Source organism: Streptomyces piniterrae (assembly GCF_005048155.1).
In the GTDB taxonomy this organism is placed as follows: domain Bacteria; phylum Actinomycetota; class Actinomycetes; order Streptomycetales; family Streptomycetaceae; genus Streptomyces; species Streptomyces piniterrae.
On record NZ_SUMB01000001.1, the window covers coordinates 632,362 to 689,389 of the forward strand.

The window sequence follows — 57,028 nt, forward strand, 5'->3', positions numbered from 1 at the left end:
CGTGGACGACATGGGTGTTCTGGTCCACGACGGCGATGCGCGCCCGGCACTCCTTGCGGCCCAGTTCCGCTGCCGGGTGTCCGTCGAACCGGAGCGTTCCGGAGTCCGGCTCGTAGAAGCGGGCGATCAGGGCGAAGATCGTGCTCTTGCCGGCACCCGACCTGCCGACCAGGGCGATGTGCTGACGGGGTGGCACCGTCAACGAGACGCCTTGGAGGACCGGGCGGCCCGGCCGGTAGCCGAAGCGGACATCGTCCAGGGCGAGGGCGGGCTCCGGCGCGGGCGGCGCGGACCGTGGGGAGCAGCGGGCGGGCACCGGCCGTGCCGGCGGCTCCGCCTCCGACGGCTCCGGTTCCGCGGGCTCCGCCTCCAGGGAGAGCGCCTCGTCGATGCGCTGGAAGGCTCCCATGCCCCGCTGCACCAGGCCGATCGCCCGGAACACCGACGACAGCGGCACCACCAGGTAGGTGGCGTAGAGCATGAAGGCGACGAGATCACCGAGCGTGTTGGCGTTCCCGTTCACCCGTAGGCCGCCGATGACCAGGACGAGCAGGAACGAGCCGTGTACGGCGAGTTCGACGGCGGGGCCCAGCACGGATGACAGCCGCGCGGTGCGCACGCCCGCTCTGTACGCCGTGTCGATACAGACCCCCATCCGCTCGGCCTCCCGTTCCTCGGCCCGGTGGACCCGCACCATCGGCAGTGCGCCCAGCGCCCGTTCCAGTTCGGCGGCGATCGACCCGATCGCCCCCTGCATGTGCTCGGCGGCGGTGCGCAGCCCGGTCAGCAGCGAGGCCACCACCACGGCCGCCGCGACGACTGTCAGCGTCACGAGGAGCAGCAGCAGCGGGTCGATCCACAGCATCAACGCCACGGCTCCCACGGCGACGAGGGAGCCGGTCATCAGGTCCACCAGCGCTTGCGCGACCACCTCGCGCAGCAGGGAGGTGTCGGCGGTGACCCGGGAAATCAGATCGCCGGTGCGATGCCTGTCGTACTCCCGCATCTCCAGGCGCAGCAGCCGGCCGACCAGACCGCTGCGCAGACCGCGGACGACCCGCTCTCCCATGCGTTCCAGTACGAACCGGCCGGCCGCGCCCGCAACCGCTTCGGCGACGAAGAGAGCCGCGAGGACCAGCAGCGGCCCCACGATGTGGCCGTGGGCGCTCGCGTCCACGATCTTCTTGGCGAGCAGCGGCTGGGCAAGCCCGAGGGCGGAGCCGGCCAAGGTGAGCACCGAGGCGACGGCCATCGCCGACCGGTGTCCGGCGGTGAGCCGGAACATGGCGGCGATCGCGTACGGCACCGAGGGGCCGTCCCGTCCCGTGGCCGCCGCCTTCCCGCTCACCGGGCCGCTCGCCGTACCGGGGCGACGGACAGCAGGCGGTTGAAGTAGTCGTCCGGCACTCCTTCGTCCACCAGGCGACCGTCGACCTCCACCCAGGCGTGTGCCGTGAACGGGGGCACCACGCGTACGCCGGTGCACCAGGTCGGCCAGGTGCCGCCCAGCCGGCACAGCAGTGCGGTGCCCAGGGACCGCGGAAGGCAGCCGCGTGGGCCCGCGCACAGGAGGCTGACCGCGCACATCGCGTCCCGTGCGGACTTGGCCTGTGCGGCGGTGGCGGGCGCCGCACCGTGCCGTACGGCTGCGAGCACCGCACGGATACGGCGCGGTGGCAGGAAGGACAGGAGGAGGGCGACGATGAGGACGAGCCGTGCCGCCAGCCGTCGGGTGAGCGGGATGCCCGTCGGCCGCGTCAGTGCACTTGGTGTCGTCATACGGTCAGCCCCGAGGTCCGCAGCAGGTCGAGAAGCGCGGCGACATCCTGTTCGGCCCGAGCGCGGTCGATATCGAACTCGGCGATGACCGCGTCGACCGCGTCCGCCTCCTCACCGCCTTCGAGCAATGTCTGGACCACCAGTGTGCCGGTGGGGTTGAGTTCCCAGTAATGGCCGCTGCGCTGGTCGAGCAAAACGGTGCCGTATTCTGTCTCCGCAGTGGTGATGTCAGTGGCGAAACGCAGTGCCATATGGCGAGTCCCTTTCTGCCGTGAACCGACCAAACGCCCTTGGGATTTCAGCCGCTGGAAACCTCTCGCCTATTGCGCGAAAGACTTCGCAGCCACACTTCGCAGGCGATCGTCGAATACAGATTGCCCTCGTTCAGGCCGGGCGTGGACGGCCGTCGGGCCAGCTCCCGCAACGCACGACCGTCCACCAGGCCGAGCCGTGCCAGATGCGAGTCCTCCCACAACTCCATGAGGTCGCCGCGGCGTTCGCGCAGTCCGTTGGAGGCGTCCATGGACGCCTGCGCCTTGTTGGCGCGCTCCAGGCACACATCCGGCACGATCCCCCGCATGGCGGCCGTCAACAGGGGCTTGTAGGCCCAGGGCGTGACCCGCTCGACGGGGTTGACGGCCAGGCACGCCTCGATCACCCGGTCGTCGAAGAACGGCGAGGCCATCGGCACCCCCGCGCGGGCGGCCATCCGGTCCCACTGCCGCACGATCCTCGTGCAGATGCGGATCTGTTCGAGGTCGGTGTGCATGCCCCGGTCGGGGTGGAGCGGTACGGCGCTCTCGGCCGCGTCGCGCAGCGCCCGCGCGACGGTGCGCGCCGCCTCGGGAGTGACCCAGTCGAACAGTCGCGGCGGTGAGCCCCAGCCGAGGGTTCCGCTGACGGCCGGCGGCATGGCCTCGCGCAGCCGCCGGCTGGAGTCGGCCAGCCATCGTCCGTACGAGCGGGAGTCGGCCAGAGCGCGCGCGGTGTCGCCCAGCGGCCAGTGGAACAGGGTGCGGAAGCCGCGCAGGTTCCGGAGGGCGGGCAGCGGGCGGGTGCGGATGAGCCGGTGGTAGTAGGCCTCCGAGCACCAGGCGACATGGTCGCCTCCGATGCCGGTGAGATGCAGTCGGCTGCCTCGTTGCCCCAGTACGGGCAGGTGGTGCAGGACGCGTGAGCGGTCCATGACGCCGATGGTGGGCTCGTCGACGAGGTCGTCGATCGCCAGCAAGTCGTCGTACACCAGCGGTGATTCGTCGGCGTCCCAGATCACGTGCTCGACGTCCGGGAGGAACCCGGCGGCCTTCTCGGCCCAGTACAGGTCGCAGTCGGCGGGGTCGCGGCCTGGCCAGGTGCTGGCGACCACACGAGCCGCCGACCGCGCGGCCAGGAAGCAGACCGAGGTGGAGTCCAGACCGCCGGACAGGTCACAGCTGACCACGCCGCCCGCGCTCGTACGGGCGTCGACGGCGTCCGACAGCGCCTCCCGCACCAAGGGCACGCTCTCGGCCAGCGAACGCACCGGGTCGGGCGGCGTCCACCAGCGCGAGTGCCGAGCCGTCCGACCGTCAGGCGAGACGATCACGGCGTCCTCGGGAGGCACGGCCGTCACGCCGGACCAGAGCGAGGTCTCCGACAGCGGATAGGGCGCCGGCAGCAACAGCCGTACGGCCAGCCGCTCTTCGTCCGGTTCGGCGCCGATCGCGGCGGCGAGCACATCGGCGCTGGTCGCGGCCACCTGCACACCGTCGACGGCGGTATGGAAGACGAGGCGGAGGCCGGATGCGGTCCCCTGCACGCGCAGCCGCCCGTCGAGCGCGGCGACGAGATGGAAGCTGCCGGGGAGCCTGCGGGCCAGTGCGTCGAGTTCGGTGAGGTCCCGCAACCGGTGTGCGTACCCCTTGAGTTCGTCCGGGCCGACCGGGCAGCAGCCCACCACGGCGATGGCGGCCTGCCCGGCGTGGGCGGAGACGATTTCCTGGTCGCTCCACCGGCCGACCAGCCATGGCCGGCCCGAGGGATGCGCCAGGGACCTGGCTTCTGGACGGAGGAAGGAGCGGGCCGCGGTGACCGCATCCGCGCAGTCCGGAAAGACCGCGAAGTGCGCGTCACCGGGGCCCACTCCCGCCGTCTCATACGACGTGGGCATAGTGTCGATTCTGTGAGTCGACTGCCTTAGTTCTTGCTGAAGATGAGACGGTCGTTGCCGTGCTTCGCCAAGAGACCGGTCCGCTGACGGAATGTGCCGAGCCGGACGAGAGTCGGGGCTTCGTATGCCTTCTTCATGACGCTCCTCAGTGTTGGTGTACCTGTCACCCTGGGCTTACCGAGAATCGACGTGCACTGATCCCGGCGCTGTCGCGATCGCGTAATTCGCGTCGCGCCAGGGAGTTGAACGCATGGGAATATTAGCGCCGGATCAGCGATGCACGGCAAGCCCGTAGAGGAAATAAATACCGTCGAACAGAATTCAATTACCCGACCGGGAGGAGTCGGTGCCGGGAGTGATTGCTGTTTCTCATGTGCGAGCGGTGGTCTCGTATTGTGACGCCCGAATGCGGCACCCTGTGCGGCGAATGAATTGATGTTCGATGAAATTCGCTGCGGTCCCCGGCCCTCCGGCCCGTTTCAGGCGAGCGGCGGTCCCAGCGTCGCCGGGGTGGCGCCGTCGGGACGGACGGTGATGCCGTACGCCGCCTTCGTGGGGGTGGAGTGGAAGGCCGGGGTGTGGACCGGCAGCAGGTGTTCGAGGAGGACGGTCGTTTCGCGGAGCGCGAATTGCAGACCGAGGCAGGCGCGGGGGCCGATGCCGAAGGGGAGGTAGGCGCCCGGGTGGGTGGGGCGGCCGTCCGGGGTCGTGAAGCGCCGGGGGTCGAAGTGCTCCGGGTCCGGCCACAGTTCGGGAACGCGGTGGGTGAGGTACGGGCTGATCAGAATGTCGGTGCCCGCTTCGATGGCGTAGCCGGCGAGGGTGTCGTCCTCGGCGGCATGGCGAGGCAGGATCCAGGCGGCCGGATAGAGCCGGAGCGTCTCGTGGACCAGCGCCTGGAGGGCCTGGCGGCGTTGCGTCGACCCTTCGGCGCCGGCGGCAAGGGCCTGTTCGCGGGCGGCGGGGTAGCGGTCGAGGAGGAGGTAGAGCCAGGTCAGGGTGGTGGCGGTGGTCTCGTGACCGGCCACGAGCAGCGTGATCAACTCGTCGCGGATCAGCTGGTCGGTGTATTCGGGGCGGTCGGTGGCGGCGTCGAGCAGGGTGTGCAGCAGACCGGAACCGTCGGGGCCGGTCGCCCCGCTGCGGGCGGTCTCGATGGCGTGCCGGGCGACCGCGTCGATCCGGGCGAGGTCGGCGGCCACCGTGTCCTGCGCGTCGGTGGCATCGGCGGGCAGCGTCGGAAGAGCGGCCATCACGGCCTCCACGGAGGCCAGTTCACGCTCGGTCCCGTCATCGAGGGGGTGCCCGGTGAGGGAGCGCCAGATGGTGTCCAGGGCGAAGCGGCGCATCTCCCGCCCGACATCGAAGGTCTGCCCGGTGCGGGCGTACCCGTCCCAGCGCTCGGCGGTGATCCGGGCGGCCTCGGCGATCCGCTTCTCGTAGCGGCGCATCCCGGTGCCGGTGAACTGGGCTTGCAGCAAGCGGCGCTGTCGCTTCCATGCCGCGCCGGTGGCGGCGACGACGCCGTCGCCGATCAGCAGGCGGGCGCGGTGGGAGCGCTTGACGTACTGGTCCGGGTGCCGGGCGAGTACGTGTTGGACGGCATGGGGGTCGGTGACGAGGACGGTGCGGGCCGGTCCGAGGCGGAACGCGGCGATACCGCCTAACCGTTCGCGTACCTGGGAGAGCAGATCGACCAGTTCGCCTCCCGTGGAGTGCCACCGCTCCACGAGTGCGGGCTCGGCTTCGGGGACCGGTCGCCCCGTTCCGGGAGGGTGCGGGAGGGCGCCGAGGCTGGCTTCGGTGGCCACAGTCTTCTCCTGATTCAACTGCTGGGCTTGGTCCCTGACGGGGCGTTTGTCATCACGGACTGTACGTGAGTGGCGGCATGCGGTGACAGTCCGCGGAGGGATCTTCGCAGGTCCCGTTCGCGCGGAGGGATCCTCGGAGATGCGGATGGATCCCCCCGCACGACCGGATGGGCCCCCGCACGAACAGTGCCCCGGTCGCTCAGCCCCGCGGGCGGATATGGAGCTCAAGTCCGCTCGTCCCGGGCGCCTCCGCCCCCGGCAGCAGCCGCATGTCGTGGTCGTAGTCGCCACCGACGAGCGACCGGAACGGGACGGGTTCCTCAGTGAAGAGTCCGTCGAGCCGTCGGCCGTACTCCCGCTTGACCGCCGCGAACCGCTCTTGTGGCAGGTCGACCGTGCCGTAGACCGCGAACGGGTCGAGCGGTGCCATGCCGGTGAACCACAACACCCCGTGTTGCAGGGGGTGGAGGACATCCGCGAGGTCTCCGTGGATACCCCGGTCGGAGAACGCCGACTCGCGGGCGCCGATCGTTGTCGACAGCAGTGCCCGCCGTCCTCCCAGGGCGCCCTCGCTGTAGGGCGGGAGGACCGCCGGGCCGTGTGCGAACCCGTTGGTGAACACCCGGTCGATCCAGCCCTTGAGTATCGCGGGCACGGAGAACCACCACATCGGGAACTGCAGAATCACCGCGTCCGACCAGCGCACCTTCTCCTGCTCGGCCGCGATGTCGGGCGAGAGCCGGCCCGCCAGTGTGGCCCGCTCATGCGCGGCCAGTACGTCGAGGCGCTGGTCCGCGGCGTCGTCGGGGAAGTCGTCGGCGTCCACCGCCGCCTTCCACTTCATCGCGTAGAGGTCGGACACCTTCACCTCGTGCCCTGCCGTACGCAGATGCTCGACCGCGAAGTCGGCCAGGGCGGCGTTGAGGGAACGGGGCTCCGGGTGGGCGCTGACAACGAGGATCTTCTTCTGCCGCTGCGGCGTGGAATTGCTCATGCGGCCACGTTCGCGCAGGTGGGGTGGGGTAGCCAGCGCCCTGTTCGACCGGCGGACCCGCGGTCCTGGTACTGCGGGGGCCACCCATACTTGAGGCATGGACGGCGTGGACCAGATCAAGCACACGGACGGCACGGCCCAGCGGATCGACGGGATCGACGGCATCGGCGACACCCGGCGGGCACTCGGCGGCTTTCTGCGCGCCCGCCGGGGGCGTGTCGCACCGGAGCGCGTCGGGCTCGCCGGCGGCGGCCGTCGGAGAGTGCGGGGGCTGCGCCGCGAGGAGCTGGCCCAGCTCGCGGGGATCAGCGTGGACTACTACGTACGCCTCGAACAGGGCCGGGCCACCCAGCCGTCCCGGGAGGTGCTCGACGCGCTCGCCGGGGCGCTGGGGCTGGACGCGGCGGAGCGCAGGCATCTCGCCACCCTGGCCGGTGCCCACCGCGACCCCGCGCCCGAGGCCCGGGTCAGCCCTCTGCTCCAGCGGGTGCTGGACACCATGGCAGAGCTTCCGGCTTTCGTGACGAACCACCGCCTCGACGTGGTGGCCTGGAACAGCCTGGGCGCCGAGCTGACCGGCGGCCTGGGCGACCCGGGCCGCCGCGACCGGAACAACGCCAGGTACCTCTTCCTCGACCCCGCCGCCCGGCTCGTCCACCCCGAGTGGGAGGACAGGGCGGCCGAAGCCGTGGGTCAACTACGGGTCGCCGCGGGGCGTTACCCCGACGACGGGGAACTGGCCGCTCTCGTCACCGAACTGTCCCAGCACAGCGCCGAGTTCCGGAGCATCTGGGCCACCGGAGAGGTCGTCATGTGCGCGGCGGGGCGCAAACGGCTGCGGCATCCGGACGCCGGACTGCTCACCCTGGACTTCGAGACCCTCCACGTGCCGGCGGCGCCCGGCGAAACGGGCCTGGTCATGCATGTGTTCAGTGCCGAGGAGGGCAGCCCGGACGCTATCGCCCTCGCCCGGCTCGCCGTACGGGCAGCCGGCGGCCCTGGCATCGCGACGACCTGACGCGCGAACGGTTCCGCGGCCGGTGGGTCCGCGGTCGGCGGGCCCGCGCGTTGACGCCGCCCGTCTACGCCACCCGGCCTCGTCGCCCCGGGGCGCGCTCTAGTCGGGCCGGTCCGGACGCAGCACCAGCTGGAGCAGCCCCGGGAAGCGGGTGTCGAACTCCGCCCGGCGGAGCCGGTTGACGCGCTTGGGGCCCTGGTCGCGCTGCTCGACGAGGCCCGCGCCGCGCAGTACGGCGAAATGGTGGCTGAGCGCCGCCTTCCCGACGGGCACGTCGAAGCTGCCGCAGGCCCGCGACCACTCGGGAGAGCCGGCCAGCTCCCTGACGAGGGTGAGTCGTACGGGGTCGGCGAGGGCGGCGAGTGCGGCGAGGAGGGGCACGTCGTCGGGGTGGGTGTGCTCGGGAGCGGCCCGATGGCTCGGGGTGGTCACGTTGTCCTCCCGTGCGGATTCCGGCTTGCCGAGTGTTCGATGGAAACCATACACTGCGCCGAGTGTTCGCTTTTGGTTGAACACCATGACGCCCTGAGCGCCCTGAGCGCCCTGAACACCCTGAACACGCTGAACAGTCCTCGTTGAACACTTCTTTGTCGGTACATCTCGTCGGATGCTCCTCGCCGAGCAGCCGAGGAACAGTCGAGCCGGAGGCAATGGCATGCGCGCGATCGAGTTTGTGGAGTACGGCGGTCCCGAGGTCCTGACCGTGGTGGAGACGGACGCACCCGAACCCGGCCCCGGGCAGGTGAGCATCGACGTCGCGTACGCGGGCGTGAACTTCGCCGACCTGAAGGCACGTGCGGAGGGCTACCGGGTGCCGGCGCTGCCCTACCGGCCCGGTCTGGAGGTCTCCGGACGGGTGCGGGCGGTCGGCGCGGGCGTGACCGGGCTGTCCGCCGGCCAGCAGGTGACCGCCCTCACGGATGGCGGCGGCTACGCGGAGGTGGCCGTCGCGGAGGCGGCGACCGTCTTCCCGCTGCCGCAGGGTGTCGACCTGCGCACGGCCGCGACCCTCCCGACAGTGCTGCCGACTGCGTACGCACTGGTGCACACGGTGGGCCGACTGCAACCGGGCGAGACGGTGCTGGTCCAGGGCGCGGCCGGCGGAGTCGGCACCGTCGTGGGTCAGTTGGCGAAGGCGGCGGGCGCGGGCGCGGTGTACGGCGTGGTGTCGTCGGCAGGCAAGGCCGAGTACGCCCGCTCGCACGGCTACGACGAGGTGTTCGTCGGCGACTTCGAGAAGGCCGTCCGGACGGCGACCGGGGAGCGCGGGGTCGACCTGGGCCTGGACCCGGTCGGCGGCGAGACGCTGAAGGCCACTCTGTCCTCGCTCGCGGTCTTCGGCCGCCTGGTCTCCTTCGGCAACGCGAGCTCGGCCGAGCCGTGGCGCGTGGGGCAGCCGGAGCTGTATCCCACGGGACTCTCGGTCGGCGGCTTCTCCATTCTGATGCTGGCCCGCACCGCCCCCACCGCGCTGCGGACGCTGGCCGAGCGGGCGTTCGCGAAGCTCGCCGACGGCACGGTCTCCCTGCCGGTCACCGCCGAGTTCGCTCTGGCGGAGGCGGCGGAGGCGCACCGGCTGATGGGGTCGCGGACGAGCACGGGCAAGCTCCTGCTGAAGGTGGCCGGCTAGGCCGTTCCGACCCCGGCCCACCGGACAGGCCCCAGGCCCGAGGCCCCAGGGCCTGTCCGCCCCGACCGATCGGGGCAGGGCCGGACATCTCGGTGCGGCCGTGCCACCCCGCGGAGGGCGGCGCATCGGCCCGTCGGACGCGACGGCATACTTGCCCGTCGGCGCGACGTGTTCATTTCCGCATGTGAGGAGCAGTCATGGCCGATCAGCCCGATGCCGAGAAGACCACCTTCCGGACGGTCTTCGAAGTGGGCCCGGACGCCCTGGCGCAGACACAGCGCATGGCCGACACGTTCCAGCACGCCATCGCCCCGGCGACCGTCGACCACGACTTCGGCGAGATCAGCCGTGCCGCGGAGGCGATCCCCGACAGCTCGACGGTCAAGATCATCCGTGGCTGGGGGCTCCAGGAGACCGCTCCGGTCGGCGTCATGGTGCTGTCGCTCAGGGAAGCCGTCCGCCAGGGGCTCACCCATCCCTTCGGCAACCCCGCCCTCTGGGAGAAGACCGAGGCGGCGCTCGCCGACGCCTTCGTCGGGCTCGGCGAACAGGAGGGCACACACCTCTCGTTCTACGGGGATGCCACCGACAGCACCAGCTACTACTACAACCTGCTGTTCGCGCTCCAGGACGAGGAGACCGAGGGCTACGTCCACGCCCTCGCCTTCTGCGTCAATGTGACCGTCGCGCTGGACGGGGAGAAGACGCGCGCGCTGACCCTCGACGACACCGCATGGTTCACCATCCGGCTGAACGCGATCGCCGTGCGACAAGCCCTCAGGCCCACCGCCTGACCGTCGGCCGGGGCGTGGCGCCGCGCCACGCCCCGGCTCGCCGCGATGCGGGCGGCCAGGTGCGCGGTCAGCCAGGTGTGATGCGGCCGCGCCAGGCTCCGGATTCGGCGCCGCGGTGCTCGATGTAGTCCTTGAAGCGCCGCATATCACCCTTGACGCGGCGGTCGACGGTTCCCGACATGAGGGCGGCCCTCTCCGCCAGGCTGGAGGGCTCGACTTCCATCACGAGCTGCACCCGGGTGTGGGTGCCGTCCAGGGGCTGGAAGCCGACCAGGCCCTGCTGCCAGGTGTCGCCGGCGGTGGTCCGCCAGACGATCCGGTCGTCCGGCAGCTGGTCGACGATCTCCGTCTCGAACTCCCGCCGCACACCACCGATCTTGGTGGTCCAGCGGTTGTGCCGGTCGTCGAGCTGGGTGATCTTCTCGACGCCCGCCATGAAGGTCGGGAACTCCTCGAACTGCGTCCACTGGTTGTAGGCGGTGTGGACCGGGACCTCGACGTCCACCGTCTTCTTCACCGTGCTCATTGCTACGCCTCCTCAGTGGTGGTTGGGGCATTACGCAGGTACGAAATGTGCGGTGCATACCTCGCGTGGTGCAGCGGCTGCCCAATAACCGGCTTCCTAGACCACGTCCTCGGCTGTTTTTCGGGTTCCGCGCCCCTGGACGCCCTCGGGCATACCGTCCTGAGGTCGCATCAATTCGACTTCGAGCAGGGGGACTTGGCGCAGGGAACGACCAATAAGCGCTGGTCGACGGGCCCCACAGGGCTCGTAGTCATGTCGTGGCCGCGGACGGCGCGCCCAAAAACCGTGCTTCGGACGAGGTCGCCACGCATAGGTCCGAATCCCTCGGGCACCCGAACCTCTATCGCCAGCAGACGGCCAATCGTCCCCAGACAGACAACCCCACGATGTACGACAGGGCGGGATTCATGGCGACCGAGGAAGACGAGGAGCGCAGGGCGACAGACAGCGGCAGGACGGAGCGGATAACGGCTCCGGCGGCAATGCGCCATGCCTCGGGACAACTTGCGGAGATGCTCCGATGTGAACCCGGCACGGTTTCGGCGCTCAAGCCCACACACGACGGTTGGTCGGCGAATGTGGAGGTCGTGGAGATCGAAAAGGTCCCCGACACCACCAGTGTGATGGCTTCCTACCGCGTTGATCTGGACCCCAAGGGCCGGCTCCGGGAATACGAGAGAGTTCGTCGGTATGCGCGGGGCCACCTCGACACCTGAAGGGTGCCGCCTCGACACCTGAAGGGTGAGGTGTCGGCAGCGTATGGCGTGAGTCTGACACGAACGGTTCCATGACCCGCTCCAGTCCACTGGAAGGGACGATCGACCGTGACTGTCGTTCAACAATCAAAAAACGCGCCCACCAGCGGCAGCGGCTCGGGAAATCTCTACGACGTCCTTGAGCTGATCCTTGACCGAGGGCTCGTCATCGATGCCTTTGTACGGGTCTCCCTCGTCGGCATCGAAATACTCAAGATCGACGTACGCGTGGTCGTCGCGAGCGTGGACACGTATCTGCGCTTCGCCGAGGCATGCAATCGCCTGGACCTGGAATCAGGCAGCAAGGCGCCGAGCCAGCTCACTGAACTGGTGGGCGAGGCGACCGAGAACGGCGCCAGGAGAAAGTCGAAGGGCGCACTGGCAGGCGCCGTCGAGGCAATCGGTGACTCCCTGCACCAGGGCCGGGAACCCGAGCAGGAAGAACACGAGGAAGCCCACACGGGCCGCAAAACATCCGCCACCGGCGGCCGTCGCACCGCCCGCCGACGTGAGGAGGACTGACCCATGACGACGTACGTCTACGCCATCACCGGGGCCGAACACCCCCTCCGGCTGTCCGGAATCGCCGGTGTGGGCAACCCCGCGGCGGAGCTGCGCACCATCCGGACGAAGGACCTGTGTGCGGTGGTCAGCGACGCGCCGGAGGAGCTACGGGCCAAGCGCCGGGATGTCGCGGCTCACCAGGATGTCCAGGAGCGGCTTCTGGCGGACGGTCCCTCGTTGCCGATGCGCTTCGGGCTGATCGGCCCCGACGACGAGCAGGTCGCCTCCGCGCTGGAGGAAGCCCACGACACCTACGCCCAGCGCCTCGAAGAGCTGGACGGCTGCCGGGAGTACCACCTCAAGGTCGCCTGCGACGAGGACGACCTGATGCTGGAGATCGCGCGGGAGTCCGACGAGATACGCCGGCTGAACGACCACACCCGGGAGAACCCCGGCGCGTACGACGACAAGGTGGCGCTCGGCGAGCTGATTTCGCGGGAGGTCTACACCCGCCAGGAGCGCGCCCGTACGGACATCGTGGCCCGGCTCGCCCGGTCAGCGGTCCGCACCGTGACCGGCGAACCGACCAAGCACCATTTCCTCAACGTGTCGTTCCTCGTCGAGCGTGAGAACGCGATCGCTTTCTCCCATGCGGTGCACGAGGAGGAGGAGCGGCGCGGCCGGACCTACGGTTTCCGCTTGTACGGCCCGCTGCCTCCGTACAGCTTCGTCTGACAGCTCTTCCCGCGAAGGAGGAAGACTGACACATGTCCGATTCACTGGTCGGCCGTTTGGGCCACCCGGCCCCTTACAGCGGGCAAGGGGCCTCCGCCAATCTGGCCGACATTCTGGAACGCGTCCTGGACAAGGGCGTCGTCATCGCCGGCGACATCCAGATCAATCTGCTCGACATCGAGTTGCTGACCATCAAGCTTCGCCTGCTCGTCGCCTCCGTCGACAAGGCGAAGGAGATGGGCATCGACTGGTGGGAGCACGACCCCTCATTGTCCTCCTGTGCCCGGACACCGCAGCCGCCGGCCGAGGAATACGAGCAGCTGCGCGACGAGCTGGCGGAGCTGCGGGCGGCGATCGGAGCGCCCGACGGACGCGACGCACACCAGACGGACCACGAGGAGAGCCAGTGAGCACTCGTACGCCGGTCACGAACAGCCCAGCCGGCGCATCGCCCCGGTTCCAGCCCCCGCACCAGCCCACGCACCAACCCACCACCCCCCAGGAATCCGGCTCCTGGTCCTCCTACGTCTACGCCGTCGGTCGCGCCGGCCCCGCCTTCGGCGCCGCGGCTGCCCAGCCCACCGGGATACTGGGCGGCCGGGTGCGGGCGGTCGTCGCCCGCGACCTGGCAGCGCTGGTCTCCTCCGTTCCGGCGGACGCCTTCACCACCGACGGCATGAAGGCGCAGCTGGAAAACCTGGCGGACCTGGAGGTGATGGCACGTACGCACCACGCGGTCGTCGAGGCCGCGCACGCCGCCGGCACGACGGTGCTCCCCATGCGACTGGCCACGGTCTACCTCGACGACGCCCGCGTGCGGTCGATGCTTCAGGAGCACGGCACAGGATTCGGCGAACTGCTCTCCTGGCTCGAAGGCCACGTCGAGCTGGGCGTGAAGGTCCACGCGGTCCCGCGCGCCGCCCCGGCTGCGGCCGAGGCTGACGCAACGGGCACGGCCCCCGCGTCCTCCCTGGTCAGCCCAGGTCGCGCGTATCTACAGCGGCGCCGGGCCCAGCAACGTACCCAGCGCGAGGTGTACCAGGCGGCGGGAGGCATCGCCGACGAGGTACGGAGCAGGGCGGCCGCCCTCGCAAGGGCCGTGGTCCGGCATCGCACACAGCAAGGTGAACTGGCGCCCGGCACGGGGGAGAACATCGCCAACGAGGCGTATCTCGTCCCCGACGACCGGATCGGGGAGTTCCATCAGGCGCTGGCCGGCCTGGCCGATGACGCCGTCGGCGTACGCATCGAGATCACCGGTCCTTGGGCGCCGTACTCCTTCGCGACGTCATCCCAGGGTGACGGGGGTACGCGATGACCGCTGACATGGAGGAAGAGTTACTCGCAGGGCGGCAGCTCACCCTCATCGATCTGCTGGACCGTCTCCTGAACGGCGGCGCCGTCCTCACGGGGGACATCGTGCTGTCCATCGCCGATGTGGATCTGGTCTGTGTCGATTTGCGTGCGGTCATCCGGTCGATCACGGGCGATGATCCGGCGCCCATGTCCTTTCCGTGCTCCCGCGCACGCCCTTTCCACGCTCCCTTGGAAGGCACTCTCCATGGCATCCCGGCGGCTGAAGGTGGACCCGGAGACGGTGGAGCGGGACCTGGTCACCTTGGTGCTGACGGTCGTCGAACTCCTGCGGCAACTCATGGAGCGCACCGCATTGCACCGCGCCGACCAGGGTGATCTGAGTGCCGAGCAGGAAGAACGGATCGGCATGACCCTCATGCTCCTCCAGGACCGCATGTCGGAACTCTGCGAGACACACGGTCTGACGATGGACGATCTCAACCTGGATCTCGGGCCGCTGGGTTCACTGCTGCCGCGCTCCACCGATGCCGGTCCCACCCCCGGTGGCGACGCGGACGCCGGTACCGGTGGTGAGGAAACCGTCGGACCGTCCGTCTGATGGTGGCCGACGACCGTTTCGGCACCGCCGCCGAGCCCAGTCGGCCCTGTCCGCCTGGCACCGGGCCCGCATCCGGCGTGGACTGGTAGTACGCAGTGGATCCGCCCGGACCTGCTGAACGACGAGGGGACAGAGTGATGCCCGCAGGATCCAGCAAGAAGCGAGAGCGGCAGTACGAGCACATCAAGGACAACGCGCTGGAGCACGGTGTCTCGGAGAAGCGGGCCAAGGAGATCGCCTCCCGGACCGTGAACAAGGAACGCGCCCGCTCCGGCGAATCCAAGACGGCGAGCAAGACCTCCCTCCGCGACCCCAAGTCCGCACCCCAGCGAGGCGGCGAGCGCTCCCATAAGGGACCCGGCGGTCCGACCCGCGACCAGCTCTACGAGGAGGCCAAGAAGAAGAACGTCGAAGGCCGCTCGACGATGACCAAGGAGCAGCTGCGCCGGGCTGTCGGCCGCTGAACACGGCCCTGAACACGTCGTGAAAACACCGGCTCGGCACGCGGTCACGGGGAACTCGGGATCCGGGCCGGGGACGGGGCATGACCACCCCAGGAGGACCCGATGTTGCGGCACACCAGACTGGCCGGGGAATCAGCGGAATATCTCGCCGCCCGCGAAGAGCTGCGCCTGGCCGAGATCGACCTCATGCGCCACCGGGAGAAGGTCGCGGCCCGGCGACGGGCACTCCCGCAGGGCCCGCCCGTCGACGACTACGTGTTCATCGAGGGCCCCGCCGACCTCGACGCCGGCGACACCCCGCTCCGCGAGGTCGGCCTGAGCGGGCTGTTCACCGCCCCGGAGCGCCCGCTGATCGTCTACCACCTCATGTACGGCAAGCTGCAGACCGCGCCCTGCCCGATGTGCACGCTATGGATCGACGGTTTCAACGGCATCGCCCACCACGTCGCCCGCAACGCCGACTTCGTCATCGCCGCGGCCGCCGACCCGCCTGCCCTGCGGCAGCACGCCCGCAACCGCGGCTGGCACCGGCTACGGCTCCTGAGCTGCGGCGACAGCACGTTCAAATACGACCTGGGCAGCGAGGACGAGGACGGCGAACAGGACTCCACCCTCTCCGTCTTCACCCGCGACGGCGATGGCACGATCCGTCACTTCTACTCCACCCACCCCCGCATGGCCGACGACATCGACCAGCGGGGCATCGACCTCCTGGCCCCCGTCTGGCACCTCCTCGACCTGACCCCGCAGGGCCGCGGCGACTGGTACCCCAACCTCGACTACTGACCCGCGAACCTCGACGGGCGCACCGCGAACGCCACACCACCACCGGCCCGGCCACATGGTGTCGGCCGGGCCGGTGGTTCCGCCGCCCCCCACGGGCCACGGCAGCGGACGCGGTCAGATCAGGCGTCCAGCCAGGTGATCCCGTTACCGCCGTCGTTGGCGATGGTCCGGGTCATGGCGTTGCCGTCCTTCGGGTAGTTCCCGTGCTTGGTGAAGTAGCCGAGGATGGACTCGAGCGAGGTCGCGTCGCACACCCCGTCGCCGCGGATGCAGAACCGCTCCACCGGAACGCCCGGGAATTCCGCCGGCCCGGCACCGGGGGAGGTGAACCCGAACGCGCTCAAGCCCTTCGGGACGCGGGCCGCCACGCCGGTGCCGGGCTGCATCGGGTCGGCGTAGAGCATGCCGTTGACCTGTTCGCGCGGGACGCCGGTCTCGTTGTTGGCGATCTTCTGGAGCACCACGTCCGCGACCTGCGCGCCTTGGGAGTAGCCGACGATCGTGAGGCGTGCGTCCGGGTCGCGGCGGTGGGTCTCCTCGGCGGCGGCCAGCAGATTCTTGTACCCCTCCGCCACGCTGGCGTCGTAGCTCGGTGCGTTCGGGTCCGGGCTGAACTGCTTGCTGCCCACCCACGGTCCGGCGCTCGCCGGGTAGCAGACCGGAACGATCTGTTCGCCCTCGGTCAGGGACCGGTTGGCGGCCGCATAGGACGTGGTGCAGCCTTCGGACTCGTCCGCCGCGGCGCCCGTGCCGCCCACCTCCAGGTAGTAGTGGTGGACGTCGTCGGCCTGCGCGACGGTGGGTGCGATGACGGCGGTGCCGGCCACCATCGCCGCCGTCATGGCGGCGGTCCCCATCGCCCGTGTCAGCCTGCTCATCTTTGCCATTGCCTGGGTCTCCCCCTTGGGTCGGGTCGTGCCTGCGTCGAACGGCGTTGACGCTAGAGACGGCCGATGAAATTGCGCTGACATGGCAATGACCGCGCTGGTGGGGTGGCCGAGGGGCGGACCCCCGCTCCTCGCGCCGTCGGATCGGCGCGGGTCAGGAGCGGGTCAGGAACGGTCGAGTCGGGCTGCCAGATCCTGCGGGAGCGAGTCCCGACTCGCCCGGTTCACCTGGAGGAGTTCGATGTCGGCCCGCCGCTTGAGGGCGTCGGTGAACGGGTCGCTCTTCGCATGGACGGTGGCGACGATGTCGACGTCGGACGTGAACAGGCGCCGGACCACGTCCTGGAACGCGGTGCAGGCCAGCTCCATACGCCCGAGTTCGTCGATCAGCACGAGCTCACCACGAGCCGGATCCGCTGCCGCCGACCAGAGCGGCGGCAGCGCGAGCCGCTCCATGACGCCCAGATCGACGCCGTACCGGCCCACCCGCGGTGGACCCGGGAAGTCGACATGCGCGAGGACGGCTCGCGCACCGTCGTCCACCGTTTCCAGCGCGAATCCGGTCCGGGTGCCGCCCTGCCGAATCTCCTCCGTGGTGAAGCCGATGGTCCTACGGGCGCGCAGCAGCGTGGACAGTCGGCGGACAACGGTCGTCTTGCCCGCGCCGGGGCGTCCCTCGAGCAGGATTCTCGTCGGCATCTCGTGCTCCGCATCGGGTGTGTCGTACAACGTTCCCGGCGCGCTGGTCGGTGCACTCGGCCGATCGGGTGCTCTGCCCGCCTGGACCGGTGCCGACGGGCGCGAGCGGGGTACAGCCGCGCGCATGACGGGAATTCAGCTCACAAGCGGGGCGTTCAACGACCATGCGGAGATCCCTCGACGCCACAGCGGGGAGGGCGATGATGTCTCGCCACCGCTGACCTGGTCGGCCGTGCCGGACGGCGCGTCGGAGTTGGTTCTGCTCTGCGAGGACCCTGACGCGCCGGGCGGGTCGTTCCTGCACTGGCTGGTCACGGGTATCGATCCGGGGAGTGCGGGTGTGGGGGAGGGGCAGTCGCCGCCCGGCGGCCAGGAGTGGCCCAACGGATTCGGGCGGGTGGGCTGGGGCGGTCCGATGCCTCCCCCGGGGCATGGGACGCACCGCTACTTCTTCCGCCTGTGGGCCGTGTCGGAGCCGCCTGCCCTGCATGGCAAGCCGACCGTCGACGCCGTGCATCGTGCCGTGAAGGGCCGGGAGTTGGCGGGCGGCACGCTCATGGGCACCTATCAACGCTGACCAGCGGTACGGGCGCCGGCGAGAACGCCGGTGGGAGCCGGCGCGCGTCACGGTGGAACGAGGGCCTCCTGCCATCGGCTGCGGCTGCGGAATGCGGCTGAGCAGTCGACAGTGAGCCAGGAGGCCCTCACCCCGTTCAGGCACGACCCGGGGTGTTCTCGTCAGGCGAGGTTCCGGGCCGGCACGCCGAACCGGCTATTTCGCGTGCCGCACCCGTGCCACGATCTTCTCGGTCAGACCGAGGCCGGCGGCGCCCATGTCACTGGACTGCACGCTGTAGAAGGTGGTGATGACGACGTTGCCGACCCGAGTAGCCACCAGTGTGGTGCCGCCCTCCCACTCCGGCGCGGAGAGTACGGCCTTGAGGGTCTCGTCACCCACCTTCGGAACCTTCGTGGTCTTGATCGTCACTGCGGCGGCGGTGCCACCGGAGTTGTCCTTGAAATGCGCGCAGTGCGTGAGCACCTGCTCCAGGCGCTTCATGACCTTTTTTGCGTCCGTGCCTCGGAAACTGTCGACTTCCTCGTTGAACTCCTCCTGGGCGGCGTTCACGAAGTCGGCCTGGGCGAAGGAGGCGCTGGGGACGCCGCTGGTCTCGATCCAGGCACTGGCCTCCAACTTCGGGCAGGCGCTCGCCAAGTCGACGGCCTTGCTCGACGATGCCGCTTCGAAGACCTTCCCCGTGTCCCGCGTGCCCTGCGGGTCGGCGCGGTAGCCCTTGGGCAGTACCCCGACCGGGAGAAGCAGGGACTTCAGCCGGGTGCCGCTGAGCAGGCCGGCATTCGGGTCGCCCGCTGTGGAACCGGCCGACGGTCCGGACGCGGCCGGTTTACCGCCGGTGTCACCGGAGGCGCAGGCGGTGAGGGCGAAGGGCAGCGTGGCGGTCGCGGCGACCGCCATCAGGGCACGACGAAGCTTCATGAAGCCTTCTTCTGGGTCAAAGACGAAATCAGGAAATGAAGACACGAGGCCGTCGCGGGTATGGGGGTGCGCGGTGCGGCAGGCGCTGATCGTAAGGGTGCGCGGCCCAGGCGCCCAGAGGTCTGCCGCTGGGCCAGTGCCGGGCGGCCGGGCAAACCAAGGGGAAGATTTCGTCGAAACGGTGCAGTTGCCTCCGGTTTTCAGAAATTTCTTATGGTGAGTATCACGTGTGAAAGGTCCGCGACGGCGACGTCTGCCGTCGAGAACGGCCTCGCCGCAAGACCGCCACCACGGCGCGGTATGCACCACGTGACCGAGGATTCACCACTCGTGTCGAAGGAACGACCGCCCACGGGGGAGTGCGTCCGTAACGAGCACATCCGGCCCACGAGGCGTATATGTGAAGCCACGGGAAGTACCAACAGGCGCGGCGCCGCAAGGCACACCGTGCGGCGTCCCTGTTCCTGCCGGGTCGTGAGCGCGGCCCGGCAGCAGGAGATGCACCGTGAAAGTCCTGCAACCCACGCTGGCGAAGGTGCCGTGGATCCTCACGGCACTGGCCCTCGTGGTCGGCGTGTTCCTGGACCTCATCGCGCCCGAGCCGTACACGGGGCTCCCGCTGCTGGCCGCCGCACCGCTCGTCGCGGGCGCCACGCTCTCCTTCCGCTCCGCGCTCGCCGTCGTGTGCGTCACCTGCGTGGTCTCGGTGGCGGTGGACATCGAACGGGAACGCCCTGCGACACCCTTGTTCGTCGATCTGGCCGTGGTCGGCCTGATCGGCGTGCTGGCTCTCGGCGTCAACCTGCTCATGGTGCGCCAGGGGCGTGATCTGGCGCTGGCCAGGGATGTCGCGGAGGCGGTGCAGCGGGCGGTGCTCCCGGACCCACCCAGGGAGGTCGGGCCGCTGGACGTGGCCGCGGGGTACACGGCGGCGCATGCCGAGGCAAGGATCGGCGGTGATTTCTTCGCGGTGCAGGAAACGCCGTTCGGGGTGCGGGTGATCATCGGGGATGTGCGGGGCAAGGGCATGGCGGCGGTGGCCGCCGTATCGGTCGCGATCGGAGCCTTCCGCCAGGAGGCCGAGTACGATCCCACCTTGATCACTCTGGCCGAGCGGATGGACGAGGCGCTGGCCAGGGAAGCGGCCCGTGGTGGCCCGGTGATCTCCACGGAGGGCTTCACCACCGCCCTACTGGCCGAGGTCTCCGCCGACGGCGAGGTGCTGAGCCTGGTGAACCGCGGGCATCCGCCGCCGTACCTGGTCCACGACGGTCGGTGCACCCGGCTCGACCCGACCGCCCCACAGCTGCCCCTCGGGGTGGGACTGGGCGATCTCACCCCCGCCGGCTCCGCAGTGCCCGTCGACGTGGTGCGGCTGCCACCGGGGGCCTCGCTGCTGCTGGTGACCGACGGTGTCACCGAGGCGCGGGACAGCCGGGGGACCTTCTACGATCCGGTCTTCTCGGGGCGCCTGCGCAGGCGGTTCAAGGACCCCGAAGCGCTGGTGGACGCCCTCACCAAGGACGTCGGCCGCTGGACCGAGGGAGAACACGAGGACGACATGGCCATCCTGGTGGTCACCCGCCGCCGTCGCCCTCACCACGCCGTCTGACCAGGAAGCCGGCCGTGGCGCCGACCGGCCGGGCGCCCCTCCGCGCCCATGCCCCGCCGCCCCGGCCGTGAGACGCTGACCTGGGAACGATGAGTTTTCCGCGCCGGCCGGGTCTGAACAGTGCACGCCTTCCACCACCTCCTCGAGAGGAGAAGAAGATGCGCAAGCTGGTCGTATCGACGTTCGTGTCCCTGGACGGTGTCATGCAGGCCCCCGGCGGACCGGACGAGGACCGCGACGGCGGCTTCGAGCACGGCGGCTGGTCGGTGCCCTACTTCGGTGCGGACATGGGCCCCATCATGGTCGAGCAGTTCGCCGGGATGGAGGCCCTGCTGCTGGGACGCAGGACCTACGAGATCTTCGCCGCCCACTGGCCGCACATCACCGACGAGAACGACCCGGTGGCCACGAAGCTCAACGCCATGCCCAAGTACGTGGCCTCACGAACCCTGGACAAGGTGGAGTGGAACAACTCGCACCTCCTCGAAGGTGACGTCCCCGAGGCCGTCGCGGAGCTCAAGCAGCGCTCCGGCGGCGAGATCAACGTCCAGGGCAGCGGCAATCTCATCAAGACCCTGCAGCAGCACGATCTGGTCGACGAGTACCGGCTGCTGATCGAGCCGGTGGTACTCGGCAGCGGCAAACGGCTCTTCGCCGAGGGCGCGGCCCCGGCCGCGTTCCGCCTCACCGGCGCACAGCCGACCAGCACCGGCGTTGTGTACTGCACGTACGAACGGACCGGCAAACCCGGCTACGGATCCTTCGACCTGGAGAACTACGCGGAGAAGGCGCGAGAGGTCAACATCGTCGGCGGGACGACTTCGACCTGACGCCGCGCTGATCACCATCGGTGGATCAGCTCATTGTGTGGCTGCTGTCTCGGCGGGCAGTCCTGCCCAAGCGGCCCAGCACACGCAGCTGACCGTCAACGACCCTCCTGCCGCACAACCGATCTCCCTCCGGCGCGTTCACTGAACGAGGAGCGACGGGATCGGTGAGCGGAGGCGGGCTCATGGCGACGGGTGCGGAGACCAGGGCTGACCGGGCTGACCGGGCTGACCGGGCAGACAGGGCGGCAGCGGCGGGCGGTACGGGCGCGGTGCGCGTGGTGGCACGCAGACTGCTGCCGCTGCTGTTCGTGCTGTACCTGGTCAACTTCGTCGACCGGGCCAACATCGGTGTCGCCGCGCTGACGATGAACGCCGATCTGGGGCTGAGCGCCACCGCCTACGGCACCGCCGCCGGGATCTTCTTTCTGGGCTATGTGCTCTTCCAGGTCCCGGCGGCGGTGGCGTTGAGGCGGTTCGGCGCCCGTCGCTGGCTGTGCTGCGTGATCACCGCCTGGGGTGTCTGCTCGGCCGCCACCGCGTGCGTCAACGACGCGCACGGCCTCTATCTGGCCCGGTTCGCGCTGGGGCTGACCGAGGCCGGATTCTTCCCCGGCGTCGTCGCCTATCTGGCCGGCTGGTTCCCGTGCCGGCAGCGCACCCGCGCCCTGGCCCTGTTTCTGCTCGCCATCCCCCTCTCCAACATCGTCGGGTTGCCGGCATCGGGTCTGCTCGTCGACCACTTCTCCCTCTTCGGTCTCAGCGGCTGGCGGTCGATGTTCCTGATCGAGGCCGCCCCCGCTGTCGTCCTGGGTGCCGCCGCACTGCGCCTGCTGCCCGACACACCACGCGATGCGGCCTGGTTGACGGCGGCCCAACGCGAGGAACTCGAAGCGCTGTTGGCCCAGGCCGTCCCGTCCTCATCGACAGACCGGGCCACGCTGGGGCGCGTCGCGCACTTCACCGTGGTGCATGCGGGCCCGGCCTTCGCCGCGTATGCCCTGCAGTTCTTCCTGCCGAAGGTCACCACCGTCCTCTTCCCTGGAGCCGGGACGTCCGCCGCTGCCGCGCTCGCGGCCCTGCCGTCCGTCCTCGCGGCCGTGGCCATGCTCGCGTGGAGCCGCCACGGCGACCGGGTGGGCCCCCGGACCTATCTCATCGCCGCGCCCGTCGCGGCCGCTGCGACCGCGATTTCCCTGGCCGCGCTCTCACCCCCGCCCGTTCTCACCCTGGCCGCGCTGGCCGTCGCCGTCGCGGGGATTCTCACTGCGGTTCCTGTTTTCTGGAGCCGGTGCACCACGGTCCTGTCCGGCCCCCGCGCGGCGACGGCCGTCGCCGGTGTCAATGCGGCCAGCAGCCTCGCCAGCTTCGCGGGCCCGTATGTCACCGGCCTGCTCACCGACGCCACCGGTGACTACCAGGCCGCCTACTCTGTCATCGCCTGCGCCCTGGCGGTCTCGTGTGCCGCGACCCTCCGCCTCCCCGGCGCACCGGTCGGCACCCACCGAGCTTCGGCGCCGACCCGCACCCCCGCCTGAGCCCGCACCGAAAATCGGCTCGTGTGCCCCACTTGAGGGGCACGGCCCGCGCGCCGCTGACGGTGCCGCCCAGGCGAACGGATCGTCTTCGGCCTTCGAGTCCTGTTACGCGGCGGTGCCCTGCGTGTTCTCGTGCCAGCGCGGTATGCGGTGCGCGACCATACGGACGCCGACCCGGCCTCGATCATCGGCGTCGTACATGAGGGAAGGTTCTCGCCGGCCGCCGGCCCGCGTTGACTGCCGCGGGTCCGGTCGGCGTTTCCAGCCGGCGGGCGCCATGCCGCGCCACGAGCGCGGGTCGCAGTGCTCGACACCCGGAAAGCAACCGACGGCGAGAGCAAGCAGCCAGCAGAAGGAAACACCGAGACAGGAAGAAGGACGGACGTGTCCGGCAGCGAAAGCGAGAACCCGGTAATCCCCTCCCCGGCCCCCATGCCGACCCGGCCCCGGACGAACCGGGACTGGTGGCCGAACCAGCTGGACCTTCAGATTCTCCACCAGCACTCGTCCCGGTCCAATCCGATGGACGAAGACTTCGACTACGCAGCAGAGTTCGCGACCCTCGATCTCGATGCGCTGAAGCAGGACGTCTTCGAGGTGATGACCACATCACAGGAATGGTGGCCCGCCGACTACGGCCACTACGGGCCGCTCTTCATCCGGATGAGTTGGCATGCCGCGGGAACGTACCGCACCGCCGATGGCCGGGGTGGTGGTGGCGCCGGCGCTCAGCGCTTCGCCCCCCTCAACAGCTGGCCGGACAACGCGAGTCTCGACAAGGCGCGCCGTTTGCTCTGGCCGGTCAAGCAGAAGTACGGCCGGAAGATCTCCTGGGCCGATCTTCTGGTCTTCGCCGGCAACTGCGCCATGGAATCGATGGGGTTCAAGACGTTCGGGTTCGGCTTCGGACGAGAGGACATCTGGGAACCCGAGGAAATCTTCTGGGGGCCCGAGGACACCTGGCTCGGAGACGAGCGCTACAGCGGCGAGCGGGAACTCGCCACTCCCTTCGGTGCCGTGCAGATGGGACTGATCTACGTCAACCCGGAGGGGCCCAACGGCAACCCGGATCCGATGGCCGCAGCCGGGGACATCCGCGAGACGTTCGGTCGGATGGCGATGAACGACGAGGAGACGGTCGCGCTCATCGTCGGCGGCCACACGTTCGGGAAGTGCCATGGCGCGGTCGATCCCTCGTACATCGGCCCGGAACCCGAGGCGGGTCCCATCGAGCAGCAGGGCCTCGGCTGGCGGAACACCCACGGCAGCGGCATGGGCGGCGACACGCTCACCAGCGGGCTTGAGGGCGCATGGACCGCGGAGCCGACGAAGTGGGACAACGGATACCTGGACAACCTGTTCCGGTACGACTGGGAGCTGACGACGAGCCCGGCCGGCGCGAAGCAGTGGACTCCCACGGACCCCTCGGCGAAGGGCACTGTGCCCGATGCCCATGATCCGTCGAAGAAGCACGCTCCCATGATGCTGACGACGGACCTCGCGCTGAAGCTGGACCCGGTCTACGGGCCGATCGCGAAGGGCTTCCACGAGAACCCGGACCGGCTCGCGGTGGCGTTCGCCAAGGCGTGGTACAAGCTGCTGCACCGCGACATGGGTCCCGTCACGCGCTACCTCGGCCCGTGGATTCCCGAGCCGCAGCTGTGGCAGGACCCCGTCCCCGAGGTCGATCACGAACTGGTCGCGGACGACGACATCACCGCCCTCAAGAGCAGGATCCTCGCCTCGGGGCTGTCCGTCTCCCAGCTGGTCACCACCGCCTGGGCATCGGCGGCAAGCTTCCGCGGCACCGACAGGCGCGGCGGGGCCAACGGGGCACGGATCCGCCTGGCACCGCAAAAGGACTGGGAGATCAACAACCTGCCCCGGGTGACCGAGGTGGTGCAGACCCTCGACCAGATCCGGCAGGACTTCAACGGCTCGCAGACCGGCGGAAAGAAGGTGTCCCTCGCCGACCTGATCGTCCTGGGCGGATGCGCGGCCGTCGAACATGCCGCGAAGAAAGCCGGGCACGTCATCACCGTCCCGTTCGCGCCGGGGCGCACGGACGCCTCGCAGGAGCAGACGGACGTGGAGTCGTTCGCCGTGCTCGAACCCAGGGCAGACGGGTTCCGCAACTACCTCCGGGCGGGAGAGAAGCTGTCGCCGGAGACGCTCCTGCTGGACCGCGCCAGTCTGTTGACGCTGACCGCTCCCGAGATGACGGCCCTGCTCGGCGGAATGCGCGCCCTGAACGTCGACTTCGCGGGATCCCCGCATGGCGTCTTCACACACCGGCCGGAGTCTCTGACCAACGACTTCTTCGTCAACCTGCTCGACATGGGCACGGAGTGGAAGGCGTCGGCCGCGGCCGAGAACGTGTTCGAAGGCCGGGATCGCGCCACGGGTGACGTCAAATGGACCGCCACCGCCGTCGACCTCGTCTTCGGTTCGCACTCCCAGCTCCGGGCCATCGCGGAGGTCTACGCGTCCGCGGACGCCGGAGAGAAGTTCGTACGTGACTTCGTGGCAGCGTGGGACAAGGTGATGAACCTCGATCGGTTCGACCTGGCCTGAGCCCGATGTCCCGGTCGGCCACTCATCGGTCGGCCGGGACATCCGGCCGACCTGGCGCTCGGCCGCGAGTGCTCCACACAGGAGAGTGCCCTGGCAGATGAGTGACCTGGCACCTGCGGTCCTCCGCGGGGACGTCGATGTCCCGTGCCCTCACGGGACGTGCCAGCAGTCCGGCTGCCTGCCGTCAATGTCGGTGAATCCGTACTCCCTCGCCAGCTGAGCGGAACTGACCGACCGCTGGTTCCATCGGTGCCGTTCCGGATCCGCGGCCAGGGCTGCCGCCGCCCGGCCGACATAGCGTGGTGACTCCGACTGGGCGAACCCCGCCGGTGCGGTTGGCAAGCCGTCGCCCCTGTGCGGGGCGAGCGCCTCGCGCCAGTTCTCCTCGCCGACACCGAAGTTGTCCAGCATCATCTCCGAACGAAGCCAACCGGGCGTGAGGGCGACCGCGGTGGCACCGAACGGCTGCAGTTCATGCCCTTGCGAAAACGCCAGCCGGTTCACCGCGGTCTTCACCAGGTCGTAGAACACCGAGATCCGGTACGACGACGCATTGAATTCCGTTGTGCCGTCGGTGACTTCGACGAGCAGTCCGCCCGGCTCCTCGATCAGCAGGGGGAGGAGATGGTGGGAGGTGATCAGATGGGTGTCGAGACCCAGCCGGAGAATGCGCAGGCCGTCATCGAGGCGGTGCTTCCAGACCGGTGTGTTCCAGTCCGCCGGCCCGCCCTTGAGACGTTCCGCGCCCCAGATGTCGTTGATCAGAATGTCGATACGGCCGTGTTCGCCGCGAATGCGATCTGCCAGGCGGTGAACCTGATCGGAATCGAGATGATCGACCTGGAATGCCATTCCGGTGCCGCCGAGTCGGGTGACCAGCTCCGCCGTCTCCTCGATCGTCTCCGGCCGGTCGTAGTCGGACCCTCCCGGGCCCGTCACGCTGCTGCGTCCTGTGCAGATCACGGTCGCACCCGCTTCGCCCAGCGCAGCAGCGAAGCCACGTCCTGCGCCTCGTGTCGCTCCCGCTACGACAGCGACCTTCCCGCGCAACGCGTCAGGGTCCGGCAACCACACCATCTCCCGACTATCGCAGACCTGCCGCGAAGCGGTATGCGGCGCTCCGCGCGTGACAAGCCTCAAGCGGGCTGGTCCCTCTCACCGTCAAGCGGCTGCGGAGAGGTGCGCAAGCGCACGGCGAGGGCGGCGATGTCGTCGTTGAGGTGTCCTCTGCTGAAGCGGAGGAGGTCATGATGAAGAGCGTTGAGCAGTTCGCCTGGTCGCCGCCCCGGGGTCTGTCGGCGCAACCAGTCCGCCACCGGGAAGAACTCGCCGTCGCGGTCACGAGCCTCGGCGACACCGTCGGTGTAGAGGAGCAGCAGGTCGCCAGGGGCGACGCCGAAGGTGTCGATGCTGTAGTGATCACCGATCAGCTCCGCGAGGTTGAGGGGCGGTGAGGGAGCGGTGGGCTCCAGTGCGCGGACTTCCCCGCGGTTCAGGAGGAGTGGTGGGGGATGTCCGCAGTTGAGGATTCCCATACGGCCGGCCCCGTGTGGGATCTCGGCGAGAAGGGCGGTGGCGAAGCGCTCCATCATGCCCTCGGGGGGAAAGGCGGCGTTGTAGCGGGTGCTGCTTGCCTCCAGGCGACGGGCGATATTGACCAGGTCGGCCTCGTCGTAGGCCGCCTCCCGGAAGGAGTTGACCATCGCCGCGGCCGAGCCCACCGCCGGCAGCCCCTTGCCCCGCACATCGCCGATGAGCAGTCGGACCCCGTACTTCGTGTCGACCACCTCGTAGAAGTCGCCGCCGATGCTGGCCTCCGCCGCGGCCGCGAGATACAGCGCCTCGATCTCGACGCACCCGAAGCGGCGCGGCATCGGGCTCAGGACCACCTGCTGCGCCGCGTCGGCGACGAGCCGGACCTGGAGCAGGGTCTGCTCCCGCCGGAGCCGGATATGACTTCCGTACGCGGCCGCCACGGTGACGGCGGCGATCCCCGCTGCCGTCCACCACGTCCCCAGGCCGGGAAACACGATGCCGAGGCCGATCATGAGAAGAAGGCAGACCGTCCCCAGCAGGACGGTGGGGAGCACGGGCCACATGGCGGCGGCGAGGGCCGGCGCTGCCGGCAGGAGCCGACTGAAAGCCACTTCTGGGGGAGTGACGTACGCCAGGCTGGCGATGACAACTGTCAGGATCACCGGAGACAGCAGGGTAAGCGGCCCCCGGCCGTGGCGACGACCGAGGCGCAGTCGTCCGGGCTTGATCATACTTCGCAGGATATCCACGCACAGCGGACATGGCGCTCTGGTGAGTCGGAGTCGACCGTCTGCGTTCGAACGGTTGTCTGCGGTGGCGGATGCGAGCCTGTGTCCGTGGCCTGCTTGGTCCCGTGGAGCGGAAGAAGGGCTGGCAGCTCGCCGAATACGCAGGTCACCGAGGGCCGGCCGGCTTCCGGCAGGTGCCCACCCGGTGGGCCGCACCCTCGCCGCCGCGGCGCGGGTACCCCGCGAACCGCTGGTGTCCTCCCCTCTCTGTCCCGTGCCGGTGGGTGGGGCGCATGGCCGTCATACGTCGCCCGCCGGATGGGCCAGATCGCGGGCGAACGGGCTAGATCGCTGGCGAGGGGTCTTGGCGAGGGTCGGCTCGCCACTCGGCTGCGATGCCTCGCATCAGAGGCGGGTACACGAGCAGGTGCCGGAACGGCGCGATCGCGGCCATGTAAGCCCGCCCGAACAGGCCGTTCGGCTTCACCAGCACGGCCATCTGGCCACGGTGGCCGCCGGCTCCATCCGGGACCCAGCTCAGGTGCATCACCCCGTGCATGGTCCGGTTGCTCATCTCCGATGCCCACTCGTTGTCCGTCAGATAGATCGAGCGGAAGGGCAGGCGGGCGAACTCCGGTCCGAACGGACCGTCGCGCAGATCGGCCGGCAGCCGGTCGCGCAGCGTCGGCACTCGGGATCCGACGCCGGAGTCGGGGTTGTCCCAGCCGAGCAGCTTCCCGAGTTTCCAGCGGATCGTGAAGAGCGCGCAGGCGATCCGGGACGGGTTGTCCGACGTGTCCCCCTCGATGGTCTGCCGCACCAGGTGCGGGAAGTCGTCAGGGCCTCCCGGCGTCGGCAGCGCCCACACGTCATACAGGCGGAAGTCGCGCGCCATCTCATGGATCAGCCAGGGCCGGGAGGTGTGCGCGGTGTTCGGGAGTTTCATTGGTGGACCTCTATCTGCTCAGTGATGCATCTGCTGAGTGATGCATCGGCTCAGTGATGTTTCGCGACGAGGGGTGAGTCCGAGTACGTTCGCGACGGCGTGGGCCGCGAGGAGCTCATCGTCCAGAGCCTGACCGGCCAGGGTCGATCACGGTCCCCTCAGGCGCGCCGACGAAGACGAGTGCGGGAGCCGCCCTGACCTGCGATGCAGCCGCAACCCCGGGTGAGATGTCTGGTCAACCCGGGCTCGGCTCGTAGAGGCGGGTGGCTCTGCCGGGGGGCGACGCAAATGGGGGCTCTGTGCGTGCCGTGTCGGCGGTGCAGGAAGGCGCCGTACACCGAAAGGCCGAGTGCGGTCAGCCAGGCCGGGACGAGGGACAGCTCGGAGCCGCCGGAGTTCGACTGCTGCCGCATCTCGGCCGTGATGCCGAGCGCGTCACCGCCCAGCGTCCAGATGGTTCTGGCTCCGGCCCACGGGAGCACCCCGCACACCAGCAGGTAGGCCGCCCTCCTGGTGCGGCGGGTGGCGGTTGAGGCGGCGGGGTGGACGAGTGGGGCGTCGTGGCCGCCGGAGTGCCGGTGGCCGCAGCGGGGGCAGGCGCCGGGGGTGGTCAGGATGAGCGCGTACCCCACTGCTACCCGGCCGGGCCGACCGAGCTCTCGCCGTCTTGCCCAGCAGGCAGTCGCGGCGACGGCGGCCAGACCGGCCAGTATCAGCTGGGCGAGGGCTGTGTACGGGGCGTCCAGGGGGAAGGGGAGGAGAGTGGTTCTGGTTCCCTTCCCGGCTCGGACGGCCTCTACGGCGACGTACACCGCGCACCAGACCACGGCGGCAGCAGGCGCCCACTCCGGCCACCGCCGAAACCACCGGGTCCACCGGGTCCACTGAACCGACCGGGATGCGTTTGCCCCCGACGATCGGTAGCCATCCGGGTGCGATCTCGCCCCGTCCCCGGACCAGGACGAGGGAGAGCAGGCGAACGGGATCGCGTGACCGGTCACGACCGCCCACCTCGGAACGGACCGCTCGGTGCGGTGTGAAGCCGTGGCCGGGTGTCGCCCGATGAGCGCTTTCATGAATCTCAGCGTCTTCGATCCCCGGGACGGTGCCATCGCTCCCGAGGCTGACGTACCTCCCCCAAGAGACGGAGCTACTGCCGGCAGGCGCAATCGTCAGACGCCCGGGACCCGCTTGCGGCCTGGTTACCCTTGCCGGCCCCCGAGGGCCCGACGAGGACGATTCGCATCAGCGGAGGAACCCTTCGTAGTTGCGCTGCCGAAGCTTGCTCTCGATCTGCTTCACCGTCTCCAGGCCCACACTCACGATGATGAGGATGCTCGTACCGCCGAACGGGAAGTTCTGGTTCGCATGGAAAAGCACCAACTCCATTGTCGGTACGAGCGCGATCAGCCCGAGGTACAGCGAGCCGGGCCACGTGATCCGGGTGAGCACGTAGTTGAGGTACTCGGCCGTCGGGCGACCAGCCCGGATGCCCGGGATGAAGCCACCGTGCTTCTTCATGTTGTCGGCGACTTCTTCGGGGTTGAAGGAGATGGCTACGTAGAAGAAGGCGAAGAAGACGATCAGCAGGACGTACGCGGCGATGTAAACGGGGTGGTCTCCCTTGGTGAAGTTGGTGGCGAGCCAGGTCGCCCATGCCGCCTTCGACCCGCTGAACTGTGCGATGAGCGCCGGGATGGAGAGCAGCGACGACGCGAAGATGACGGGAATCACCCCTGCCTGGTTCACCTTGAGCGGGATGTAGGTCGACGTACCGCCGTACGACCGGCGCCCGATCATCCGCTTCGCGTACTGCACCGGTATGCGTCGCTGGGCCTGCTCGACGAAGACCACCAGGGCGACCATCGCCAGGCCCACAAGGATCACCGCGAAGAACTCGATCCAGCCGTCGGCGAGCTCGCCCTGGAGCTTGACCTGCCACAGCGCGCTCGGGAAGCGGGCGGCGATCGAGATGAACATCAGGATCGACATGCCGTTGCCGATACCGCGGTCGGTGACCAACTCGCCGAGCCACATGGTCAGGCAGGTGCCCGCGGTCATCGTGATGACCATGGTGATGATGGTGAAGACCGAGTCGTCGGGCACGATCTGGCGCGTGCAGTTCTGGAAGAGCGAACCGGCGCGGGCGGCGCCCACCAGGGCGGTGCCCTCCAGGGCGGCGAGCGCCACGGTCAGATAGCGGGTGTACTGGGTGATTTTCGCCTGGCCGGACTGGCCCTCCTTCTTGAGGGCCTCCAGCCTCGGGATCACCACGGTCAGCAGCTGGAGGATGATGCTCGCCGTGATGTACGGCATGATCCCCAGCGCGAAGATCGTGATCTGCAGCAGCGCACCACCGCTGAACATGTTCACCAGGCCGAACAACCCGCTGTTGGCATGGTTCCGCTCCACACAGAACTTGACGTTCGCGTAGTTCACCCCAGGGACCGGGATGTGCGTTCCGATCTGGTAGAGCACGATGATGCCCAATGTGAACAGCAGCTTCTTGCGCAGGTCGGGCGTCTTGAACGCTCGGGCGAACGCGGTGAGCACGGGTGCCTCCTGCGCCTCCCGCCACTTGGGGCCGGGAGGCGACGGTCTTGAGGATCGACGAATACGTAAGCGGCTGTGCGGCGCGGAGTTCGTCCGCACGGCGGGTTGCGAGGCAGGACCCCGTGGCCGACCTGGTTGCCCAGGGGTGCGGTGTATGCGCGCAGACGAAGCCGCCGTCTCCCTCTCACGAAGGTGCAGGGAGACGGGGCTTGCGTACACACTCATGGGGACCGCTTGAACGCGGCCAACGCGCTACCTGGCGGTCGAGGTTTCTGTCGGCGTCGGAACCGGCTCGGCGGTTGAGGGACGGTACGGCATCTGCAGTGGACCGGTAGTTGAGGCGCAGGGCGGCGTCGGACCCGGCTTGGGGGGTGAGGTGCGGGTGGGCATCGGAGGCTCGGGGGGTGAGGGGCGATACGGCATCGGCACCGGCCGGGTGGTTGACGTGCAGGTCGGCATCGGCGCGTTCGTGGTACCAGGCACGGGGCGGGGCGTCGACGGCATCGGGACCGACTCGGCGGGGGTGCCGGGGCGGCGCTGAGGGCCGGTGGGGCCGTCCTGAGCGAAGGAGCTCGGCAGGACCATCAGTCCGACTCCGAGTCCGGCAACGGTCAGCACGGATCCGGTGGCCGTCCAGGCCGCTCGAGCCCGCCGGCGTGCCCGAACGCCGGCGTGCAGTCGGTCTCGGTGCCGGTCCTCATAGAGCGTGTCCTCCTGGCTGTCGCGCATCATCCGCGCCAGCTCCTGCTCGAAGTGATCCATGGCTCCCTCTTCACTCCACCGGCTCTGCCTCAGCCAGAAGTTGACGCAACCGTGCAACGCCGCGTGCCGTCAGTGAACGGGCGGTACCCACCGGACAGCCCAGCACCTCCGCGACATCCCGCTCGGGCAGGTCCTGGTAGTAGCGCAGCACCACCGCAGCCCGCTGCCGCGCCGGCAGCAACGCCAACACGGCCTCCAACCGGGTCTGCTCGTCCACGGCAGCGGTCTCATCTGCCACCTCGGGCGGGTCGGGCAGCTGGTCCACAGGGTGCTCGCCCCACCAGCGACGCCGTGCCGAGCGAGCCGCAGCACGGGCCAGGACCTTGCGCACATACGCCTCGGGCGCCTGCCCGGCCACCTTCGGCCAGGCAAACCACAGCTTGACGAGCGCTTCCTGCAGCAGATCCTCGGCCCGGTGCCGGTCTCCACCGGTGAACAGCCGCGCCAGGTGAAGCAACGCCGACCACCGAGCAGCCACGAACCGGTCGAACTCATCGGCCCGCACCAGCCCCATCAGCGTCACCCCTCACCTCAACACGCCCTTACACCTTCGATAAGACACTGGCCCCTGCCCCGCTATGCACCCCCGGCAAGTGACATGGCTCACGTGTGCCGTTCTGGCGTGCCCACGGCGCGACTTGGCTGGAGGGTGTTCGGCAGACGGCCCCAGTTGTCGACATGGAGGCCGATGTGCCGCTGGCTTGCTGGATTGACCGTGGTGGCGATCGCCATGGGGGGAGGGGCAGGTCGCATGCCTCGGTGGGGAGGGTGACCAGCTCGACCAAGCTGCCGGCCGCTTCGTGTAGTTCGAGATCAAACTTGTTGTGTAGGCTGCGGCGAATTTTCAAACTTCATGCTCAAAGGTGGGGGAGTTTCGGAATGCGCAAGGTGTCGCAGGCCGTGGTGGGTGCGGTGGTCGTGATGAGCGTGCTCAGCGGCTGCTCGTTCGGCTGGGGTGGGGACGAGAAGAAGAAGGTCGCCCAGAAGAAGCTGGGCGACAAGGGCACGGCGTGCGAACTGCCGGTGCACTTCGCCCTTGCGACGTCCTGGGAGGCGGAGGCCATCACGCAGGCGACGGTGGACCGGATGGGACCGCTCGGTCATCAGGGGCCGCTCACGCCCGCCTGCGAACTCGACGCCAAGCCCGCCGGGCACATCGGCTTCCTCACCGTGTGGTCCGGCACCAAGGGGGCCGCCGCGCCCGGCGGCACAACCCGCGCACTGATGAACAAGTTCGTCGCCGCCGAGAACTTCGAGAGCCACGTCAAGCTCCGCGAGGCCAAGGCCGGTGGCCTACCCGTCACCGAGGCCAGCTACACCGTTACCGATCTGTCCGCCGGCGTGGTCAGGCCCGAACGCGCGCTGGCCGTGATGACCAAGCACGGTGGCGTGGTCATCCATCTCGGAGGGCTCAACACAGACGAGCACAAGGCGATGCTCCCGGCGTTCGAGCTGGCCAAGAAGACCCTCGGCCTGACCTCCTGACCTCCTGACCTCCTGACCTCCTGAGCGATGCTGCCGCGCCCCCGGGGCGACAGGGCCCGCTCAGCTTCCCAGTGGGGCACCCGCAGTCTGGGACTCACCTGCTGGACTGGATCTGGGAACTGCGTTGAAGGCCGGGACCGGCGTCGCCGAAAACCACCGTCGAAAACGTCCGGTGGGGGTCGGTTGTCCCGAACGCCGTGCACGACGTGGAGGCCGATTCGGCCGCGTCACATGCGCCGCAGCCGTCACATGTGCATCGGAGGTGGACGTGAGCAGGGTTTGCCGCCAGGTCGAGTGTGGCGGGAAGCGGTCGTCTCCTGGGACGTGTCGCTTGCGGCCTCGTCGTGGAGGGTGTGTGAAGTTCCTCTGATTCTGCTTTCGTGCGGGAGGTGGGACGTTGGGCGTGGCCGACGGGGTGTTGCGGTGAGTTCCGTGCGTACGGGACCGTTGGCTGTGGCGGAGGGCACGGCCGCGATCGATGGAATGTGTGAGGCGTTGTGGAGTCTCGCTATTCCCGCCGGTAATGAACGGAGCGTCAGCACGGCACAGGTATGCAATTTCTGGTCAATTCCTTCGAAGCTCCCTCTGGCGGAAATCCGGGGCCGTGACAATTCAGCAGTGCAAACTGCTTGGCCGAACGAAGGGGCGAGTGTGATCCGGGTCTTGGTGGTTCATGAGACACGGCTGGTGCGATCAGGGCTTGCTGCTTTGCTGCAAGACGAGGAGGAGATCGACGCGATCGCGGCCTGCTGGACGAGCGCCCCCGGCAAGGCGGCTTCCTTCCGGCCCCAGGTGTGTGTGGTGGACGGTGACTGCGCTGGATCGGTGCAGGCGGCGGGCTATCCCGGGGGGCCGGGATGTGAGTTGCTCGTGCTCGCCAGCGCCTGCCGTCCCGGCACTCTCCGGCGTGCTGTCGCCGCAAAGGCGCGTGGGTTTGTGGACAAGGACGCGCCGCCGGCCCGGTTACGGCACGCCATAAACCTGGTCGCGAAGGGACAGCGTTACGTCGACCACACGCTGACGCTGGACTTTCTCCAGGCCGCCGATATGCCGCTGACCGCCAGGGAGTTGAGTGTGCTGCAGCTCGCCGCGGGCGGCGCGTCGGTTCCGGAGATCGCACGCGAACTGCATCTGAGCAGCGGAACGGTACGTAATTACATGGCTGCCATTAACCGCAAGACCGGTGCCCGAAACCGGGTCGATGCGATTCGCATATCGCAGGGCGCCGGCTGGGTGTAGGCCGTCATCGGCTCCGTTCGACGGATTCCGGTTGCCAGTTGCCGGCGAGCTCGCGGTAGAGGACCGAGCGCTCCAGCAGCTCGGTATGGCTGCCGACGGTGGCTCGGATGCCGTCCAGAACCAGGACCCGGTCGGCGCGTTGGGCCGAGGTGATCCGGTGGGCGATGACGATGAGCGTGCCGGGCCGGTCGGCGAAGACCTGCTCGGCGCGCTGCTCGGCCGCGGGGTCGAGGTGGCAGGTGGCCTCGTCGAGGAGGAGCAGCGGTGCCGGCGAGAGGTGGGCCCGGCCGAGCGCTATCAGCTGGCGTTCGCCCTGCGACAGCGCCGCTGGGTCGATCCGTGCATCCAGTCCACCCAGCCGGGACACCAACGAGCTCAGGCCTACGGCGTTCGATGCCGCTGCCACGCTGGCGTCGGACGCACCGTCAGGGCAGAGATAGAGCAGGTTGTCACGCACGGATCCGGAGAAGACGTATGCCTGCTGGGGGATCAGGACCCTCAGCCGGGACGGATCGGGATCCGGGAGGAGGCCGGGACCGGGACCGGCGTGGGTATCGGAAGCGTGCAGGGTCGGCGGCCGGCCGTTTACTCGTACCGCTCCGGCGGTGGGGGCCAGGAGCCCGGCGATGAGGCCGGCCAGTGTGGACTTGCCGATGCCGCTCGGGCCGACGACGGCGAGGTGCTCGCCCGGTTCGACGACGAGATCGAGGTCGTGCAGGACCGGTTGTGCACCCGGACCGTAGGCGAAGGTTATCGACCGTAGTTCGACGCGGGGGCCAGGCGGATGGGTGGCGGTGGGGGAGTTGACGGAGACGGCGACAGGTACAGAGAGGGGGACAGGGACGGAGGCGGGGACGGAGCCAGGGACAGAGAGAGACGCGTCATCGGGGTGGGCGCCGTCAACCGACCCACCTCCCAGCGGTGTCCGCCTCCGCCCCCCGGTGAGCCGATCCAGTACGACCAGGAGCCGGGTACCGGCGGAGCCGAGCGCGTTCATCAGGGTGTGCAGGGCCGGCAGCAGCGCCTGCGTCAGGTACGTCAGGGCACCGAGCACGGTCCCCGCGGTGAGGTTCTGCCGTAGCAGCCAGGGCGCGCTGAGGAGCAGCAGGAGGACCGGCAGTTGACCGGCCACACCGAGTGCGAGACAGCGGGCGGCGGCCCAGCCCGCGAGGCGCCGGGCCGCCCGTGCCTCGGCGTCGATCAGGCCGTATGCGCGTGCCGCGACGGTGGGGCGTGCCCCGCAAGCTGCGATGTCGCGCAGCCCCGCGGCAACGGCACCGAAGTCCGCCGACAGCGTTTCGTCGGCGTGCAGGAAGGCGCGCTGATGACGTGCCATGGGGGCCAGGGTGGCCAGGAACAGCAGCAGTCCGGCAATGAGCGGCGGCAGCACGATCAGCAGGAGCTGCGGGGCCAGGGAGACCAGCCCGAGCAGCGCCCCTGCCGCGGTGAAGACGAAGGAACGGGCCACCAGAACGAGTCCGGCGAAGCTGTCCCGTGCGAGCTCCGTCTGGTTGGTCAGCCGCGAGACCACCGCGGTGTCCGCGGTGCGGGCCGGATCGGCGACCGCTTGGTCCAGCGCCCGTGTCACCACGGTACGCACCAGGACGTCACGCAGCGGTTCGACCAGGTCCGCAAGCCCGCGGAAGACACCTCGGCCGGCGGCCCCGCTGATGACGATGGCCACCGCGGCAACTGCCAGCCAGCCCATTCCGGTGCCGGTGTGGCCGACCAGGAAGCCGTCGTCCAGGGCCTTGGCCACGCCGTATCCGCTGACGAAGGTGTGCGCGGACTCCAGCAGGGACCAGCCGCCCAAGAGCAGGACCACCCGCGTGCGGGCCCGCAGGAAACGGAGCGCTCGCGGCAGCAGCCGGATCGTCGCCGTGGTCACGAGGCGGCCCCCGGGGCCGGGGCGGTGGGGGCGAAGACCGCGCGGTAGTCGGCGTCCTGCCACAGCTGATCGTGCGGCGCGACCGCCCGTATCCGGCCGTGCTCCAGCCAGGCGACGAGATCGGCGCGGGCGGCGGAGGAGAGCCGGTGGGTGATCAGCAGCCGGGTGCCCGGCCGTACGTCCTGCAGGAGCGCCCGGCTGACGTGGTGTTCGGTGACGGTGTCCAGGCTGGCGGTGGCGTCGTCGAGGATCAGCAGGCGGCCGGCGTGGGCAAAGGCCCGCGCCACGCCGAGGCGCTGGAGCTCGCCCCCGGAGAGCGGGGAGTCGGCCAACGGTGTCGCGTAACCGCGCGGCAGCAGCCGCACGAACGGGTCGGCGCCGGCCGCCCGGGCCGCGGCCTCGACGTCGTGTGCCGGAGCCCGCTCGGGCCCGAACGCGATGGCCGCGCCGACGGTGTCGCCGAAGAGTGCCGGCCGTTCGAAGGCATAGCCGACCTCCCGACGCAGCTGCATCGGATCGGCCTGATCGAGCGGGACCCCGTCCAGCAGCACCGCACCGCCGTCGGGATCGGTGAGCCGCCCCGCGACGGCGGCCAGCAGGGACTTGCCGGACCCCGAGTGCCCGACCACCGCCATGGTGGTTCCGCCGGGCACGAGCAGGTCCACATCGCGCAACACGGGCACGCCGTCGCGGGCGACGGTGACCCCCCGCAGTTCGAGCCGCCCGCGGCCGTCGGCGGGCAGCAGCAGGGAGCCGTGCCCGGCCGGGGGCAGGGCGAGCAGTCCGCCGATGCGGCGGGCTGCGGCCCGGCTCCGCACCAAGGCGTTGAGCTGGCCGATCACCCCACCAAGGCCCGCGGTGAGAGCCGCATACCGGGACGCCGCCAGCAGACCACCGACGGTCAGGGCGCCGTCGGCGAGCCGGAGTCCGCCCACCGCGAGAACGGCCGTGGTCAGCATCGGCACCAGAATGCTGCTGCCGACCGCCGCCCGCCCGTACACCTGCCACATGAGGCGGCCCTGCGCACCGAGTTCGGGCAGTGGGGCGAGGGTACGGGCCCGCTCCCGGCCCGCGGTTCCTGCGGCGGCGATCGTCCGGGCCCCGCCCAGAGCCTCCACGAGCCGGGAGGCGATCTCCGCCTGTACGCGCTGATAGCGCCGGACGCTGTCGGAGGAACCACGGGCGAAGGTCCGCAGCAGAAGGGTCAGGAGGGGGAGTCCGGCCAGGAAGACGGCCGTCAGCCAGAGGTCGGTGACTGCCAGGGCGACCAGCGCCCCGGCCGGCGTGAGCAGCGTGGCCAGGCCGGCGGCGGTGGTGGTGGGCGCGCATCCGGCCTCGGCGGCATTGCCCGTCAGGCGGTTCACCAGATCGCCGATCGTGAAGCGATCCGTGGCGCGATGCGGGGCGAGCGACAGCAGATGGTCGATACCGCGCCGGCGCAACCAGGCGGTGCTGCGGGCGGTGGCGGCACCGCCGGTGAGCGCCACCAGGGCGTCCAACAGCACCTCCGCCACCAGCAAAACGGCACTCAGCGCGAGGGCGGTGCCCACTCCGGGCGCGGAGCCGAGCACGAGGTCGAGGGTGTGGCCGAGTACGGCAGGCAGCGCGACGGTCGTGGCGGCGGAGGCGGTACCGAAGAGGCACACGGCCACGGTGTGTACCCGGCTGTGCCGGAACGCACCGGTCAGGACGGACCCGGCACCGGAATCCTGCCGCTGCCCGGCATCGGAGTCCGGCCGCTGCCCGGCGGCCGGTTGGCGCGCGGGAGAGGAGGGCCCGGGTGTGGGGGAGGTGCGGGGGACCATGTGAGCGACCGAGCCTCCTTCGGACGACGGGCGGGCTCCATACGGGTGGGCGGGTTCCGGGCATCTGGTGCCCGGAACCCGCCTTACCCCGTCACCACGGGACCTGGTGCCCCGCGGCGACTGCGGCGACCGGCAGTCAGTTACAGGTGGTGACGCTCAGGCTGCTGTCGCCGCACAGCAGCAGGCTCGCGCGGCTGCCGGTGTGGAGCTCCTCGGTGGCCTCGGGCTTGGGGGTCTCCATCGTCTGCAGGTCGAGAAGCGACATGATCATTCCTTTCGTTATGGGGACGGGGGTGACTTTCGTGTTCGACCCCTGCTGGGGCCGGCTTCAGGGCCGCTGGAGCGGCGGGAGGAAGGGCAGGTGCACGGGTTTCTCGTGCAGCGCGCTGCCCAGGGCGAGCAGGCATCCGGCCGTGCCGGTGCTCAGGTCCATCGAGAGGCGCATCATCTGCTCCCCGGCGAAGGCCAGATGCCCTTGGTAGGGGACGGCACCCCAGGAGAGGGAGTCGATCTGGCGGCGCAGGTCCGCGGCGCTGGTACCCGGTCCCGGGGCGGTGGTCCGGCTCAGATACAGCACCATGCCGGCGGCGCCGCGGAACAGGCCCGGCTGGGCATAGAACTTGGCCTGTGCCGCCTGCACGATCTCGCCCCGGGCCGCCGCGAACCCGTCATCGTGCCGATGGGCGAGGTAGTCGTCCAGCACCATCCCGATGCCCACGCTGCCGGCGCCGAGGTAGGGCATGGTCCGCCAGCCTTCGTTGACCTGCAAGGTTCCGCCCGCGCTCCGCACGCAGCGCGTCAGCTCATGGCGCAGGGCATCGCCGGCCAGGTCCAACAGCGCGCCGTCGCGGGTGCGTTCGTACAGCCGGAGGAAGAGCAGTGCGGCCCCGCTGTCGCCGTGCAGCAGCCCGGCACGACGGGCCGGCCCGGCAGGCTCATCCCCGGCCACCGCCCGACCCAGCCGGTGCGCGACCAACTCGGCGCAGCGCAGGGCCTGCTCCCGTAATCCGGAGGCGCCGGTGGACTCGGCCAGCTCGTCCAGCGCCAGTCCCACCCCCGCCAGTCCGCCGTGCAGATCGGGTCCGATGTCCTGCCAGTTCTGCGCCGTCACCAGGTCGACGAGGTCCAGGGCCCGTGCACGGTGCCCGAGCCGGTCGAGGACCCACGCGACGCCGGAGAGGCCGTCATAGAAGCCCACGGGACTGCCCGACGCGGGCGCCTTCGTCCGCTGCAGCAACCACTCCTCCGCCTGCGGACATCGCTCGGCGCCGGTCGCGTCGAGGGCGTACAGCACGCCGGCCGCACCGTACGCGAAACAGGTGCCGCCGCCCGTGATGGCGAACTGGCCGATATCGCCGGGAAAGTAGCGGTCCTCACGCTCCGGGGTTGCGGAGGCAAGCACCGCGCGGACCGCGGAGTCCCGGCTACGTGGCCAGTCGGCAAGCGAAACCGGTAGGTATGCGTCCGCGCGCCTGCCCCCGCCTCCGCGCCCGTCGTCGGAGGACCGTTGCACAGCCTCCGGCGCGGATCCCGATACGGATCCCCCTGCGGATTCCGTCACGGAGGGCACTACGGTTCCCGCCACCGACCGCACCACGGATCGCGTCTCGGGTCGCGTCACGGACCTGGAAGGGGCCTCAGGCCCGGCCGCCCCGCCCGGGCTGCGATACCCCCGCAGAATCTCCTCGACCGCCGCGTCGAGGAACTCGACGGGAACCGGAAACTGCTCCGCGGCGATCTGTGCGAGATGCCGGGCCTTGGCCCGATCCACGGCGAACAGGCTGGTCAGCGGAAGGAAGAGGGCCAGCCGCAGACAGGCCAGGGCATAGCGGTCGACGTCGGGGCCACGGCGGTCGGCGGGCGCCACGAATCCTGGGTTGGCGATCACCTGCCGGCTGCCGGGGTCATCAACAGAGGCAGCCTCGAAGTCCAGCAGCACCACCGAGGATTCGTCCTCGGAGAGCATGATGTTGAACAGATGGAGGTCGTTGAAGACCACGCCCCGGGCGTGGATCGCCTCGACGGCCTCCTCCACCAGTCGGTGGATGCGTAATGCCCACCGGGTGTACTCGGCCAGCCGCTGGGGACTCGGATCGGACTCGATCAGGGGATGCCGATGGGCGAAGAAGCTGTTGAGCGGACGCCCCTCGACGTACTCCAACACCAGGAAGGTGTGCTCGCCGAGCGTGAACCAGTCCACCACCTCGGGAGCGACCCCCAGCCCGGACAGCCGCCGCAGGGCGTCCCGTTCGCGCGCCAGTCGGGCCACCGCGTCCGCCTCGTCCGCGGCCAGGCCCGCGTACGGCCGTGCCTCCTTCAGCACCACCTGCCGCTGCGTCCGCAGGTCCCGACCGACGTAGACGCCACCGCCGTTGGAGAAGTGCAGCGCCCGCTCGATGGCGTACGGGAGGTCGGCGACCGTGGTGGCGGAGCGCGCCTCCAGATGCGGCTTGAGGAACTCCGGGAGCGAGACCCACTCCGGAACCCGGAACGCGGGCTCCCGGCGATCGGGAACCAGCCGGCCCCGGTCGTCCTCGACAGCGGGGCACAGCTCGCCCTTGTCGTCGTAGCAGTGCCGCTCGGTGAAACTGCCGTAGCGCACATACACCGGACCGGCGCCCCAGCGCAGATCACTCAGGATGTACGGACCCGGCTCACCGGCCAGCAGCGCATCCAACTCCTCGGCGATGACGCGGCACTGCTCCTCATCGGCCGGATAGATCGTGATGAACTTTCCGCTTGCACCCCGGTCGGTGTACTTGGCGTTGCGGATGTGCAGCAGGTACCGGCTCGGCATGCACTTGAAGGCCACCGAGCGCGGTACGCAGTACTCCCAGACCGTCGTGAGCACCCGCTCGGCGTTGTCGAGACAGGCCGACACGTGGATCTTCCAGCCCTGACGGGGCAGTTCACGGTCGAGCGGCCGGAACGCCAGCCAGTCACCCGAGCGATGACGCTGCCACCCGGCCGGCAACTCCCGGCTCAGAATCGGATACTGGGCGCCGCGGCCTTGGGCGTCCGTGGACAACCGGTGCGGAGCGTCGTAGAACTGTCGGTCAGCGTCGCAGAAGACCGCGTATCCCTTGTTCATCCCACTCCCTCGGCCGGTTACGCCACGACGTTTTCACGCCGCGGAAGCGTGAACCAGTCATGAGTGTCACGAAGAGGTCGTGAGAAATGCATGTTTTGTGTGAAGGGCGGTAGCCGAGCCACCAACGGCCGCCTCGCGCTCCTGCCACGCAACCGCCATGAGGCTGGACGCCTATGTGTGTGTGCGCCTATGTGAGTACGTGCTCTCGCCGCTCATGAGTATTCGTCACGATGACCGGGCGGCACGCGTGGGCGAGGATGGCGGTCATGACCGCACCCGACCCGAAACCCGTCGCTGCCCCCGCTACGGCGACGACCGACCCGTTCGCGCCGTCGACGTCGGCAGTGCGCGTGTTCGCCGGTATCGGCCTCCTGCTGCTCGCCTTTGCCTTCGGGGCGTTCCTCATCATCGTCCTCAACCAGGCGTACAGCGGCGACGGGGCGAGCGGGCCCCTGGTGGGTGCGGCTCCTTGGTCGATGGGCCTGTCCGCAGTCGCGGGACTGTTGGCGCTTTGCCTGCCCAGCGCTGTGGTGAGCCACGCAGCACGGCGCGGAGCCGTCAGGCTGCAGTACGCGCTGGCGTTCGCCGGCCCCGCGCTGGCCGCCATCGACTTCGCCTGATTCGACTTCGCTTGATTCGGCTTGGCCTGATTCGACTTGGCCTAATGGGTGGGTCCAACGGCTACGTGTCCTGGCTGCACACCCAGACCTGGTATCACCACGGAACGCCGGCGCCGGTCCGCACCGCATCAACTGAGACAGCGAGCGGGACTGCGACGCCACGGCCCCAGCGCCACAGCGTGGTTCAAGACTTGGCGACAACCGTGCGCCGCATCCGGAAACATGCCCGCTACACAGAAACGGCAGAACCGTCGTAGCGTAGGGCGAAAGGTCGGCAGGTCACTCGTAGGTCATGTGTCGACTCAAGGCGCGCGATCCCAGCGAAGTCCGCACTCTGTGACGAGGCTGTAGCAAGTCGCATCTTGAGGACATGTCAACTGGGGTGGCTAAGCTTTCCAGTACCGACGTAGCCGTGCACGGACGCGCTCCAGTGGCCGTGGCAGCGTCCAGGCGAAGGGAACTCGGTGGGAGACGGGCTCAAGGCTGACATTCCGTCATTGCGTACGGGCGGCAGCGATTTCGACCGGATCGGTAAGGACTACCAGGGCCTTGTCAGCACGTTGAAGAGTGCTCTGACCTCTTTGGAGGGGCAGGACACACCGCCTTGGGGGGACGACGACCTGGGGGAGAAGTTCGGCGTCGTCTACGAGGGGCTGCGCGACGGCATGTACGAGTCGATGGGCCACCTCGCCGCCAAACTCCAGGACATCGGGGGCGGGTTGAACAACATGGCCAAGAACCATGAGGCCGACGAGGACTTCAATGAGTCCATGATGAAGCAGCACACCGCGAACGCCGAGGCGGACAGTCAAGTGCTCGCTCGGTTCAAGAGCCCCAACGCCTGAGATCACGTACGTGCCGTCAAGACCACGCACATACGTTGGGGCCGCACACATCACCGTGTGGCCCGAAGACGGGGTTCCAGCCACGCTCCCTTCTCCATCTCTTCGCCTTTTTGCCTGCTTTGGCCCTGTAAATACCTGAACCATTGCCAGCCGGGAGAAACCAGCTGTGTCGTTGATGCTGCCGGACGCACTTGAGTGGGTCCTTGAAATGCTGGGGTTCAACTGGCCCACGGCAGACGAAGACAAGTTGATGGAATCCGCCCAGAAATGGCGGGAATTCGCGGCCGGGGTGGAGGAGCTCCAGCATCAGGGCGTCACGGCGGCCGGCAACGTGCTCTCGCAGAACACCGGCGACTCCATCGACGGCTTCAACACCACGTGGGAGAAGTTCGCCGGCGGCTCGGGCTACTTCTCCGACGCCCGTACCGCGGCGGAAGCCATCGCCATCGCGCTGGATGCCGCGGCCGGACTCGTCATCGGCATGAAAGTCGCGGTGATTGCCCAGTTGGCGATCCTCGCAGCGGAAATCATCGCGGCTCAGGCGGCGGCGCCGTTCACCTTCGGATTATCGGAGGTGGGAGCCGCTGCGGCCACGGTTGCGACACGGGCCGTCGTACGGAAGCTCATAAAGGAAGCCGCACAGCAGATTCTCGACGCGATCCTCGAGACGGTGAAGGAACCGGCCGTCTCGGCGCTGCAGGCCATGATCTCGGACATCATCGCGCAGTCCGTGAACATGAGCTTCGACGCGCAGGACGGATTCGACGCCGGACGTACGGTGAAGAAGGGCGCCGAGGAAGGCGTCAACGCGCTCAAGAACTCGGGGCAGACGTTTACCGAGGCGCTGCGTGACGGCGTGGGCGGCAAGGCCGGACACCACGCCCGGAATGGGCTGGAATCGGCGGCGGGGCACAACTCCGGCGGGGAGTCCGGGCATGAGTCCGGGCATGAATCCGGGAGCGACTCCTCCGCTGGGAGTGAGACGAGTGGCGGCAGCGGCAGCGGCAGCGGCAGCGGCAATAGCGGCGGGAGCGGGAGCGGGAGCGGGAGTGGGAGCCCGAGCGGGAGTGGGAACTCTGGGGCGGGATCGTCGACAGACGGGGCTTCGTCGTCGGCCGGTTCGCCCTCCGGGGGTTCGTCCTCCGGCAGTTCGTCTTCTGGCAATTCCTCTGGCAGCACCTCCTCCGACAGCTCCGACAGCTCCGACAGCTCCGACAGCTCCGACAGCTCCGGCGATTCGTCTGTGGGGACGGGTGGCTCGTCCGGTGGCCCTTCGCACAGCGACGGCTCAGGGGGCAGCAGTACGGCCGTCGGTCCCTCGGCTTCGACGAACTCCGCTGCAAGTAACGGGAGTTCATCCTCAGGCGGCGGCCAGCCCACCGAAGGCGGCGGTTCGTCTGCGGACAGCGGCAGTTCCTCTCCGGGCAGTGGCAGCTCGTCTGGTGGCTCGTCTGCGGACGGTGGCAGTTCGACCGGACCTTCCCGATCCGACTCCCCGCCTCCGAGCCAGCTGACCCCGTTCGATGCGGGTTACCACGAAGCACAGTCCGGCGGTGACTCGTCTTCCTCGCCGCCGGCGGCTCCTGACTCGGGCCCCTCCCAGGACTCTGGGGCGGGGCCGGCCTCGGACGCGGGTCCTTCCCCCGACTCCGGGTCGGGGGAGTCCTCGGACTCGGGACCACGAGCGGACACGGGCAGCAGCCCGGCGTCCGGCTCCTCGCAGAACAGCGACCCCGCTCCGGACGGTCCGGCGCACGGCGACTCCTCCGCCACCCCCCGACCGGACACCGCACCACAGGCCGCACCGGAATCGGCTGCGAACCCGACTCCGGACTCCGGATCGCATACGACCCCGGACTCCTCCACTGACTCCGGGGCAGCACCCGACCGATCCTCGCCCGACCGATCATCAACCGACCGTTCCTCCACGCCAGACTCCTACGCTCCCGGCAACACCCCTCCGTCGGAGTCGCCGCCCCATACGGACAGCACTCCGACACCGGATGCGGGCCCGCGCCCCGACAACCTGTCGTCTCCGACGCCCGACCACGCGGACGGCCCGCCTGCCTCCGCCCCCGAACACCACGCCGCCGGCGACTCGGGCCCCGACGCGAGCCCGTCGCCGCAGCATTCCCCGTCGCCCTCTCCGCCCTCCGAGCCCTCGCCCTCCCCTTCGACGCCGCAGGTTCCGGAAGGCCCGTCCCAGACGAGCCAGAGCGACCCATCGCCGTCGCCCGCACCGGACAGCGCACCCGCCACGGCCTCGGGCTCGGACCACTCGGCGTCGCACAACGACAACGGCAACGGCACCGCAGCGGGCGGCCGTGGCGGCATACCCCAGGGCGCCGTACCCCATGCGGCCCCCGCGAGCCACTCCAGCCCCTCCTCGTACGGTTCACCTCAGCAGCACGCACCCAACCGACCGGACGACGACGGTCCCGCCATCATGGAGACGGAGAGCGCGGCGTCGGCACCGCCCGCTCCGAGTGCGTCTCAGTCGTCGCAGGTCGGCGGTGACGCGCCCAACTCCTCCGCCGCGCCATCCTCCTCCGGCCCGCAGTCCCCACAGCCCGGTGTGGTGATGGGCGGCGGCCCCATGCCCGGCCCGAACGCCCCCGCCGGCGCACCGTCCGCCGCTGCGCCACCACGCTCCACGGCCACCGGCAACGGTGGACCGGCCCGCGGCAACCCGACTGCCCGCGACCCACGCACTGCGCCCTACGGCGAGACGCGCAACCCGCCCTCGCGCCAGCGGCCGGGTATGCCTGACCAGGCCTCGCGTCCGCGGCCCACAACACCGCGGCCCACAACACCGCAGACCGAACCGCCGCGTCACGAGAGGCCGCGCGCCGAGCAGCCGCGCGGCGACGAGGCGTCGCAGCACCAGCCGGTGACGCCTCCGTCCAACGACGCACCGGAGCACGCCACCCCCGACCAGCACGTTCCGGAGCAGGGCACGGGCACGCCGAATCAGCAGGTGCCGCCGGGCGACAACACACAGCCCTCGCCCGACCACGGCACGGAAAAGCCCGAGTCCGGCCCCACGGAGGACAAGCCGGACTCCGATCCGAACGACAGCCACACCCCGGATACCGAGCAGAAGCCCGACGGCGAGCCGGAATCCGCGAAGGACCAGGCTCCGGACACGGATCACCACAAGGACCAGAACGAGGGCAAGGACCAAAACGAAGGCAAGGACCAGGACCAGGCTCCGAACGACCCGCCCTCGGACCAGAAGCCGGAGAACAAGGAGCCGGAGAAGGACGAGCCGGAGAAGGACGAGCCGGAAACCCAAAAGCCGGACACGGACCAGAGCGACGAGCAGACCTCCGACACCACAAAGCCGGACTCGGAGAGCCCCGATGCGGACCCCGACGGCGACAAGCCCGAGGACGGTCACACCGACGACGCCAAGAACGACGGGGATGGCAAGAACGACGACGACACCAAGAACAACGACGACACGAAGGGCGACGACTCACCGGCCGACGATTCGCACCCCGGTGACAAGGACTCCTCGGACGACACTGACGCGGACAAGACCTCGGATTCGGATTCGGACTCGGATGCCCCCGCCGATTCCGAGACGGAGCCCGACGCCCAGGACGACCGACCCAGCCTCGATGACATCCGTTCCGGCATTCAAGAGGCGCCCGGCGGACTGCTGCCGCCCGATGCCTCGGACCAGCAGGCCCTGGAGTCCGCAGTCCCGCGCAACGAGGACGGCACCCCGCAGCGCTTCCCCGACCCGTTCGGGAAGTGGGCACAGTTGCAGAACGACGGCGGTACGGATGTGCCCGGCCGTTCCAACAACTGTGCCGACTGCAGCCGTTCGTTCCTCGAGACCTGGTACGGGAATCCGCAGGTCTCGGCGCCGCGTACGCCGGACCTCAACCCGGACGGCAGTCTTGACCGCCGGTCCCCGGAGACGAACGCCAACGAAAACATCATCGACTGGACGGGAGCCCCGCACTCCTACGCCGGCACCAGCCCCGACGGCCATGCCGCGATCGCCCAGGACCTTCTGAACGCAGGTCCGGGCTCCTCCGCGATCGTCCAGGTCAACTGGGCCAACGGCGGAGGCCATGCATTCAACGCCGTCAACCATGACGGCAAGATCGTCTGGGTGGACACCCAGAGCGGCGAGGTGAGCCACCAGCCGATCAACACCGATGGCGCCACGGACGTCTTCTACATCCCGCTGGACGCCGATCGGAACCCGCTGTACCCCGCTCAGGACGCGGACTCCGACTCCCAGGCGTCGGATGACACCCAGTCGACGACGTCGGATCAGTCCAGCGACTCCCAGCAGTCTGACGGTACTCACCAGTCGGACGACTCCCATCAGTCGAGCGACGCTCACTCCGACTCCGACTCCGCCCTCGACTCCGACTCCGATCCCGCCCCCGACGCGCACTCCGCCCACCATCCCGACTCCGCCCCCACGCCCGACCACACTCAGGACGCTCAGCAGCCGCACGACACATCGCAGCCGAACAACTCCTCGCCCGACAACCCGTCATCCGACACCACGCCATCCGACGCCACACCGTCCGACCCCCCGCCATCCGACACCACTCCGTCCGACCACCCGTCACCGCCCGTTCCCGCACCGCACCAGCCCGACTCCGCGCACAACGATCACGGTGCCACCCCGCCCGCGAACGACCCCGCCAAGCCGCCGCGGGACGCCGACCCCAGCGCCAGCGCCGATCCCAGCAGCGCCCGAGCCGACAATTCGGCGGACAACTCCCCGCCCAGCCCCCGCAGTTCGCCGGATGTCTCCCGTCCCGACGACACGCCGAACACTCAGCACACTCAAAGCGGCCCCCCGAACGACAACAAGCAGTCCACATCCCTCGACTCGGATGCTCCTGCCGGCCGTCCTAGCGGCCGTCCTGCCGACGGACCGCCGCGCCCCGGCGACACTCCTGCGCGCGACGGCGACTCTCATCGCGACGGCCGGAACCAGCCGACGCCGGGGCGCCCCGACGCTCCCGTTCCCGGCACGCCCGAGAGGCGGCCGAGCCCCACGTCCCCGGACGCCAGGCCGAACCGGACAACCCCGGACGGGCGCCCCAAGCCTCCGACTCCTGAGGCACCCGCCGGAAAGCGGAAGGCGACCGAGGCGCCGCCGAAGGGCGATCAGAACTCCGGCTCAGGCTCCACCGACAACAAGAGAAGGCGGCCGGAGCCGGACCACGAGCGCCTAGCCGCCCTGAACCTGAACGATTCGACCCCGAATCCCTCGACGTCCGCGTCGGCCGCACCCCCGAAGCACGACAACAATGCGGACAACAATGCGGACGACAACGCAATGGACGTCGACAAGGAGCCCTACTCCGACCCGCACGACCGGGGCGACAGCGATACCTCCAAGCAGGAGCAGGAGGGCAAGCACACCCTCGACGCGGAGAATGAAGGCTCCAAGGAGTACGGGCTTCCGCCGGACAAGCTGCAGAACGAGCTTCGCCGGGACCGGGACGTGCACCGGATCCCGCTCGACCGCGTCCACGACCACCTGGACCGTTGGGCGGACGACGGGAGCCTGGCGCGGGTTCTGCGTGCCTCGACCGGCGATTCCCACCCGCCTTCCGCCGATGCGGGGCAGGGGCCGCGCGCTTTCACCCAGAGCGATCTGGAGCAGCGACTGCCGGGATTCAAGGATCTGGATCGCGGTGAACGACTCGCGGTCGTTTCGTCGTTGGCCCGGCTCAGCGTCGGATTCCATGAGCAGCACGGCGTGGGCAAGAACCCGGAGAACATCGACAAGCCGTACCGCAACAAGGACGAGGGCGACCCCAAGGAGAGCACGAAGGACAGCGTCGCCAAGAACTCGGACGAATCACTGGGCGTGCGGGGGCACCGCAAGAGCAGTGAGAAGTTCCTCGACAACCTCAAGCTCACGGGCAATATGCCGCCCAGCCTGCAGCACAACAGCCCGGACCTCACGGACCGCAATTACGCGGTACTAGAGGTCCAGGGTCCGCCGCCCGAGCGCGAGACGCACTACGTCACCGACTCGTCGGTGCCGGTCGGTGAGAAGTACGTCTCGGGCCGGCACTCAGAGAAGCACCTTGCCGATTGGCTGAAGCGCGTCAACCAGGGCGACAAGCAGTACACGCCGATGGCCGTCTATACGGAACGTGAGCCCTGCGGAAACGGACAGGGACATGCGAAGTGTTCCACTGTGCTGCGGAACAAGGCCCTCGACGACACAAAGGTGTATTACAGCACCACGTATCGCACCGACCCGGAAGATGTCGCGGCCAAGAAGAAGATCGACGCCGAGAAGACGGTGGAGAAGAAGAAGGTCGACAAGATGGTCCCGGCCGAGGTGCGCAAGAACCTCGAGGACCGGATCAACAGCCGCACGGACAGGTCGGCCGAGTGGAAGGCAAAGGAGATCGAGGCGGCCAAGGCGAAGACCGACGCGGCAGTGCGTGACGATCTCAAGAAGGCCGTCGATCGCGAATACAAGAAGCGGAAGGATGAAGCGACGACCGATAAGAAGCACGCCATGGTCCGGGAAATGGACCGGCATATCGATCACCTGGACTCGACCTGGCGCACGATCCAGCCGAGCCTGATGTGACCGTTCGGCCGGATCCCCTGGCGACGCCGCTCGTGGTTCGGGCTGCCGACGAAAGGGGATCCGGTCCGCCCGTCAGACTCCGCCCCTCAGATGTCGAGGGCACCCCTGAACCGGCCATGGCCGGCCTCCTGGCTGGTCACGGCGAGCCAGCCATGACCCACCTTGTCGAGTACCTCCACCACCGTCGGCTGGATGGAGATCCACGACGCGACTTCCTCCGGGTCCCGGACGCCCTCGGCGTATTCCTCGGCCTCCTCGGGATCGCATTCGTCGTCGCTCTCGTCCGGCATCAGATTGCGTTCGAACTCCAGCGGCTCTCCGACCCACTCGGGATCGCCGTATGTGCGATGTCCGCGCTTGTCCTGTCCGTTCTCGGAGACCCACCACACCCGCGCGCCGTTGTATTCGTCCACGGCATAGAAATGAGCCTCCCGGCACTGCGTACTGAGTCGTGCCACGGCGTGCGCCCAGTTGTCGTTGAGGTAATCGTCGCCGTATACGAGACGCCAGCCGTCGAATTCAGGTGTGATGAACACGCGGTAGGCCGTGGTTTCGGTTCCGTCGTCGGCACGAAGATTCAGCGAATTCTCCTGATGAACGGCGGCGGACACTCCCATGGCCGTCGTCGCGGAACGCGCGTCGTGCAGACCCAATGCCCCGACGATGTCCGCTACTTCCGCACCGGGAACCGCGATCCAGAGTTCGGCCGGAAGATCTCCGGGCTGCTCGTCCGGCAGTTTGATCCGCACCAGCCGCTCGACGGCCGCCAGATCCGCGGGGCTCAGGGCATCGCCGCCCCCGATGTTCGCCAGCATGCGCAGAGCGGTTGCCCGCAGCTCGCCCGGACCGTCGCGCCGTACCCTCCTCAGGGGTTCGATCGCCGCAGGTCCGAGATGCTCCAGACAGGACTCCGCGAGCGAACGGCCCGGCGCTTCCTCGTCCCGGAGCAGCGGCAGAAGGTGCTCCACGACCGGCGCCCCGAGAGCCACCAACCTGTCCCTCGCGGCATCACGCTCGTCCCGGTCCGGGGCTGCCAGTTGACGTACCAACGCGGCGATATCCTGAGTCATGAGACCGACCCTACCGAGCGGACCCTGGGCCTCGCCGGGCCCAAAGTCCGGCGTACGGTCAATTCCATAGCCGGACGGCACACATTCGTCCGCCCTCCTCACCACGCAGCAACAGCACCACTTCCCGACCACATCATTCCGCCTTCCTGCCTACGTACCCACAGACCTTGCTTACGCAGCCCCAGACCCTGCCTACGCACCCACAGAGGACGAAGGAGTTCGCATGACTTCGGACAACAACTCTCCGACGGATCCGCAGGCCGCGCCCACGAACGCCGAAGAGGCCTTGGAGTCGGTGCGCAGGCAATACGGCCAGCCCCGCTCCTTCGACGGCTCCCTCGCGCCGCTGCATGTCCAGGAATTCGACCTCGGATATCTGGTGTACGCCACTTTCGCGAAGCCCGTCGATCAGAACGGCAGGCCGGTTCCTGCGCAACCGGGCGGCAGCAACTTCGTGGTCGCCAAGGACACCGGCAAGATCTCAACCGTCCCCAACTATCCGCCGGAGCAGTCCATCGCGCTCTACCGCAAGCAGCGCGAAAAGACGAACACCTCCGAGGGATAGCAACGACCAAGAGAGGGTGGGGGCAGTGCAGCCGGGCCAGTAGAGGTCGCGCAGCAGGGCGATCAAGGAGAGCCAGACACACCTGAACAAGTCGCCCTGGCGGTCGTTCCGGGGCCACTCGACCGGCTGGAAACGCGAGGGCGAGAGAGGAATCGAGTACTAGGATCGAGTACTAGGTCAGTGGCCCTTACCGGACAGGGGAGTCCGGTACAGCGTGTTGCCCGGTGTCACCACGTACACCGCTTTGCCGATGACAACGGGTGCCGGTACGGGAAACCGGGGGTCCGCGTCCACCGCCCCCCTGTGCGGCTTGCCCGTGGACAGGTGGCGTCCGGTTATGGCGTCGAGCGTGTGCAGCCGCCCCTGCGCGTCGCTGAGCAGGAGCTTCCCGTCGTGGACGGTCACTTCACTGATGCCACGGGCCTGGCTGTCCTTGCGCCAGGCGATCCGGTCGCGCCGGCAGTCGACGGCGGTGATCGTCCCGTCGCTCGCGGGTGCGTACACGAAGTCGTCCGAGGCGGTCATCGGGAGGTCCGTGGGCGTCTTGAGCGGGACGCGCAGCCAGGGTTGCATTACCGCGTTCGCGTTGTGGCTCGGGTCGAAGCGGTCGACGGCATGGTAACCGCTGGTGTCGCGGTCCCCTTCGGCGAAGTACAGGGCCGTGTGGCTGGTGCCGCGCCCGATGAATTCCAGAGGGAACCGCGGGGACTCCTCCTGCACGATACCCACCGCCCCCTGCTCGCCGAGGCCGGAGGTGGTGAGCTCGATATGGGACGCGTACTCCTTGTCCTCGCGCACGTTTGCGTTCAGGACCACCTGCTTGCCGTTGCTGGAGACCCCGGTGATCTCATCGGCGTCCGTCTTCCAACGGGCAAGCGTGCGCGGGCTCTTGGCGTTGAACAGTCGCAGCTCCTTCGCGCCGTTTTGTACGAGCACACCTCTGTCGGTGACGGCGACCCGCCGAGGATCGGGGACCTCGTACGTGCGCTTGACGCGGCCGGTGGCCGGATCCAGGGCGACGATGCCTTTGCCCTCACCGAGACCCGTCTTGCGGGCCGGTGCATAGACAGAGCCGTCCTGCTCCACCACCGTGCGCTCGTACCGTGCGAGGCTGCCCGAGCCCTGGTACCGCCAGCGCTCCTTGCCGTTCGCGGCGTTCAGCTTCAGGATGCCCCGGCTGCTACCGGTGCACAGCAGATCGCCGTCGGTGGCGGGCGTACAACGGAAGCCGCTCTTAAGAGCGTTGGGGGCGCCGAGTTTCGTGAGGTCGGTCTCCCAGCCGGGGGTGGACTTTCCGGCCGTGTTCTTGTCCTCGCCGTCCGCCAGGCTCTCCGAGCGGGAGCCCGCCCACAGGCTGATGCCGCCGCTGACCGCGGCCACGACCACGACCGTCGCCACCGCGAGGAACCAGCGCCGCCGTATGGGCCCCGGCCGCTTGGGGCCGTCGGCGATGCCCCCGCTCCGTCGCCATAGGGTGCCGCGCCGCGGGAGTGCTTCGGCGGACTCCACCAGCCCGCCTCCCTTGGCCACATTCGATGCGAGTGGGCCGGCCCGCGCCGCATCCAAGGCGATGTGATCGCGGTCGCCATCCGCATCTTTGCCCGCACTTGCCCGGGCCGCATTACGGCTCAGCGCGAGCCGACCCGCGGTGTTGCGGTCCCGTTTTTGCGGCAGCGGTCGTCCTTTGGCGCGCAGGGCGACTCGCATGGTGTGGTAGATGGTGTCAAGGTCCAGTAGATCCGGGCCGTCCGGCACGCCATCGTGGAGCACCCGCAGCAGTTCACCGGTGAAGGCCGTATGGGGTTCGCCCTCCGGCGCGAGTGCGAAGCTCGTTTCCGGCGAGGCGGCGAGTAGATAGCTGCCCTCGATTTCCGCCTGGTCCGCTATCGAGGCGGGACCGCTCATCGTGCCCAACGCCCGCCCGCTGAAACAGCAGTCGAGGATGACGACATGTCGCCTGGACCTGACGGTGAGCAGGACGTCGCGCAGCGCGCTGTACGGCAGACCGGTGTAGGACCGGCCCTGTTCCGAGTGCGGCAGGCCGAGGAAGAGGTCTCCACGAGTCTCTTCGAGAAGCCCGTGCCCGGAGTAGTACACCAGCAGGGTGTCGGTGGCTTCTTCGGCCGCGGTCCGCACGGCACGCAGAACCTCGGTCCAGTCGCCGGGGTTCGCGATCGCCGTGCAGTGCTCTTCGGCGAGCTCCCACGAGGAGGGCGCACGCAGCGCGGTGGCCAGCGCCGTGAGGTTGTTGTCCACGGCCGGCAATGACGACAGGTGCGTGTAGCGGCTGGTACCGATGAGGACCGCGCGGGAGTTCGCCGCTTCGGGCAGCAGCGCCACCGCTATCGGCCCTCCTGATCTCCAGCGCCTCCAGCGTCGCCAGTGGGTCGCTCCAACATTTCGATGAGCCGGTTCAGTTCCGCCTCACTGCCGTTCTCCATGGTCACGGTGGTTTCGCCCCGCTGTACGGTGACGCTCCGACGGCCGGGTCGTGTCTGACGCCAGGTGCTCAGCGCGATCGCGAAGGAGGCTGCACTCCAGCCGTTGTCGGTGACGAGCTGGAGAACGTCCGCCAGGGTCCCCATCTGGTCCGGCGTGGAGGGGGCTTGGGGCAGGGCCACATGCGCTCCGCGGCGCACCGCAGCATCCTGCCGCAGCCAGTCGTACAGAGAACGCAGTTCCCGTTCTCCGCCGTCCACCTGCACATCGACCCGCACAACTCCCCCTTCAGGGCATTCACATAGCCCGCTGTCACAAGAGCGCCCGTTCTCATCCCCTGGGCACTCATTGTGCCTGCCCTGTCAACGTTCCGGCGCTCTTCCGGCTCTTCCGCATGATGCCGGCGACCATCGGTCCGTCACGGGCATCTGACGCCCTCACGGCGCTCTGACGATGCCGAAGCGGTCCTGTGAGAAGCCCTCAGCCGGACGCGGTGCGACAGAACAGCGGTTCTTCGACTGGGCCGTCATCGATCGTGCCGACCCGGCGGCGGGCCCTCCTCCTGGCGCCGTCGGCCGCCGACCCGGGAGTCACCGAGGACGAGCGCCGCACCATCCCCGAGATGATCGCCCCGTGACTGCGCCTTCCGCGAACCGGAGGGCAACCTGGTCCGCATCCGGGAGCTTCGCTGAGCCGTGCGGTGAGCCGGCTCAACGAAGTGGGCGGCGTGACTGGGCGGCGTGCCTGGGAGGTACTTCGGGGCCGGACAGCCTCAGGGCGTGCAGCGTTCGATCTGGGCGGCGATGCCGTCGAGGATGAACTCCAGCCCGATCGAGAAGTCCGCGCCGGAGATCGTGGTGTCCGGGGTGCCCGACGGCGGTGCCTCGAACAGTGTTGAGGAGAACAGCCGGGCCGTCTCCGGGAAGCGCTCCGGGTCGACGAGGTTCATCAGCGCGCGGCCGTACGCCCGTTCGGCGTCGACCTGTCCCTGTCCTTCGGGTCTGCCCTGGGCGAGTTCGTGGTCCTGTCGTACCGACTGGACCACATAGCCGCTGATCAGTGACAGGGCGCCGACTTTGTGTGCCCAGTCCAGCCGCGTGCGGGCCAGGATCGCCAGTGCGGACTCCATCCAGGCGATGTGGTTCGGCCCGGAGGGCGGTCCGGAGACGGGCAGTTGGGCCAGCCACGGCCGTTGCCGGAACACCGAGCGCTGGGCGTCGGCCCAAGTGCGCAGTCCGTCGCGCCAGTCGCCGGCGTCGATGTCCGGCGGTGTGCCCAGTGCGTGGTCGGCCATCAAGGTGAGCAGCTCGTCCTTGGATCCCACGTACCGGTAGAGCGACATCCCGGAGAAGCCGAGGCGTTTGGCGACCTTGGGGAGTGTCACGCCGTCGAGGCCGTCGCTATCGGCGGTCCTGACGGCCGTGGTGACGACCAGGTCGACGTCGAGGACCGCGGGCCGGCCGAGACGCGAGGACTCCGGCAGCCGCCACAGTCGGCGCAGTTGTGCCGGAACGGAGTCTTCGCTGGTCATGGCTTCCTCACTCGCCCCTGATGATCGGTGCCCATCATGCCAGACGGGTTATTAGTTGACGCGAGATACTTTCTCATGCAAATTAAGTCGGAGAAGGGGGAACAATCATGAGTTTCGACATCGCACGCCACGCGCAGCACGCACCGGGCCGGCACGCCGAGCGCGCCCTCGCGCCGGACCTGGCCCGGGGAGTGATGCTCCTGATCATCGCGGTGGCCAATGCCGCCGGGGTCGTCTTCGCCAGCGAGCCCGGCGTCGCGCCGGCGCCGGAAGCCGCCGACCGCGGATTCACCTTCCTACTCTTCGACCTCGTCCACGCCCGCGGATATCCGGTCTTCGCTGTGATGTTCGGCTACGGCATCGTCCAACTCGCCAACCATCAGGGCGCATTAGGCGCATCGCCGCACCAGGTTCGTTCGCTCCTGCTGCGTCGCAACCTGTGGCTCGTCGCGTTCGGGTTCGCGCACGCCGTGCTGCTGTACTACGGCGACTTCCTTGCCGCCTACGGGATCGTCGGAACCATGATGACCCTGGTGCTGCTGCGTCGTGGCGACAGGTTCCACCGGATCGTGTTGGTGATCTGGGCGCTGTCGGCGGTCGAGGTGGTCGTCGTCGGCGCGATCGTCGTGAACGGCATTATCGCGGGCCCGGACGGTTCGGCCCCGCTCCCGGTGAGCCACGTCGACTCCCTCGCCGCGCCCGGCTACTTCGACTCCATGCTGGACCGCCTGGGTGAATGGCCGACGCACGTCCTCATCACCCTGCCTTTCATTCTCATCGCCTGGCTCGGTATGTGGGCGGCCCGACGTCGCGTCCTCGAGGAGCCGGCCCGGCACCGGACCTTGCTCGTACGGACCGCCGTCCTCGGACTCGGCATCGCCGTCGTCGGAGGACTGCCGGCCGCCCTGATCAGCGCCGGATGGCTGCACGTCGACGAATCGACGGCCCGTATGGCGCTGTTGCTCCACGGCGGCAGCGGCATGTTCGCCGGTCCTGGGTACGTGGCCGTCTTCGGCCTGCTCGCCATGCGGATCACCCGGCCCGGCGTCGTCGTCGGATCCCTCGCGGCCCTGGGCCGGCGGTCTCTGTCGGGATACCTGTTCCAGTCGGTGGCATGGCTCGTCCTCCTGCTGCCCTTCACGCTCGACCTCGGCGACCGATTCGCCGGCCCGACCGTGACAGGCTTGATCATCGCCGTGGCCATCTGGCTCACCACCGTTCTGATCGCCCGCCTGCTCGACGAGCGCGACCGGCCGGGCCCCGCCGAGACCGTCCTGCGCCGCCTGACCTACGGGCCCCGGGCGGCGCGGAGTGGCGCGGCTCGGGGTGCTGGTGAGAACCGTGTCACCGGCCGCAAACGAGGGGTCAGGGCTTCATGACCGGGGCCTTTTTGGGCTGGCGGGGGACGGTCTTGGTCTTGTCGAGGTGCCCGTACACCGGCGAGCGGGGGAGGCTGAACGCCGAACATGACGGGGATCTGCTGGACGGTCTTCTCCCGCTCGTCGTAGAGCCGTTGGGGGAGCGCGGCCTGGCCCGGGGTGAGCTTCGCCGCTGACTGCTGCCCGCCGACCGCCGCCGCGCTGCCCACCGACCCGGCCGCGGGCCGGGGCGGAGGCGAGGCCGTCGTGCAAGTAGGTCAAGCTTGCCCAACGACCCGCTCTGTGGGCGCTGGTGGAGGTGAAACTGGCGCTGGGCTGGGCGCCTGGGCAGATCGCGGGTCGGCACTCAGCGGCTGCGCACCGCGCGGCCCATGCACCGGCCCAAGACCGACGTCGGCTCACCGGGCGGGGCGTGATCCGCGGCACGGTGTGCATCAGCGCCTGCCCCGCCGACGT

Annotated in this window: 50 protein-coding genes and 3 pseudogenes (1 of these 53 cut by a window edge); 26 read left to right on the forward strand and 27 right to left on the reverse strand. The window is 69.2% G+C overall.

Annotation, left to right across the window (positions count from 1 at the left end; all coding sequences use genetic code 11):
• From FCH28_RS02650 to FCH28_RS02680, 7 genes are all read right to left on the reverse strand, one after another.
• Positions 1-1,348 carry the 5' portion of an ABC transporter ATP-binding protein gene (locus tag FCH28_RS02650; RefSeq protein ID WP_136738009.1) on the reverse strand. It extends 494 nt beyond the left edge of the window, so 1,348 of the gene's 1,842 nt are visible here — the first part of the coding sequence; its start codon is at positions 1,346-1,348; its stop codon lies off the left edge, out of view.
• Positions 1,345-1,779 carry a lasso peptide biosynthesis B2 protein gene (locus FCH28_RS02655; RefSeq protein WP_136738010.1) on the reverse strand — a complete coding sequence of 145 codons (435 nt, stop codon included), beginning with the start codon at positions 1,777-1,779 and terminating at the stop codon, positions 1,345-1,347. Before FCH28_RS02655 ends, FCH28_RS02650 begins: the two co-directional genes overlap by 4 nt.
• Positions 1,776-2,030, reverse strand: a complete 255-nt coding sequence (locus FCH28_RS02660; RefSeq protein ID WP_136738011.1) for a lasso peptide biosynthesis PqqD family chaperone — start codon at positions 2,028-2,030, stop codon at positions 1,776-1,778. Before FCH28_RS02660 ends, FCH28_RS02655 begins: the two co-directional genes overlap by 4 nt.
• Before the next feature lie 47 nt (positions 2,031-2,077).
• Entirely contained in the window at positions 2,078-3,928 is a 1,851-nt protein-coding gene (locus tag FCH28_RS02665; protein ID WP_136738012.1) for a lasso peptide isopeptide bond-forming cyclase, read from the reverse strand.
• 26 nt (positions 3,929-3,954) lie between these two features.
• Entirely contained in the window at positions 3,955-4,065 is a 111-nt protein-coding gene (locus tag FCH28_RS02670) for a keywimysin-related RiPP (RefSeq protein ID WP_136738013.1), read from the reverse strand.
• A 342-nt stretch (positions 4,066-4,407) separates the two neighbouring features.
• The gene (locus tag FCH28_RS02675) at positions 4,408-5,739 is read right to left on the reverse strand and encodes a cytochrome P450 (RefSeq protein ID WP_136738014.1); all 1,332 of its coding nucleotides are present in this window, start codon (positions 5,737-5,739) and stop codon (positions 4,408-4,410) included.
• A 199-nt stretch (positions 5,740-5,938) separates the two neighbouring features.
• Positions 5,939-6,733: an NAD(P)H-dependent oxidoreductase gene (locus FCH28_RS02680; protein WP_136738015.1), complete on the reverse strand. Its 795-nt coding sequence runs from the start codon at positions 6,731-6,733 to the stop codon at positions 5,939-5,941.
• Positions 6,734-6,830: 97 nt separating this feature from the next.
• Here FCH28_RS02680 and FCH28_RS02685 point away from each other — a divergent pair, with 97 nt between their 5' ends.
• On the forward strand, positions 6,831-7,751 hold the full coding sequence (locus FCH28_RS02685; protein WP_136738016.1) for a helix-turn-helix transcriptional regulator: 921 nt from the start codon (positions 6,831-6,833) through the stop codon (positions 7,749-7,751).
• A gap of 99 nt (positions 7,752-7,850) precedes the next feature.
• On the opposite strand, the gene FCH28_RS02690 is transcribed toward FCH28_RS02685, so the two are convergent.
• Positions 7,851-8,183, reverse strand: a complete 333-nt coding sequence (locus FCH28_RS02690; RefSeq protein ID WP_246102291.1) for an ArsR/SmtB family transcription factor — start codon at positions 8,181-8,183, stop codon at positions 7,851-7,853.
• A gap of 223 nt (positions 8,184-8,406) precedes the next feature.
• Between FCH28_RS02690 and FCH28_RS02695 the strand changes: the two genes are divergently transcribed.
• Complete coding sequence (locus FCH28_RS02695) at positions 8,407-9,381, forward strand: quinone oxidoreductase family protein (protein WP_136738018.1); 975 nt, start codon at positions 8,407-8,409, stop codon at positions 9,379-9,381.
• Positions 9,382-9,578: 197 nt separating this feature from the next.
• On the forward strand, positions 9,579-10,175 hold the full coding sequence (locus tag FCH28_RS02700) for a Type-2Aa cytolytic delta-endotoxin (RefSeq protein WP_136738019.1): 597 nt from the start codon (positions 9,579-9,581) through the stop codon (positions 10,173-10,175).
• A 67-nt stretch (positions 10,176-10,242) separates the two neighbouring features.
• On the opposite strand, the gene FCH28_RS02705 is transcribed toward FCH28_RS02700, so the two are convergent.
• Complete coding sequence (locus FCH28_RS02705) at positions 10,243-10,701, reverse strand: SRPBCC family protein (RefSeq protein WP_136738020.1); 459 nt, start codon at positions 10,699-10,701, stop codon at positions 10,243-10,245.
• Positions 10,702-10,958: 257 nt separating this feature from the next.
• On the opposite strand from FCH28_RS02705, the gene FCH28_RS02710 reads away from it, so the two are divergent.
• From FCH28_RS02710 to FCH28_RS02750, 9 genes and pseudogenes are all read left to right on the forward strand, one after another.
• Entirely contained in the window at positions 10,959-11,417 is a 459-nt protein-coding gene (locus tag FCH28_RS02710) for a gas vesicle protein GvpO (protein WP_246102292.1), read from the forward strand.
• Positions 11,418-11,525: 108 nt separating this feature from the next.
• Complete coding sequence (locus tag FCH28_RS02715) at positions 11,526-11,978, forward strand: gas vesicle structural protein GvpA (protein ID WP_136738021.1); 453 nt, start codon at positions 11,526-11,528, stop codon at positions 11,976-11,978.
• Between the two features lie 3 nt (positions 11,979-11,981).
• Positions 11,982-12,695: a GvpL/GvpF family gas vesicle protein gene (locus tag FCH28_RS02720; RefSeq protein ID WP_136738022.1), complete on the forward strand. Its 714-nt coding sequence runs from the start codon at positions 11,982-11,984 to the stop codon at positions 12,693-12,695.
• 32 nt (positions 12,696-12,727) lie between these two features.
• Positions 12,728-13,105 (forward strand): gas vesicle protein, encoded by a 378-nt coding sequence (locus FCH28_RS02725; RefSeq protein ID WP_136738023.1) that lies wholly within the window; start codon positions 12,728-12,730, stop codon positions 13,103-13,105.
• The gene (locus FCH28_RS02730) at positions 13,102-14,013 is read left to right on the forward strand and encodes a GvpL/GvpF family gas vesicle protein (RefSeq protein WP_136738024.1); all 912 of its coding nucleotides are present in this window, start codon (positions 13,102-13,104) and stop codon (positions 14,011-14,013) included. The genes FCH28_RS02725 and FCH28_RS02730 overlap by 4 nt, the downstream gene beginning before the upstream one ends.
• Before the next feature lie 8 nt (positions 14,014-14,021).
• Positions 14,022-14,114 (forward strand): annotated as a pseudogene (gene gvpJ, locus FCH28_RS39985) (gas vesicle protein GvpJ); the annotation flags it as partial.
• A gap of 70 nt (positions 14,115-14,184) precedes the next feature.
• A complete protein-coding gene (locus FCH28_RS02740) occupies positions 14,185-14,610 on the forward strand; it encodes a gas vesicle protein K (RefSeq protein ID WP_222852377.1) in 426 nt (141 codons plus the stop codon).
• Between the two features lie 137 nt (positions 14,611-14,747).
• Positions 14,748-15,074 carry a plasmid stabilization protein gene (locus tag FCH28_RS02745; RefSeq protein ID WP_136738026.1) on the forward strand — a complete coding sequence of 109 codons (327 nt, stop codon included), beginning with the start codon at positions 14,748-14,750 and terminating at the stop codon, positions 15,072-15,074.
• Positions 15,075-15,176: 102 nt separating this feature from the next.
• Positions 15,177-15,860 carry a DUF899 family protein gene (locus FCH28_RS02750; RefSeq protein ID WP_187363744.1) on the forward strand — a complete coding sequence of 228 codons (684 nt, stop codon included), beginning with the start codon at positions 15,177-15,179 and terminating at the stop codon, positions 15,858-15,860.
• 119 nt (positions 15,861-15,979) lie between these two features.
• Here the strand turns inward: FCH28_RS02750 and FCH28_RS02755 are convergent, their stop codons facing one another.
• Both FCH28_RS02755 and FCH28_RS02760 read right to left on the reverse strand, forming a co-directional pair.
• The gene (locus FCH28_RS02755; protein WP_246102296.1) at positions 15,980-16,738 is read right to left on the reverse strand and encodes a PE-PPE domain-containing protein; all 759 of its coding nucleotides are present in this window, start codon (positions 16,736-16,738) and stop codon (positions 15,980-15,982) included.
• A 174-nt stretch (positions 16,739-16,912) separates the two neighbouring features.
• The gene (locus FCH28_RS02760) at positions 16,913-17,446 is read right to left on the reverse strand and encodes a nucleoside-triphosphatase (RefSeq protein WP_136738028.1); all 534 of its coding nucleotides are present in this window, start codon (positions 17,444-17,446) and stop codon (positions 16,913-16,915) included.
• A 124-nt stretch (positions 17,447-17,570) separates the two neighbouring features.
• Here FCH28_RS02760 and FCH28_RS02765 point away from each other — a divergent pair, with 124 nt between their 5' ends.
• Complete coding sequence (locus FCH28_RS02765; protein WP_136738029.1) at positions 17,571-18,023, forward strand: YbhB/YbcL family Raf kinase inhibitor-like protein; 453 nt, start codon at positions 17,571-17,573, stop codon at positions 18,021-18,023.
• A 195-nt stretch (positions 18,024-18,218) separates the two neighbouring features.
• On the opposite strand, the gene FCH28_RS02770 is transcribed toward FCH28_RS02765, so the two are convergent.
• Positions 18,219-18,944: a hypothetical protein gene (locus FCH28_RS02770; RefSeq protein ID WP_136738030.1), complete on the reverse strand. Its 726-nt coding sequence runs from the start codon at positions 18,942-18,944 to the stop codon at positions 18,219-18,221.
• Positions 18,945-19,449: 505 nt separating this feature from the next.
• On the opposite strand from FCH28_RS02770, the gene FCH28_RS02775 reads away from it, so the two are divergent.
• The 4 genes from FCH28_RS02775 (at position 19,450) to katG (ending at position 25,495) form a co-directional block, all read left to right on the forward strand.
• Entirely contained in the window at positions 19,450-20,556 is a 1,107-nt protein-coding gene (locus FCH28_RS02775) for a PP2C family protein-serine/threonine phosphatase (RefSeq protein WP_246102298.1), read from the forward strand.
• A 158-nt stretch (positions 20,557-20,714) separates the two neighbouring features.
• Positions 20,715-21,386, forward strand: coding sequence for a dihydrofolate reductase family protein (locus FCH28_RS02780; RefSeq protein ID WP_136738031.1), 672 nt, complete (start codon positions 20,715-20,717; stop codon positions 21,384-21,386).
• A 278-nt stretch (positions 21,387-21,664) separates the two neighbouring features.
• A complete protein-coding gene (locus FCH28_RS02785) occupies positions 21,665-22,921 on the forward strand; it encodes an MFS transporter (protein WP_222852378.1) in 1,257 nt (418 codons plus the stop codon).
• Between the two features lie 384 nt (positions 22,922-23,305).
• The gene (gene katG, locus FCH28_RS02790) at positions 23,306-25,495 is read left to right on the forward strand and encodes a catalase/peroxidase HPI (RefSeq protein WP_136738033.1); all 2,190 of its coding nucleotides are present in this window, start codon (positions 23,306-23,308) and stop codon (positions 25,493-25,495) included.
• 150 nt (positions 25,496-25,645) lie between these two features.
• Here the strand turns inward: katG and FCH28_RS02795 are convergent, their stop codons facing one another.
• Both FCH28_RS02795 and FCH28_RS02800 read right to left on the reverse strand, forming a co-directional pair.
• On the reverse strand, positions 25,646-26,572 hold the full coding sequence (locus FCH28_RS02795) for an SDR family oxidoreductase (protein WP_136738346.1): 927 nt from the start codon (positions 26,570-26,572) through the stop codon (positions 25,646-25,648).
• A 59-nt stretch (positions 26,573-26,631) separates the two neighbouring features.
• Positions 26,632-27,762: a PP2C family protein-serine/threonine phosphatase gene (locus FCH28_RS02800; RefSeq protein ID WP_136738034.1), complete on the reverse strand. Its 1,131-nt coding sequence runs from the start codon at positions 27,760-27,762 to the stop codon at positions 26,632-26,634.
• Between the two features lie 59 nt (positions 27,763-27,821).
• On the opposite strand from FCH28_RS02800, the pseudogene FCH28_RS38830 reads away from it, so the two are divergent.
• Positions 27,822-27,956: pseudogene (locus FCH28_RS38830) on the forward strand (IS701 family transposase); the annotation flags it as partial.
• Between the two features lie 146 nt (positions 27,957-28,102).
• Here FCH28_RS38830 and FCH28_RS02810 read toward each other — a convergent pair.
• The 5 genes from FCH28_RS02810 to FCH28_RS39640 all read right to left on the reverse strand — a co-directional run bounded on the left by FCH28_RS02810 (position 28,103) and on the right by FCH28_RS39640 (position 32,752).
• Positions 28,103-28,705 (reverse strand): DUF2867 domain-containing protein, encoded by a 603-nt coding sequence (locus FCH28_RS02810; RefSeq protein WP_136738035.1) that lies wholly within the window; start codon positions 28,703-28,705, stop codon positions 28,103-28,105.
• A 158-nt stretch (positions 28,706-28,863) separates the two neighbouring features.
• Positions 28,864-29,517 carry a hypothetical protein gene (locus FCH28_RS02815; protein ID WP_136738036.1) on the reverse strand — a complete coding sequence of 218 codons (654 nt, stop codon included), beginning with the start codon at positions 29,515-29,517 and terminating at the stop codon, positions 28,864-28,866.
• Positions 29,518-29,950: 433 nt separating this feature from the next.
• Entirely contained in the window at positions 29,951-31,258 is a 1,308-nt protein-coding gene (gene secY, locus FCH28_RS02820; RefSeq protein ID WP_136738037.1) for a preprotein translocase subunit SecY, read from the reverse strand.
• Between the two features lie 772 nt (positions 31,259-32,030).
• On the reverse strand, positions 32,031-32,534 hold the full coding sequence (locus FCH28_RS02825) for a SigE family RNA polymerase sigma factor (protein WP_136738347.1): 504 nt from the start codon (positions 32,532-32,534) through the stop codon (positions 32,031-32,033).
• An 89-nt stretch (positions 32,535-32,623) separates the two neighbouring features.
• On the reverse strand, positions 32,624-32,752 hold the full coding sequence (locus FCH28_RS39640) for a hypothetical protein (RefSeq protein ID WP_281289671.1): 129 nt from the start codon (positions 32,750-32,752) through the stop codon (positions 32,624-32,626).
• Between the two features lie 147 nt (positions 32,753-32,899).
• On the opposite strand from FCH28_RS39640, the gene FCH28_RS02830 reads away from it, so the two are divergent.
• Positions 32,900-33,505: a lipoprotein gene (locus FCH28_RS02830; protein ID WP_136738038.1), complete on the forward strand. Its 606-nt coding sequence runs from the start codon at positions 32,900-32,902 to the stop codon at positions 33,503-33,505.
• Between the two features lie 651 nt (positions 33,506-34,156).
• On the forward strand, positions 34,157-34,744 hold the full coding sequence (locus FCH28_RS02835; protein WP_136738039.1) for a response regulator transcription factor: 588 nt from the start codon (positions 34,157-34,159) through the stop codon (positions 34,742-34,744).
• A 4-nt stretch (positions 34,745-34,748) separates the two neighbouring features.
• On the opposite strand, the gene FCH28_RS02840 is transcribed toward FCH28_RS02835, so the two are convergent.
• The 4 genes from FCH28_RS02840 to lanKC all read right to left on the reverse strand — a co-directional run bounded on the left by FCH28_RS02840 (position 34,749) and on the right by lanKC (position 41,528).
• The gene (locus tag FCH28_RS02840) at positions 34,749-36,632 is read right to left on the reverse strand and encodes an ATP-binding cassette domain-containing protein (RefSeq protein WP_246102301.1); all 1,884 of its coding nucleotides are present in this window, start codon (positions 36,630-36,632) and stop codon (positions 34,749-34,751) included.
• Positions 36,629-38,437: an ABC transporter ATP-binding protein gene (locus FCH28_RS02845; protein WP_136738040.1), complete on the reverse strand. Its 1,809-nt coding sequence runs from the start codon at positions 38,435-38,437 to the stop codon at positions 36,629-36,631. The genes FCH28_RS02840 and FCH28_RS02845 overlap by 4 nt, the downstream gene beginning before the upstream one ends.
• A 136-nt stretch (positions 38,438-38,573) precedes the next feature.
• Positions 38,574-38,702, reverse strand: a complete 129-nt coding sequence (locus FCH28_RS02850) for a SapB/AmfS family lanthipeptide (protein WP_136738041.1) — start codon at positions 38,700-38,702, stop codon at positions 38,574-38,576.
• A 63-nt stretch (positions 38,703-38,765) separates the two neighbouring features.
• Positions 38,766-41,528: a class III lanthionine synthetase LanKC gene (gene lanKC / locus FCH28_RS02855; protein ID WP_136738042.1), complete on the reverse strand. Its 2,763-nt coding sequence runs from the start codon at positions 41,526-41,528 to the stop codon at positions 38,766-38,768.
• Between the two features lie 266 nt (positions 41,529-41,794).
• On the opposite strand from lanKC, the gene FCH28_RS02860 reads away from it, so the two are divergent.
• The 3 genes from FCH28_RS02860 (at position 41,795) to FCH28_RS38460 (ending at position 49,588) form a co-directional block, all read left to right on the forward strand.
• Complete coding sequence (locus tag FCH28_RS02860) at positions 41,795-42,148, forward strand: hypothetical protein (protein WP_136738043.1); 354 nt, start codon at positions 41,795-41,797, stop codon at positions 42,146-42,148.
• A gap of 464 nt (positions 42,149-42,612) precedes the next feature.
• Positions 42,613-42,993 (forward strand): hypothetical protein, encoded by a 381-nt coding sequence (locus tag FCH28_RS02865; protein ID WP_136738044.1) that lies wholly within the window; start codon positions 42,613-42,615, stop codon positions 42,991-42,993.
• Between the two features lie 175 nt (positions 42,994-43,168).
• Complete coding sequence (locus FCH28_RS38460) at positions 43,169-49,588, forward strand: toxin glutamine deamidase domain-containing protein (RefSeq protein WP_484422072.1); 6,420 nt, start codon at positions 43,169-43,171, stop codon at positions 49,586-49,588.
• Positions 49,589-49,674: 86 nt separating this feature from the next.
• Here FCH28_RS38460 and FCH28_RS02885 read toward each other — a convergent pair whose 3' ends face one another.
• The gene (locus FCH28_RS02885; protein WP_136738048.1) at positions 49,675-50,658 is read right to left on the reverse strand and encodes a HEAT repeat domain-containing protein; all 984 of its coding nucleotides are present in this window, start codon (positions 50,656-50,658) and stop codon (positions 49,675-49,677) included.
• A gap of 223 nt (positions 50,659-50,881) precedes the next feature.
• On the opposite strand from FCH28_RS02885, the gene FCH28_RS02890 reads away from it, so the two are divergent.
• Positions 50,882-51,223 (forward strand): hypothetical protein, encoded by a 342-nt coding sequence (locus FCH28_RS02890; protein ID WP_136738049.1) that lies wholly within the window; start codon positions 50,882-50,884, stop codon positions 51,221-51,223.
• Positions 51,224-51,400: 177 nt separating this feature from the next.
• Here FCH28_RS02890 and FCH28_RS02895 read toward each other — a convergent pair whose 3' ends face one another.
• Together FCH28_RS02895 and FCH28_RS02900 are read right to left on the reverse strand one after the other, a co-directional pair.
• Positions 51,401-53,563, reverse strand: coding sequence for a caspase, EACC1-associated type (locus FCH28_RS02895; RefSeq protein WP_136738050.1), 2,163 nt, complete (start codon positions 53,561-53,563; stop codon positions 51,401-51,403).
• A gap of 2 nt (positions 53,564-53,565) precedes the next feature.
• Positions 53,566-53,940, reverse strand: a complete 375-nt coding sequence (locus FCH28_RS02900; RefSeq protein WP_246102303.1) for an effector-associated constant component EACC1 — start codon at positions 53,938-53,940, stop codon at positions 53,566-53,568.
• A gap of 275 nt (positions 53,941-54,215) precedes the next feature.
• Here FCH28_RS02900 and FCH28_RS02905 point away from each other — a divergent pair.
• Positions 54,216-54,354: pseudogene (locus FCH28_RS02905) on the forward strand (VOC family protein); the annotation flags it as partial.
• Positions 54,355-54,434: 80 nt separating this feature from the next.
• On the opposite strand, the gene FCH28_RS02910 reads toward FCH28_RS02905, so the two are convergent.
• A complete protein-coding gene (locus FCH28_RS02910; RefSeq protein WP_136738051.1) occupies positions 54,435-55,193 on the reverse strand; it encodes a TetR/AcrR family transcriptional regulator in 759 nt (252 codons plus the stop codon).
• Between the two features lie 107 nt (positions 55,194-55,300).
• On the opposite strand from FCH28_RS02910, the gene FCH28_RS02915 reads away from it, so the two are divergent.
• Positions 55,301-56,572: a DUF418 domain-containing protein gene (locus FCH28_RS02915; protein WP_136738052.1), complete on the forward strand. Its 1,272-nt coding sequence runs from the start codon at positions 55,301-55,303 to the stop codon at positions 56,570-56,572.
• The last annotated feature ends 456 nt before the right edge of the window (positions 56,573-57,028 follow it).

What these genes read in the sequence shown, in the direction of transcription:
- FCH28_RS02915 (WP_136738052.1), top strand. Translation starts at nt 55,301, where the DNA reads ATGAGTTTCGACATCGCACGCCACGCGCAGCACGCACCGGGCCGGCAC.
- FCH28_RS38460 (WP_484422072.1), top strand. Translation starts at nt 43,169, where the DNA reads ATGCTGCCGGACGCACTTGAGTGGGTCCTTGAAATGCTGGGGTTCAAC.
- FCH28_RS02890 (WP_136738049.1), top strand. Translation starts at nt 50,882, where the DNA reads ATGACTTCGGACAACAACTCTCCGACGGATCCGCAGGCCGCGCCCACG.
- FCH28_RS39640 (WP_281289671.1), bottom strand. Translation starts at nt 32,752, where the DNA reads ATGGCGATCGCCACCACGGTCAATCCAGCAAGCCAGCGGCACATCGGC.
- FCH28_RS02685 (WP_136738016.1), top strand. Translation starts at nt 6,831, where the DNA reads ATGGACGGCGTGGACCAGATCAAGCACACGGACGGCACGGCCCAGCGG.
- FCH28_RS02765 (WP_136738029.1), top strand. Translation starts at nt 17,571, where the DNA reads ATGACGGGAATTCAGCTCACAAGCGGGGCGTTCAACGACCATGCGGAG.
- FCH28_RS02670 (WP_136738013.1), bottom strand. Translation starts at nt 4,065, where the DNA reads ATGAAGAAGGCATACGAAGCCCCGACTCTCGTCCGGCTCGGCACATTC.
- FCH28_RS02660 (WP_136738011.1), bottom strand. Translation starts at nt 2,030, where the DNA reads ATGGCACTGCGTTTCGCCACTGACATCACCACTGCGGAGACAGAATAC.
- lanKC (WP_136738042.1), bottom strand. Translation starts at nt 41,528, where the DNA reads ATGAACAAGGGATACGCGGTCTTCTGCGACGCTGACCGACAGTTCTAC.
- FCH28_RS02810 (WP_136738035.1), bottom strand. Translation starts at nt 28,705, where the DNA reads ATGAAACTCCCGAACACCGCGCACACCTCCCGGCCCTGGCTGATCCAT.
- FCH28_RS02885 (WP_136738048.1), bottom strand. Translation starts at nt 50,658, where the DNA reads ATGACTCAGGATATCGCCGCGTTGGTACGTCAACTGGCAGCCCCGGAC.
- FCH28_RS02725 (WP_136738023.1), top strand. Translation starts at nt 12,728, where the DNA reads ATGTCCGATTCACTGGTCGGCCGTTTGGGCCACCCGGCCCCTTACAGC.
- FCH28_RS02845 (WP_136738040.1), bottom strand. Translation starts at nt 38,437, where the DNA reads ATGGTCCCCCGCACCTCCCCCACACCCGGGCCCTCCTCTCCCGCGCGC.
- FCH28_RS02700 (WP_136738019.1), top strand. Translation starts at nt 9,579, where the DNA reads ATGGCCGATCAGCCCGATGCCGAGAAGACCACCTTCCGGACGGTCTTC.
- FCH28_RS02680 (WP_136738015.1), bottom strand. Translation starts at nt 6,733, where the DNA reads ATGAGCAATTCCACGCCGCAGCGGCAGAAGAAGATCCTCGTTGTCAGC.
- FCH28_RS02830 (WP_136738038.1), top strand. Translation starts at nt 32,900, where the DNA reads ATGCGCAAGGTGTCGCAGGCCGTGGTGGGTGCGGTGGTCGTGATGAGC.
- FCH28_RS02760 (WP_136738028.1), bottom strand. Translation starts at nt 17,446, where the DNA reads ATGCCGACGAGAATCCTGCTCGAGGGACGCCCCGGCGCGGGCAAGACG.
- FCH28_RS02800 (WP_136738034.1), bottom strand. Translation starts at nt 27,762, where the DNA reads ATGATCAAGCCCGGACGACTGCGCCTCGGTCGTCGCCACGGCCGGGGG.
- FCH28_RS02850 (WP_136738041.1), bottom strand. Translation starts at nt 38,702, where the DNA reads ATGTCGCTTCTCGACCTGCAGACGATGGAGACCCCCAAGCCCGAGGCC.
- FCH28_RS02910 (WP_136738051.1), bottom strand. Translation starts at nt 55,193, where the DNA reads ATGACCAGCGAAGACTCCGTTCCGGCACAACTGCGCCGACTGTGGCGG.
- FCH28_RS02655 (WP_136738010.1), bottom strand. Translation starts at nt 1,779, where the DNA reads ATGACGACACCAAGTGCACTGACGCGGCCGACGGGCATCCCGCTCACC.
- FCH28_RS02695 (WP_136738018.1), top strand. Translation starts at nt 8,407, where the DNA reads ATGCGCGCGATCGAGTTTGTGGAGTACGGCGGTCCCGAGGTCCTGACC.
- FCH28_RS02705 (WP_136738020.1), bottom strand. Translation starts at nt 10,701, where the DNA reads ATGAGCACGGTGAAGAAGACGGTGGACGTCGAGGTCCCGGTCCACACC.
- FCH28_RS02795 (WP_136738346.1), bottom strand. Translation starts at nt 26,572, where the DNA reads ATGGTGTGGTTGCCGGACCCTGACGCGTTGCGCGGGAAGGTCGCTGTC.
- FCH28_RS02720 (WP_136738022.1), top strand. Translation starts at nt 11,982, where the DNA reads ATGACGACGTACGTCTACGCCATCACCGGGGCCGAACACCCCCTCCGG.
- FCH28_RS02770 (WP_136738030.1), bottom strand. Translation starts at nt 18,944, where the DNA reads ATGAAGCTTCGTCGTGCCCTGATGGCGGTCGCCGCGACCGCCACGCTG.
- FCH28_RS02860 (WP_136738043.1), top strand. Translation starts at nt 41,795, where the DNA reads ATGACCGCACCCGACCCGAAACCCGTCGCTGCCCCCGCTACGGCGACG.
- FCH28_RS02745 (WP_136738026.1), top strand. Translation starts at nt 14,748, where the DNA reads ATGCCCGCAGGATCCAGCAAGAAGCGAGAGCGGCAGTACGAGCACATC.
- FCH28_RS02740 (WP_222852377.1), top strand. Translation starts at nt 14,185, where the DNA reads ATGATCCGGCGCCCATGTCCTTTCCGTGCTCCCGCGCACGCCCTTTCC.
- FCH28_RS02750 (WP_187363744.1), top strand. Translation starts at nt 15,177, where the DNA reads ATGTTGCGGCACACCAGACTGGCCGGGGAATCAGCGGAATATCTCGCC.
- FCH28_RS02665 (WP_136738012.1), bottom strand. Translation starts at nt 3,928, where the DNA reads ATGCCCACGTCGTATGAGACGGCGGGAGTGGGCCCCGGTGACGCGCAC.
- FCH28_RS02780 (WP_136738031.1), top strand. Translation starts at nt 20,715, where the DNA reads ATGCGCAAGCTGGTCGTATCGACGTTCGTGTCCCTGGACGGTGTCATG.
- FCH28_RS02755 (WP_246102296.1), bottom strand. Translation starts at nt 16,738, where the DNA reads ATGAGCAGGCTGACACGGGCGATGGGGACCGCCGCCATGACGGCGGCG.
- FCH28_RS02825 (WP_136738347.1), bottom strand. Translation starts at nt 32,534, where the DNA reads ATGGGGCTGGTGCGGGCCGATGAGTTCGACCGGTTCGTGGCTGCTCGG.